Source organism: Duganella sp. CY15W, from assembly GCF_009857555.1.
Lineage (GTDB): Bacteria > Pseudomonadota > Gammaproteobacteria > Burkholderiales > Burkholderiaceae_D > Rugamonas > Rugamonas sacchari.
Genome location: NZ_WWCQ01000001.1, coordinates 1,889,844 through 1,947,514 on the forward strand (window position 1 = coordinate 1,889,844; position 57,671 = coordinate 1,947,514).

The following is a 57,671-nucleotide window of genomic DNA, read 5'->3' on the forward strand; positions in this document are numbered from 1 at the left end:
ACTTCACGCAGCATCTGGCGGTCCGCTTTGAGTTCCAGTTCCTTGCCAGCGCCGGCATCATCGCGCCAGGCATCGATCCAGCGCGTATCCACGCCCAGTTGCGTATCGAGTGCTTGCGTGCGCGGCAATTCATCGGCGCAGCTCGCCTTGAACAGCGCGAACTGCCGGGGCGACAGACAGTGTTGCAGCGCCCGCTGGCCATCAGCGTTGATACGGATCCGAAAGCCCTGCGGGCGGCTGTCGAGCGCGGCATCGCGTTCAAACACATCGCATGCAATCCCGTGTTTCTTCAATCCCTGCGCCAGGCACAATCCGCCCAGGCCAGCGCCGATGATGGCGACATGAAATGCTGTATTGCTCATGAATGACAAATCCTATCTCGTGGTAACGCTGTTCAGTATTCGACAAGAAAGGCTGCAAGTGATAACGTTGTTTGGTCTAAAAATAATGAATTTGAGCCATGCCGCAAGATCAGAGCGAACAGCGTGACGGCCCGGAACTGATCGCCCAATGGGGCGACACCCGCGCTGAGACGGAATTCCAGCTGGGCACAAGGAATTACCCCAGCCATCGCCATTACCGCGGCCAGATCTTCTGCATCGAGAGCGGACTGATGCAGGTCCGCACGGCGTCCGGCACCTGGCTGCTTCCGCCACGGCGGGCCGGCTGGATACCGCCAGGCGAGGAACATCAGGTCAGCATCAGCGGTGCGATGAGCGGCTGGAGCGTCTTGCTGACACCTACGGCCAGCGCGCGCCTGCCGTCCCATCCCACGGTGATCGGCGTTACCGATATCATGCGCGCGCTGGTGCGGCAAGCGGTGACATGGGGCACGCAACAGTCGCTGACGCCGCCTCAGCAACGCGTCATGGCGGTCCTGCTGGACGAATTGCAGCAACAGCCGCAAACCACATTGCATATACCGATGCCGCAGGACCGCCGCCTGTTGCGCATCACCAGCGCGCTGACGGCGGCGCCGGGAGATGGCCGCAGCCTGGCCCAATGGGCGGCGTGGGCCGGGCTGTCCGCGCGCACCATGAGCCGCTTGTTCCAGAGCGAAACCGGCTGCAGTTTTGGGCAGTGGCGGGAACAGTTCCAGCTCGCGGTCGCGCTGGAACTGCTGGCACAGGGGAAGTCCGTCAATGCCGTGTCTGACACGCTGGGGTACGCCACTACCAGCAACTTCATCGCCATGTTTAAACGCCACTTCGGCATGCCGCCGAGGCGTTATTTCCGCAGCGAATAAGCGCGGAGAGACTGATTTCCCGGATTCACCTACATTGTTCGTCCAGCGCGAGCGCCGTCAGATCAGTGTTGTCATGAATGTAACCATGGTATGCTTGTAATTCATCTCAGTCTGTCCCTAGAACTACTGACAGCAAGGCCCGGCCAGGAAGCGGAAGATGCCGCCGAATCTGGCATCATGAACTATTCGCGTGATGCGTAACCCCATACCGCCTGCACTTGCGCCGGCGTGCCGCTTCCCTATGCAGACAAACGCCAGCGATTCCCTGATCCGTGTAGTCCTCGTGGAGGATGACGTCAATTTTCAGCGCATGCTGCGCCACATGATCGACGACGCGCCCGATATGACGTTGCTCACCGTCGCCAGCACCCGTGCACAAGGCTTGCAGGTGCTCGACATGCTCCAAATCGATGTACTGCTGGTCGATCTGGGCCTGCCGGACGGTTCGGGCATCGATGTGATCCGCGCCGCACAACTGAAACAGCCCGATTGCGGCATCATGGTCTGTACCGTCTTCGGCGATGAAATGCATGTCATGCAATCGCTGGAGGCGGGAGCTACCGGTTATTTGCTCAAAGATAGCGCGGCGCACAGCATGGTGGACGAAATCCGCAGCCTGCACTTGGGCGGCAGCCCGATCAGCCCGCTGATCGCCCGCCAGGTGCTGATGCGCTTTCGCCAGAAAACTCCGCTGGCCCCGGTGCCGGTGCCGCAGGAGGCGACACGGCCTTTGCTGTCAGCCCGCGAGCAGGAAGTCCTGGAACTCATCACCAAAGGATTTACAGCGGATGAGATCGCCGAATTGATTTCGGTATCGCGTCATACGGTGCTCACGTTTGTGCGGCGCATCTATAAAAAACTCCAGGTGAATTCCAAGGCCGAAGCGATCTACGAGGCCAGACACCAAGGTCTGCTGGGAGACTGAAGCGGTGCTGCGCATTTTGTGGTTGTTGATTTTCTACAGCTTTTTCCAGCACGGACTGGCACACGCTGACGCCCCGCTGCACCTTACCCAGGCCGATCTCCTGGTCACCGCCGGCCACGGTTATTCCGCGCCGCCTTACGAGGCCGACGCCGCACAGCTGCAAGGCCGGTGGGAGAGGGTGGCGCTGCCGCACGCACTGGTACGCCAGTTGACACCGCTGGCTGACCAGGGCCAAGCACTTGGCCCGGCAACCGTGGTGACCTGGTACCGCATCCAGGTACCGATGCTGCCCCCGTCCGCCACCCCGCGCTATCTGTACATCCCGCGCTGGAAAACCGACGGCCAGATCGCCATCTACGGCGACCATCGCCTGCTATACCAGTCGCATCAGAACGTCTACTGGAACGGCTGGAATATCCCGCTGTGGATCGCCCTGGACGGCACCGCCCACGCCACAGCGCCGCGTACCATCCTGCTGCGCATCGAGCGTCCGAGTACGTCCGGCGGCGGCATTTCCTCGCTCTGGCTGGGCACGGACGCCAGCCTGAACTGGCGCTACCGGGCGCGCTATCTGCTCCAGGTTCAACTGCCCTATACCAGCAGCGCGGCGTTCCTGGCCGTGGGACTGTTTTCCTTCTTTGTGTGGCTGAGTCTGCGTGACGAGACGATCTATCTGCTGTTCTTCTCCATCTCGGTCGCCTCCTTCTTGCGCACCCTGCATTACCACGTGGGGGAGAGCCGGCTGCCGATCGCCGACGAATGGTTCAGCTGGATCACCATTAACGCGATCTTCTGGATGGTGCTGGTCACGCATTTCTTCCTCAACCATCTGCATCGGCGTCCGGTGCGTTGGCTCAATCGCACGGTCTGCGCGGTCACCATCGGTATAGGCCTGCTGACCTTGCCGTGGCTGTCCTTCATGTTCGACTCGTATACGCTGGCGCCGCTGGCCTACATCCTGTTGATGTTCGTGGGAACGGCGGTGGGGGCAGTTGGCGGCTACCAATGCTGGCGCACGCATTCGCACGATGGCCTGCTGCTGAGCGTGTGGGGCATCGTCGGACTACTGCTCGGCATCTATGACTGGCTGCTGCAGAACAATTACGTGAATATAGAGAACATCTATCTGGGGCCGTACAACAACATCGGCGCTTTCCTGATTTTCATGTACATCATTTACCGGCGCTTTTTGGAGGCCAACAACGCAGTCAGGCTGGTCAACGCCGGATTGCAGCAGCGTCTGCAAGAGCGGGAAGATGAATTGCAGGAAAGCCATCGGCGACTGCGGGAAATCGCCCGCATCCAGACACTGCACGATGAGCGCCAGCGCCTGACGCAGGATATGCATGACGGCATGGGCTCGTCGCTGTTGACCGCGTTGCTGGCAGTCGAGCGCGGCCATATCGATACGGCGATGGTGGCGGATGTGCTCAAGAACTGCATCGACGATCTCAAGCTGACGATCGATTCGATGGAGCCGATCCAGTCCGATCTGCTGCTGCTATTGGCTACCTTGCGGTTCCGCCTGGGGCCGCGGCTTGAAAGTGCCGGCATCAAGCTGCGCTGGGAGGTCGAGCATGTGCCGGAGATGGAATGGATCGATCCGCGCAATGCCCTGCACATCCTGCGCATCTTGCAGGAAGCGTTCGCCAATATCGTCAAGCATGCGGCGGCGACTGAAATTCGTGTTGCCACCAGCGTCGAGGCCGACTTTGTACTGGTCGTCATCACCGACAACGGCGTGGGATTTTCAGTCGATCAAGGATTGGAAAAAGAGGGCAAAGGGCTGCGCAACCAACTGCGCCGGGCAGCGTCCATCGGCGCCATGATCCAGCTGGAGTCCGGCAATGCCGGGACCCGTTTGGTACTGCGTTTGCCTATCGTGAAAAAGCTCTGAGCACGGCCTTGATCACATCGATATTTGATCCGGCCACATTGTCAGCAGTTTTGGGGACATACGCGTAGAAGTTTTAAGAATAGCATGGTTACGTTAAAGACAGTAAAAACGCGAATCTCGCCGTGCCAGCAGCAGGGCGTGCAGACCCACCAACCGACAACCATCAGGAGCAGTCATGAAAGAAGCCGTCAGTAATATTCTGTCCAGTGTTGGTAGCACAGCACCTGTCGTGCCGATCGGCGCAACGTCGCTTTCCTCACTGCCATACATTTATGTCATAGACCAGAACGGGAACTTGCTGGTTTGTTGCGGGGTCGCGAATAACCAACAACAAGGCACCTGGTTCAATCTGGGCATCCCTGAGGGAACTCCGCTCCAGACCGCGTTAGGCATCGCCAACGATGGCGTCCAAAACGCGTACGTTTTTTCGGTCGATGAAACCGGATGCGTATGGTGTAATCAAAACACTGGGATAACTGCTGCCTGGAACTACGGGACCTGGACCCCATTACTGTGCCCCAGTCCACCTTCCGGCCCGGTGCAATTAACTGCCCTGGGCACGAGCTTTTTCAATGATAGTGCCTATGTTTTCTGCATGGGGGATGATGGCAATGTGTGGTACACCTCGACTGGAATGACTACTGGCGACTGGTACACCCTGGGCCCCATCAGCAGCTCAGCCAATATACAGTCGTGCTTGGGCGTCACGGTGAATACCCAAGAAAATGCCATCCAGGTAACGGTAAATGGGTCAGACAATAACGTCTATCAATGCAATGTGCCCCCAAGCGGCCCCGTAACATGGTCGTCAGCTGACTGCGCATCGACTATCTCCAAGTATATCGGCGCGGTCTGGTTTCCCAGCGGATATTTTTATACGGCTGGGCTGGATCTTAACGGTAATTTGCAATGCATTTGCTGGGTCGGCGTCTGGAGCAGTCTCAACGCCGGGCAACCACTGACTGGGCCGTGTGCAACGCCCGTCGGCGTCGCCATCGACGCGGCAGGTAATGTTAGCGCCTACGTTACAGACAACCACGGGGTCTTGTACTCCTGCAATTTAAGCAATAACGCCACTTGGGTATCGCTGGGCACTCCGACTACTGTATCGACCGTCGAGGGGGCAGTTGGCACCACGGTGGCGAACAGCATTGATTATATCTACGCCATTGATCAATCCAATCAAATCTGGGGTTGTGCACCTTCTCTCTCGCAACCATGGACTCCGATGAACTGAGGCAGGGCAATTGACCGCTTAAGCTATCTCGGTGCTTCAGCTATACAACAAGGAAGGTGTAGTCATGAGCCATATTGTCAGCTTGCGTATTACCAATCACACCGGAACACCAATGACCTTTTTGGCCGACTGGTTCCGTAGCGGGTCAGGGCTGGCTAACGGTTCCCAATGGCCGCAAACCATTCCGGATTCGGTATCGGCAGAGATCCAGTGCGAAGGTTATTTTTATTGCCTGGGCTGGGTGAAATACGAATGCGCAGGGCTCCCGGTCTTTCTGTGTTTTTCCAACCCTGCCACCGGCGCCAATAGTCTCGATATCGGTACGGATAGCGGGGTGTATGACAGGATGGACGGCAAATACTACCCGACCACCCGGGCGTTCCCACTCGGCGGGTCACTTTGGCTGTGTGCGAGCATAAAAGCCAGCGACAGCGGCGTCAATCACGCTTCGTGGGATTTGCAGGTAGCCGATGTCAGTGTGCCGCTTTACGAGAATACGCGGCTTGCGGACGTCCAGGCGTTTTTTGCCAAGCCGTTGGCCGAGCCGGAGCGAAAGTATTATCAGTCCCCTGCCGCGTGCGATCCGACTCACCAATTCGCATCGCATTTCAAGGGCATCAGTTTTCTTCGCTTTCCCGACAAGTACGGGGCACTGCGCAGTAAGACGATCTTTACACATACCAATATCCTGGGGATTGGAACCAGGGGCTCGACCCCTGATTATTTGATCGCTGATCAAATTTCGTCTGCCGAGCAACAAGGGCGTGTAGAAAAGGTTTACCCAACAGTCAATGTCGAACCGGACCTGTTCCATTTGTGTTCGTCGCAAGCATGTGGAACATTCATGGCCTGGGGCATCCAAAACGTGGATGATGATGATAAGCCATCGTGGGTAAAAATCTACGATATCCGAAACGCCCAAGTCAATGAACCGGTGCAGCTGCTGACGACCATCTCGCGGAATGAAGGCACCAACGGCGTCGGTATGACACGCGAGGACACGGGATATTATCTAGTCGCGGTATCGCAAGGTGAAGCGTTGACAGTGTACCGGTCAAACAAGACAGATTTACTTGACACTGCAGCCCCCGCACTGCAATTCACTGTTGTTGATGGCTTCGAGAAAATCTACTTCAATTTGTCCGGTGCAGGCTTGGGGTTGGTGACCGAAAAGGGAACGGGCAATGTCTATGTGTTTGCACTTGACTCCGATGGGCCATTGACGCATTCACAAGTGAATTTGTATCGACTCGACTTCAGTGAGAAACAATGCAATTTCTTGGCCACTAAGCAACTGAAGGTACCAGGATTGAGCGAAGCGGTCGTTTACGCTGCGGCGCACTCGGTGCTATATGGTGCTATCCTGGCGCCCGTGATTTTAGCGCTTGGCGTGACAGCTTTAAATACCTCGTTACGGTATGGTAAAGGGCTGGCAATCACGTCGGAGGCGAGTGTGGAATATTGGGCGTCTGATAGGGATGTGTGGCCGCTCTGGGAGAGCGACAAGAATTTTGGTGTCGTTATTTGGAGTACCAAGCGTTAGCGTAGCAAATATGAAGATTAGTTCACCAAAAAACTATCCCGTCTACGTGACAGTTCGACAAACGGCGAGTGCGTCCACGGCAGCCACATGCCGGTATAGACTCCGCGCAGGATGCGCACCAGCCGACGACGATTATCCGGTTTTGCCAACTTCTTGCAGCGGGCGACATGGCACGCCGAAATCTGTAAATTGTCGTCGCCTTGTTGCCGCAGGCCGGGTATTTTAGCAAGATAAGTTCTATGGGAAGCTGTCAGATGAGGCCATTGCCCAAATGAACGGTACCACGCAGCAGAACGCGAGCTTGGTAGAGCAGGGCGCAGCTGAGGCTCAAGCGATGTCTTAGCAGGCTAAGCGACTCAATGACATTATCGCGACCTTTAAGTTAGGTACTACGCCATCTGTCGCAACGGGCCATCGTAAGCCGAAGCTTCGACTGGGAGCGCCGGCATGGGAGTTGGTGCCGCGTGTACGAATTCTTTAAGCAACATAGATCCAGGGCGTGAAACTACACCATAGGTGGGGGAATGGCGCGTTTGCGAAGTCCACGGTTAAGAAAACTAGCGAATTGAGGTAGCTTAAAGATACAATAATCGCAATTAGCTAAATCTTGGAGCGGTCGTAAATGTTGCCTGACCTCACTAGCGATGTTGCAGTCAAATTTAGCGAATCACGCAAACTCACCGCTCCCGAATTTTTAAATTTACTGAAGCGGCATGAACAGTTCTATGACTGGTTAGTAGCATTCATTCCGGTAAACGGCTACGGCTCAAACCTCAATGACGTACCAGAATGGCTACGTGACCAATTAGCTATCGTCGGGGCTTCGCCTGATAGTAATTTCATTAATACTTTCAAGAAAATCTTAGATTCTTTTGATATTGCGAGCTGGGTCTTTGAAGAGCAAGTTAAACAAATGTCTGCTGAATTGCAAGAAAAATTCAAGCTTGGATCCACGCTTGCGGTTGGTTCTACATATTCCTGCGAATTTAATGGTGCGGTCTGGAAAGTTCCAAAAAATGAAGAATGCAGGGTCATTGTATTCCCAATCGGCGCTATGCTACTGACCCAATATTGCAGCGATTTGATCGGTATTCATTTAAAATTTAAGTCTAGCGAGCTTTTTCTGGATGCCTACTTTAAAGCAATTGGCTACTCTTCCAGCGGTATTGAGCGAGCACTACGCATTAAAAATTCTTCTTTAAGGCAATGTGAAATTCTCGATAAGTTTCATTTCGATGAAGTTGCAGAGCAGTTGCAGTTACAATTACATCGGAATGCTTTTCTTGGCGTCGTTGATGGCAATGATTATCTGCGTGACTACTATCCGATTCCACTCCATGGCGATTCGCGCCGCCCAGGACATCCCTTAGAGCTTGGCAGAACTATTGTACATTTCGTGAATGGATTTTTCGTTCGACATGAATGCGCGCATATTTTGTTGGATGAAAGTAATGATATGCCGACAACTTCCCACGAAGTGGAATTCGCAGCTGATCGAATTGCTTTTTCGCTGGGGATCACGCAAGCAAGCACGCCCCAGGAAAAAGTATGTGCATGCGCAGGTGCGTTTATTTTCTTGTCCCTCGGCCGATGGGTCGAGGAGCTTAACGATATGCCTGAATATAAATCTAGCCATCCTGCGAGCAATGAACGCATGTCACGCCTCCGCATAGAGCTAGATAACTTTTTGGAACTTGATCCCACTACAAAGGATTTAGCGCGCAGCCTGATAGACGAGTTAGATTGGTTGATACAAAGGTTATGGAGGAAGTCAACACATTTGAGGAATAGTTCGTCTAATTCTTTAATATCCACAATGCAACGTGCAGTAGACGAAAAAAACCATGCTATTTTTCTAGACCAGGTTCCACGTTGGCTAATATTCGGAGCTCCAAAAAAATTATGCTATCGGCTTGCCGTTTATCGGTGCCAATTGGAAAATGCAGCAAGTACAGCCTCACCAACGGACGAAGTTCACGTGAAATTGTCAATTTTGATGCAAATATACGAAACAGCTAAAGAACGTACATCATCAAATTTGTATGATTTTCTTATGAAAGATTACAATCGCCAACGCAGTCAATGCACTAGGGGTACCAATGAATAATAAGTTCGATGAGTTTACGGAAGAAGCGATTGTAAAATATCAAGAATTACTTCCAGCTGAGTTAATTCGAAAAACATTTGAAATCTTGGCATCAGAGTCCTCAAATTTGGGCGAAGGCCCAGATAATGTTTTTGCGGGTGCGGGGGGGCGCCAATATCAGATTGATACTTTTAAATTGGCTAGTGGAATTGCGGGAATCGTCGGCGTATTTGTAACTCCTACATCTGCAGTTCTTGTGGGGTTGGCGGTCGTCACTGCGATTGCGACGATTAGCGAAAGTGTACGGCAAATCACTGTTGATCAAGGTGCCCTTTGTCAGGCGCTTTACGATGCCGGCAGATGGACTAATCGTCGCGTACTCAATAGTGCGGATCTGAAAAAAAAGCTACGTGACCTAACAGATAACGAGGAAGCACTGGATTCTCGTTATGATAATGCAATCGACACCTTATTAAGCATGCGAGTGATAGACTTGGATATCATCAACGAAAAGGTCGAATTAGTAGAAACCATTTTATTTATTAGGTGAACAAAGCTTATGTTGTAAAAAACTTCTGTTGAGTTAAACATGAGTTATAGGGCACAGCGTCTTTTGCCAACATTACTGCAGATGCTTGCGCATCGGTGACTGCTATTGAATTTCTCATTGCGCGCATTGCGGCTATCCTGATGCGATGGCGCTTAGATTTATAGGTTGAGTAGAACCGCATAAGTAATGTAGCCTTAAGCTCTAACAATTTTAAGAAATAACTTCATGGCGACAGAGTTTCGAGTGCATGCATTCTTGAAGAAGTGGGGAGCGACAGCCAAAAATGCTGCGCTTGGCGCAATGGGCTTGTTCAGCTTGGGACTGGGAATGCAACAGTCGTTTGCTGACAAACTACAAGTAGGAGGCTTGCTGCTTACCGCCGGCCTGTTGATGGTCATGGCTTCAGACTTATCACGATTCAAATCCATTAAAGGACTCGGAGTTGAAGCACAACTGCAAGAATTGGGCGATAAACTCACTGAAGCAGACGAGCTACTTCAGCATATCAAGGAAAGCGTGGGACTTACAGCCGATGTCACCTTTCAGCTCCTCGCACATACAGGCCGACCAGACGCCAGCTTTTCGCGAGGAGAAGCTTTAAAAATCGCCGATGCCTTCCGCCAGCAAATGAAGGCACTGGGCAGCTCAGATAAAGATATCGATAAGCATATGCTTCCGTGGCATCGCGTAAATCTTAAAGAGCAACTTAAAGCGGTACATATTCAACTGTCTGAATACGCCCAAATTCAGAACCAAGAAGCCACGAGAGAGACGCTATTTCTCGCCCAGGAAAACCTGCCGGAAAGTCCAGCGAGGCAGTCTTACGAGGCTAGAGTTAGAAGGAATACGAGGTTTGTTCAGAGAATTTCGCGCTTATGGGACGGCGATGAATTCGTTTACGTGCGCGATGTCGGATCTCTGCTCGCCGAAACGGATTGCGGGACGCCAGACGAGCTGGAGGCGCTGATTCAGAACATCCAGCCCGCACTGAACATCGCACGGTACTATGTAGAGCATCTTGACTTCAAGAGCAGGGAAGGGTGGATCAGCACTGAGAATTTCTACCAACGCAGTTTTTTGTCTTGAGCGCCGCTAATCCGGGCGTGTACTACTCCTAGTTCCGCTCGAAATGAGAACTACGAGGTGATTCTAGCGCTCGGATGGCCGCATCTTGCGCCCATCTCGGCAGAAATAAATCGTGCAGCAGCGCCATGCCTGTTGGCTCAGTGCCCACGGCCGCTCGGGGAAGTATGAAGAGATGTGAGAAAGCATTATCCAGAATGGCTAGCCCCTGTTCCGAAATCCCAAAGGACAGGTTACGCCCCACAACTGGCGTACGCTCTCGCTCATGCTTCGCAATCGAACCGTTCGGGTCACATGCCATTTCAGCGAGTTCATCAATATAGTCGAGAACGCGGTCCGCCTCCCTGGTCACACGCAATGGGGTAGTCGCGGTTGTGATGCCCATGCCAGGTCCCATATACAGTTTGCCATCGACATTCAAGAATCGAAACAGGCCAGACTCCCGTGTCTCGTGAATTTCCTGAGCTGTTGGATTGGGCGCACTGCTGGTGAAACCTTTCAGAGCAAACTGATTCATATATTCTGGCCAGCAGCGAACCATCGTTTTGAATAGCTCGGGTTCTGAAAAGCCTACGCGGTCGGGATGTGGCTGCACATCGATAAACGCGACTTCAGTCGGTGTCACAAGACAGTAAAGCAGGAAGTCAGCCGGCTTGGAAAAGTACCTGTCTCTGGGAAGCGGCTCGTCGGAAAGATGCAGGTGTGTGATGTTCCAATCCGCCCATAGTAGATCTGTGCGGCTGTGAGTCTGCGAGCCACTGTAATCATTCCGCAGTATTAAGCCCCGTCCTTGATATGGATTGACGTCTCGCCCAACTTCAAACCTGTGTGCCATTTGTGCCAATGCGGTTCTTGCACCTGTAGGCAATTTAGACTTTGGAAAGGCGTCCGACACTACGACATTACGTGGTTGTGGATCGATATAGCGTAAGCGAAAGTCCATCCAGCGCGAGAGCGGTGCGCTCAGGTGTTCGACCTCGCGTTTGTACTTGAGGCCGAACACCTTTATGAGATGCTCGGCTACCGACGAAACGTTGCGGCGAAATTCATCTCTAACTGCATCGACACTAGGGTTGGTCATTGTGAAGATTTAGACTTGCGTGGAGAGAAGCAGCGCAACAACGGCTTGCACAACCAGCCAATTGTCCTCTTTATCCTGCGCTTGAACCTTGCAGAGCGTTGCGCCTTAAGGAAGCTTTTCATTTGTTCTTCCATGCTCAACCTTGGCTGCACAGGCGGCTCGGGGAAGAGCTCTTCAAATTTTTCTTTCAACGTCGTCTGACCTAATTTCTCTAAGCCGCCAGCAAATATCTTGCCTCGCGAAACGAGGTCACGAACGACGTGCGGCGGGTAGACGTACCCATCGAAGTCAGTGGAGAGGTATGTGCTTTTCAGGCCTTCATAGTCCTCACAGAAATAGTGGCTGCGCGCGATGTCACATACAGCAGCAAGCGAGCACCACTGCTCTGCCGTAACTTGGTCATGCCGGGCTTTATCTTCCGAGATGTTTTTGATGGCGATTAGAAGATCTGTTGTGATGTCCTGCAGCGGTATCTCGACGCCGATTTTCAAAGATAACTCGCGGTTCTTCTTGATGATAGCGACGGCCTTTGAAAAGTCATTGCTGCTCAGTTCAAACTCGGTCATCAATGCAGTACGTGCACTGGAAAATTCCTCCGTGCTCCAGCGGCTGGCTGGCGGGAGCTTGCCTGCGATCGTTGAGATGTCTGCACGCGAGAGCTTAGCAGTATACGTTTTGCATCGATACTCCTCGGTCAAATAGTCGACGAGTGCTTCAAAATGATTTGCATGCTCAGTGAGCTCATTAAACCTCTTCGCCAGTTTGGCGATGTTAATGTAGCTATGCTCACCCAGATGCGCTTCATTCTGCCGGTTGGCGGCATATCGAAACGTCTCTCCTGTGGCATCGATTGTGTCGAACTCTGTGACGTACTCTTCAAGAACAGCTGCAGCTGGAGGCAGCCTACGGTCAAAGCTCAAGTATTGCTTCAGAATGTCCCACAGCTCACCCAGATCATGAGTACCAGCGGCATCGCGGCGTTTATCTCCTCGCAAGGCGGACACGCGGCCGATTTCGCGCTTGAGGAACAGTTCGATAAAGTGTCGAGCGCAGAAGCAAATTGGATAAACCAGAGCATCGATAGCCACATACGCCTGTTCACCAGTCTCCGGGTCTACGTAGGATTCACTAACGCCGGCAGCCAGCAGCACATTTACTGCCTGCTCGAAGCCGGTGGCGTAGGAAACCTGCTTATCGAATGCCCATCCCTTACCAACAACTGCATTGAGATGCTGTTGAGGCCCTGGTCCAAATGTCTTATTGCTCATGCGATGACTGATGTAGCGCTTGGCGCCGATTTTTAGGAGGCGCAATTATACGCGGCATCAGCTATCGGCGTTGTGGTCAGACGCCTTGGTGCCGGAGTAATCCATATCCACTATGCTGCGGTTTTTGCGGTTGTGATTAGGAAGCGCAGCTTACGCTTTGCCAGCACATGCTTATCCCTCGAATTGATTGTCGTCAGTTTGCACAAAATTGTGGTTATCGTGTCTGGGCTACTCGCGATAAAAGGGAACGATTTTTCGCAAAATCTGGTTGCAAGAATTTGTCAATTTGCCGAGCAGGTTGCACGAAACTGTCTCTCGCATGGCGCTGTCGTCGGTATGGCACCACACAGCTTATACTGAGAATGATGACTATTTGAAGATAACGCGGCTCTTCCCCTGCTGTGTCATAAAACTTCATGAGGATAAATGTATGGTCCGCGTTCCCCTCGCTGTAGCCCGTCGACTGTCTGAACTTGAAGCCAATACGCCGAAGTGGCTCGACGAAATGTCGTGGGCGGCCGAGCTCGAAGCTTTGATGCCAGCGCCAGCTTCACTCGACGAGGATGAGCGACGCGGCTGCATCGGCGAGATCGTCGCGCATCGTTTCATGCCGGCCACATCTAGCGAGCGTGGGCCATGGGACGCCTACTTTGGCCCGGTTTCATCCGGCACCGATAGCAACGGCAACGAAGTCCATTTTCCCGATGCGCGCCAAATCGAAGCCGAGGTGATCGAATACTGGAAATTCCGCGCCGGGCAGACACCACACCCTTTACTGCGAGCACGCTACGCCGACCTAGCTTGGGAAATCGGCCGAATCTGGAACCGTGCTCATGCAGATCAGGCACCTATCGCGCTGCCGCGCGAACTTGCCCAGCGCGCGGCTTGCGCCTACCTGGATGGGGCATTAATGGCGGACGCTTCCGTGCCGCTGCAGCTGTTCAAAGCATGGAGATTCCTTGATCGCGCAGTCGGCTTGGCGATCTCCGTCAAGGACAGCGCACTCATTGAGCGTGCAAAGCAAGCGGCCTTCGAGTTCAACCGTGTCAATAGAGCCGCTGGCTTCGTTGATCAGTGGTGGTTGATCGATGATCTTGTGTTCGACCGCAAGGGGCTGACGCTAACCGACGCGGAGCAAGCGGAGATGGTTAGCTGGCTGAACGACGCGCTTAACACCTGCTCCGATTTAACCGATCAAAAGAGGTTTGAGCCGCATTTAGCTTTGCAGGCGGCCGATCGCATTGGTCGCTGGGCAGCAAAGGCAAAGCGGCCAGAGCTTGGCGTGGCCGCACTCAAGCAAGCGGCAGGCGCGTTTGAAACCTTCGCCAAACAGACCAACGCAATGACCGCGACGGCGTGGCTGGAAGATCTCAGCATTCGGTATCGGCAACACAATCTGGCCGAAGATGCTTCGCGAGTCGATGCCGAGATCATAGCTCGCTCGGAGGAAGTGCTGCAGTCTATGCGCCTGACGTCCGTCCCTATGAGCGTCACCGAGGAAGAGATGGAGCAATGGCTAGAAGAACTGACTGCCGAATCACTTAAACAGGCGGCAGGGCGCATTGCCTTCCATCTGACTACAGACCCGGATGAACTGCGCAAACAGGTTGAAGCAAATGCGGCGAACGCACCTCTGCATGCCCACATAGAAATCACGATCACGGACGACCGTGGCTTTACGACTGCTACCATCGGCTCGGTCAAAGAAGACATGCCAGGACGTGTCCTGAATGCGGCCGCGACCTATATCGGCGGCTCAAGTGCCTGGTTGCATCGGGCCCTACTGCGGATGAAAGAACGCTGGAGCCCGGAAGCCAGTATGCTGTTCGCTCTGCTGGTCGAGAGCCCTCTGTTTCCGGTGGACGGCCACGGGCTGCTACGTGCGGGTATCGAGGCGTGGTATAGCGGCGATCACGTAAAAGCCGTGCATGTCTTGGTGCCGCAGGTAGAGGCTGGCTTACGAGAAATGCTACGCGCATATGACGAATCGCCAATGCGGCATAACGCCCATGAAGGTGGCTTCGAGACCATCGGCATGGGGACGTTGCTCGTGAACCGAACGTTCAGAGCACGCGCCCATCCAAGATTCGGCTTACATATGCGCGCGCTTTACACTAGTCCCAAGGGGCTAAATCTGCGTAACCGGGTAGCGCACGGGCTGGCTAACGCCGATGCGTTTGGGGTGGGCATGGCCAATTGGGTCATCCACTCATTGTTGGCGATCCGCACCTTTGGGCATCTTGATTTGGACAAGCAAACGTCTGAGGTAGAAGCCTAGCAAACATCAGACGTCTAAGCATAGCTTGGACGGGATGAGGTGCCCTGGTAGAAACGTGCTCGCGGGAATTGAATACCAGTTTATTGCTATCAGTGATATCTTCCCCAACCTCAATCCTCCTGTCGAGGGATACCCATGGGTGAGGTCTGCGATCTAGAATTCTCCAAGCGGGTTGTTGTCGGGCAAACCGTCAACACAGCGCAATGGCAGCATCCAGATGAGGCAGCCTTGGAGGTGCATATTCGGCGTGAGTACCACGCGCGTAAGCTAGCAGTTAGCCTATTCCTGCAGGGGGAAACTGACGCTGTCATACTGCAAAGATCATCTCTCACCGCGAAATACGCTTATAGGCTCATCGCTAATCGCTGCCTTCAGATTCACGAAGACGGTCAGGTCTTCGGTTGGCGTGGATTAGTGCCACACTTCCTAGGAAACTGAGCATTTCTAATCGTTTTTAAGTCGAAATAATCGTTTTTGTACAGAGCGTAGGGTGGCTACGTGCCCGGCTATACGTGCTATCAGGTCCGGCCATGCAAGCCCAGTGTCGGCGTTTGCCGAGATGTAGTGCCATGTGGCAACATAGGGCTCCATCTACGCTTGAAAGCAGCCAATGCAGTTATTACGAGGTATAGAGAGAATTCACTACGGTCACGGTGCCATGTTTGAGATCCCTACGTCCGAAGGCAGCGTCTATATGTGCGCGACCAGGTCGAACTACAACAACGAAAGGAGGGCGGTCGTAATCGTCGATGCAGAGAAGTTTCTCGCGCTGTGGCGCCGCGAAGGCAGCAGTCACGACGATATTGCCCATCAGGGCACAGAATCATGGCCCAGCGACCGAAAGTTTAAAGACGCAGTCGCTGGGTTCGGTCTTGGCGCAGTCAATCCGGTGCCCCTGGCCCTGGTTCACTGCTACGAATCCGCTGAGCGAATCGGCGTTTACGAGCAGTCATTCTTTGGCTTGCACAAACTCAAACGGACAGAAATACGAATCCAGGCAACGCTGGCTTTCACAAACGGGATTACGCGCACCATCTGGCTGTTGGCTGCGGGCGCCAAAGCGTTTCCTGTTGAGTGCGATCTTAAAAGTGCCGCATTGCTGCAAGCGTTGGCCGGATTTGAAGGTGATCATTACAAAACCTTCGCTGAACTGATCCCAGAACACCTAGCAGCATAAGTAGAGCCAGCAGAATGACGCCGGCAGCGCCGGCGTGATGACCCCAAAGGAAAAGCGCGATCGCCGATGAAGTTTAAGTTGGAATCCAATAGGAACCCAACATGAGATCACGCGATCATGAGAGCACCGGGTCACCCCAATTTTATGCAAATATCGGGAACAGTTTTATGAAAACGGACGATTGTCCGCAACGAGAGGCCACGACGACCACCATTTTACATAATATAAATTATACGAAATCTAGACCGGCCTCAGCAGTAACAAAAGACAGTTCAAACGCTCCAACATAAAAATTAAGACACATCGCCGTTTTTAACCTGGCCTGGGCTGTTTGGCCATCTGTCCGAATATTTATGTGGGCGATTTTTGAGGCCTGCCTGATGTCTCAATATTTACTTCGAAAGTTGCATTGCCGTTCGCAAGCTTTCAAGCACGCTAACCTGTTTCTCCTGCCGGTATGAACCAAAACCACGAATTGCATCGTCTTTTCGGATTTCCAGCGATACAACTGGTGGTTTACCTCAGCGGGAATTCTCAGAGAAGTCGGAATGCGCACGGACCGATAGCAGGCACTGTATTTCGGCACGGGAACGCCTGCGTCCGCGACGGGACAGGACGGCGCGACTTTTTCAGCTGGATCGTGAAGGTGGCCAGACCTTACTAGCAGGTCGCCAAAACAATTTCTTTTAGTTAATCTCTATTGCAACGTGAAATTTTACCCCTATCTTGATGTGAAGGCTCTAGCAATTTCGGCCAGATATTTTGCCTCTGGCCATCAGGAAGGATACCGCATGCATCAGGAAGCTATTTTGACAACGAATCACACCATACTGGGCCCCGCTGGGACGCCCGTGAGCATTGCAAAGCTGGAAAAGCTGTTTACGACCACTGCCTCTGCCAACGACGATATTGGCTACAAATGTGCCGATCCCCACTGTGGCGTGCGCGTCAAAGCTGTCATCACCGTCCTGTCCAAGAAGCTGCGAAAAAATAGCCCGAGCTCATATTTTGCGGCCAAAGGGACGTCGCATGCCAAAGGTTGCACCCGCATGCCCAAGCCGGCAACGCTCACGCCCTTGCCACCTACCAGCGGCGCAGGGGCGGCCAGCCCGCATCGGTCGGCGCACCCTGCGATCTGGGTTGACCCTAGAACGCAACCAGCAGCAATCGGGGGATCGCCTGCTACCGTCACCGGCGGCAGCGGGGGCTCCGGCGGACCTGGGCGCGTGCGGACCACGTCCGGCGGCGGCACGACGCAGAGCCGCTCTCAGCTGGTCGAGAGCTACGCCTTGGCATGGATTGGTATGGCGATGCACGAAAAACGCACCGAGGAACTCTTGGCGGAGTGGAACCCTGGGGGCACCTACTTCTCGGCCTTTCACCCGATCTGGTTTTACTCGGGCACCGATGTCACCGCGGTCGGCCAGAAGATTTTCGTCGGAAAATTTAGCAGCATTATCAAGTCGAAAACTGGCTATGTGATCACCTTGGCCGAAAAGAATTCGACCGGAGAGCCATTATGGGTGTGGGTACAAAGTCATACATTCGCCGCTGGTGCCGCAGGCAAGGCGCTGCAGCAGTTGATGGAGGCGTGCGAGAAGACTCCGGTGAACTATGTTGGCAAACGCGTGTTCGCCCTTGAGAAGTTCACCGGCAATTCAGGCAGTAAAGGACCGTGGTCGTCCATCCCGGTCGAACATCCTCACATGATGTGGATGGAAAAATGAAATCGCGCCAGCCATCTATGCCCGGCGCCCTTGGCTGACCAGTCTCCACCGCATGGAGCGGCGAACCTGCCCCAGCCTTGTCCCCTGCAATGCCACGACAAGCAGCCCGTCGGCTGCGCGCGGCAACCGCCCCCGCACATACCGGATGGATGGCACGGACCGCGAAGTGGTGTATGACATCGTGCGCGCCCTCGCTGGGCGGCGCGGATATCGCGGCACCATTGAAGCGGCGCCGCAAGAACGGCACGGCTCGTGCTGCAGTACTGGTCAAACATTCGGCGAACTAAAAGTGATCGGATAAGAGAACTAAATCTGGTAAACGCCATAGGCCGCGAACTAAATGTGTGAAGTCCGTTCAGCACACTAGATAGAGCGTTTGCACAATAGCGCATTCAACCGCAGAATTTGCGCAGCGCTCGCATCGGTCCTGGCGCAATGACAGATCCCTCCTCGCTTATGACTGCCCCTTGTTCAGCTTTTAAAGAACCCCGGATAAACATGTGGCCTCGCCGGAAGGCGTGAACGGAACCGACTAGTCCTGCATCTCTGCCCAGCTTAAGGATCAGCAGCACCAAAAAGGAAGCGGTTTGATCAGGGTCAGCTATTTCTGCGTGCATCTGGCGCAGATCGGGCTCACTTGGCAGCGCCAGAAAACTGGGATGCGAGTGCCACTCGCCAAGATAGTTGAATCGCTCCGGCTGGTTCCCGGTCAGCAGATGAAAGCGGCGCATGAACTTGCGGTGCTGCACTGGGTCGCGAACAAATGATGTCGGCGTGCCGTCTCGTTGGACAGACAGTGCTTTCACCAAGAATTGGCTATCGCCAATCTGCTCGGCGGCAAGTACGCCCCCGATTTCATTGTGTCCGGCAGCGCGTAGCTCTTTCTTTAATTTTCTCGCGCACTTGACACTCAAGATCACTTCAATCATTGGCAAGCTCTTGTGCAATTCGAGGTAGCGTCACTGCCCGTGTCTCGAACGGCGTTTCAAAGATCCATTCCTTGCGTAATCCGATAAGGTATGCAGACTCGGGGTAATCGGATTGGCCTGACGGCCGAAGCGTGTCAAGTGCCATGCGGGAAAGGTGAGCAGAGATGATCGAGACATCGGCATCATCGGCAATCATCGCTCGTTCGTCATGCTCGCTACCGTAATCGATGTCGCTGTCATCTGGCGGCTTCGGCAGCGAGGGATCGGTCATGGCCACATATACCTGATGGCGCACATCGAGTGGTGGATGTTCGATACCGGGCCTGGATCGAACGATGTACCCACCGTAGCCGCCGCCGAATATGCGGCCCCAGACCATCGGAATCCGCTCTTGCGTTGCGACTGCGGCAGCGACGCTAAACCCGTGCCCGCTTCCCGATGTTTCGACAATTAAGTCACATTTCCCGAGCTTCTCCAGGGCGTTCAGTATCGTCGCCGTCGAGTAGTGCCCGTCCAGGCGCCCTTTCCAGCTGTCGACTTCCACTTTTGGGTTGATCGCTCGGAGGCGATTGACGACGCCATCGACTTTGTGTGCGCCGACGGCAAACCAGTCGAGTTCGTTGCGCACCAGGTTCCCAGGCTTCAAGACATCGCCGTCGAATAAAAGAAAATGTGATACACCGCATCGAACAAGACTGGCAGCGACCTTGCTCCCCATGGAGCCGCATCCGACGATCGCGGCCCGCTTCCCAATGACCGCGTCATTACGAACCGGTGTACGTTGTTGGTTATCCATAGGAACGCTTGCAATCTCAAAAACTTTATCTGTGCCAAGGAATTTCGCCAAAACCTTGCCGTTCAAAATGCCGACCACTACTTTGGGGCTGTCAAAAGGGATGTCGGAAAAATGCTTCCAAACGTCTGCCGGCGCGCTGTCGACATTGGTTAGTGCGAGATACCGGTCGTCCCCCTCCCCCAGCTTGGCGATACGGCCAATACTGACACCGTAGGTGCTGAATTGCTTGGGAACGCCAACATCGATCCATTCATCGAAATGTGTGTCGCCAATTAAAGAAATGCCCGTAAACACCCAGGACAAGTCGTACTCCACGCGCGCGAGTTCAAGCAGACTGACGACCTTATCGCGCCGTTCAACTTCGGCAATGAGCTCGTCCGTTATAACCAGCCGCATCAGTTCCCACGATAGGTACTGCCCTTCCGTGAAACGATGATCGCTAAGCACCTCCAGTGGAACGCCTGACTCGTCCAGCGTCGCCTCGGTCTCGAGCAGCTTGCGCGCGCTGCGGATCATGTCAGCGGCAGTCAAGGTGGGATGCCAGTTATCCGCTCGTATTTCCAGGCAAAGCTCACCGCGTGCCCACTGGTGGGACGACCATTTCGCCTCTTGCCTTGGGATCACCTGTGGTGGCGCGTACGGATAAATGAAAGGATAAACAACTTTGGCCTCCCACCATTTTTCGCCGGCCAGCAAATCGACATCGACGCGCGCCGTTCCGTGGCCCTCGTCGATATGCCAGATGACATTTTTTACCCAGCCCTCGGAAACAAGAGAAGCAATGACCTGCTTCTCCAGCGCCAAGCGATCACCCGGCTGTTGAAACCACATCAGGAAAAGCCTCGCTGGCTCCGAGAGGGCTGGGCCGCCGTGGCGTTAAAGGTGAATCCTGCGCTGGCGGCGGTTGGCAGCGCCGCTTTGACTAGGCTAGATCCAATAGAGGCGGAATTTTTTTTTGAGTCTTCCTTGGGCTCAAGGGCTTCCATCGCCGTAGCGTAGTCAAAGTCGGCGCGGCGCCGCGTTGACCCGAAGAGGGTTTGGAACGCCTTTGGCGCGTTATCGTAAAGTGCGGAGCCGATTGCGGTCTGGCGGCCAGCGCAGCGCCGTTGTTCCGCCTCCGATTGCAACACCGAGCGGCTGATGCAGCACCGAACGCGCTCGCCTTTGATGCCAAGTCTGGTGACGGACGTGATGCCATGTTCCAGTCCAATCTGCAGCCCCAGATCGTCAGCATCGATGCCCACTTTCTTCAGCTCTTCGAGCGCCAGGTTAAAGCTGCTGCGCATCGCTGCAGCGCAGAGAATCGCGTTCTTGGCCGTCTCGGCATCATCGGTCGTCGGGGCGGTTCCTTCTATCAAGATTCCGTGCACGCAGTCGCCGATAAAGCGAATTTTTTTGCCGCCAAAGTCTTCATGCAGAACACTGTCCAGCTCACCCCGCAGCACGTGCAGCGCCTTGACGACGCTTTTGGCCTTCTCGTCATCATCGATGCGATCAGCCACGTAGCGTGTAAAGTTGTCGATGTCGGCATACAGGGACACGCTCTCCTGCCGGCGCGAGTTTGCGGGTGTCAGTTCTTCGATAGCCAGCGTCTGGAAAGGTGGGGTATGGCGCGAGAATACAAAACTGCCGATGGGACTACTCTCCAGTTCTTCCTCCCACTTTTTGACCACCTGGTCGACGGTCACCGAGAGGGTCGCGTGCTCCTGCGCTTCAGTGACCTGCTTCACCGTTACGGCAGTCGCATCCGCATCGAGCACCTTGTCCCAGCCAGTTGCCACCCTGGCTTCGATACAGGCCGGCCGATGCGGCTAATTCTTGACTTGGCACTCGACTACTGCCCATGATTGCGCTATTCCACATAAAATGCGTACTATTCGGGTAACTACATAACGACAGTGATGCCGTTTTAGCCGTCTCCCAAATCCATGAGAAATTCCTCCTTGAGTGCGCGTCAGTTAGCCGATCAATTGCTGTTCCCTGGGCCGGTCGATTACGGGTTGGCTTCCGGCGTGTTTGTTCAAGTGCGTTCCCACGAAGAGTCTGCACAATTTTTTTGGGACCTGGCTCCAATGCTGGAGGCCGGCGGAATGCTGGCGGTATTGGTCGATGCGGCGCATCTCATGGCTGGAGATGGGTTACCGCGCCTCGCTCAGTTGCTCTGCGCACGATGCGGGCTTGAATGTGCCTCTACCAGTAGGATCGGCGAATGGACGCTGACAGATGCCCTGGCGGAAATCATGCAGCGGCAATCCCCTACCGTGGTCTTGCTACTTAGCGGCGCGCAACAACTTCCTGGCGAGCCCGGAGAGCGCATTATGAAAGCCCTAAAGGCCGCGAGAGACTGTGTAAATCTTGAGCCAGCTTCAACAGGACGATTTCTGCTGGTGGGAACCTGGATTCTTCCCGCAAGCGCAGGCAGGTATGTTGAGAATTCTCGTAGCGCCTTTTATGGCGCAACTGCTGTGACTTTAGCGCACCGCTAGCAAAACCTAGCCACCGGCGGCGAGTGGACAAGCTGCGGTTCATTGGCAAATGACTTTCAACGCGACGTCTCGGAAGTACTTGTACGGCACCGCATAACCGCGGTCACGTCATTTACCGATGGGTACCGCACTTACCGGCTGCCAGCTTCCTTGTCAGGTTGTGTGTGATAGATTAGGTACACAATCCATTGCCTTAGGAGCCGTAATGCAAAAATACGTCCTCGATTCCAAGCGTCCCCAAGCCATAAATCAGATCTGCGCTTTCAAAAAAGTCGATGGAGGATTCCGTGGATGTGTCAGCGGTGACGACGGCGACATTCAGTGTGCGGACATTAGCGAGTCTGAGGAGGCGGCGATGCAAAATGCCAGAAACCTCCTTGCAGTGTTGGAAAAGATTGAGCAGGAAGCAGACATCGCTTCGCTTAGTCTCAATGGTCGCGAGGTGCTTCAGTATCTGAACTATGACTTAGGTCATGAGCTGGTATGCACCTATCGAATTTTGCGCAACAATGACGTTATCGTTGATTGGTGCCGGCGCTCACATCCACCGCTCCTTGGAGATGCAGAACCACACACTGTCTTGGCAGATATCGCACGCAGGCACAGCGCGTAGTCGCTGTGCCTGCCTTTAGCGAGCAGAGCCAACGCAGGCTGCTGAACGGACGCCGCGTCACCACGCACTGGGCAGAGGCACGCAAGCTGCAGCGCATGTATCCGAAGACCAGCGTGGACGAAGACCGGATTTTTATCAACGACGGCAATATCTGGAGCTCGGCAGGTATGACGGCATGCCTCGACCTGACACTTGCACTGGTGGAGCAGGACCTGGGTGTTGAAAATGCTCGCAAGCTGGCGCGCCTTTTGGTGGTTTACCATCGCCGCAGCGGCGGCCAGTCGCAGTTTTCCGCGGTGCTGGAATTGGAACCAAAATCGGACCGCATACAGAACGCACTGAACTACGCCAAGAGCAACCTGGCCAAGGAACTGACGGTGGACGAATTGGCCGAGGCGGCGCACCTGAGCCGACGCCAATTCAGTCGCACCTTCCGCATCGAGACCGGCCAGTCGCCGGCCAAGGCCATCGAAACCCTGCGCGTCGAGGCGGCCAAAATGATGCTGGAGGATAGCAACCACGCCATCGAGGTGGTAGCCAAAGAGACTGGATTTGCCGATCCCGAGAGGATGCGGTGCGCCTTCCTGCGTGCCTTCGGCCACCCGCCGCAGGCGCTGAAGCGCGCTGCCAAGGGCGCGCTTGCGGCAGCCTAGGCAGCGGGTGACATATCTGACCGATTACAGGCAGTTAGAAGACAACTCACAACTAAAGCACAATGTTTCGGTGCGCCCAAGCCCACTACTTGCACCAGGTATTGATATGGCCGGCCAATTGATGCACAAAACGGTCGATCTTCTCCTGGTGAGCACTGCACTGATCGTGCGACTGATAATCATCGCAGTAAGCAAGCGCCCTTCTTACCTTGACGCCAGCAGCGCGCCCTAGCCCGCCTCGACCTGCAGGGGCTCGGCGCCGCATGGCCTCCACTGGTAGCGACGACTCGATAGTGGGGCCTGGCGTAATCCAGAACGGCGCATCCAAGCGCCTCAACCCACCGAGGCTGTTGGCCACGCGCAGTTTGGCTGACGCAGTATTGAGCGCTTGCCAGTTGCCCTGCTCGTCCTCAGCAAAATCATCGTCGCGATCCATGACGATAAACGCCTTTCTGTTCAGTCGCAGCATCTTGACGAAGTCCTCTTCGTCCTGGGTCGAGAAATGCGCCAATACCGCACCGCCGTAGAACATAAAGCTGTAATCGACATGCTCGATGAATGTAGGAATCTTCCCTGCGCGAGCCCACAACGTGAGCCAATGTCGAATATAGAATCGGTCAGACGGCCCTTCTACCCAGATCACGCCGTTGCATTGGCCAATATCGGAGCCGCGTATTCCAAGCAAGTCGAGCAAACGCTGGGGATGCACGACGTTATCTAGGATGCCACCGGCGGCCTCGAAAGTTTTGACCTTATCTACCAGTGGGCCCCACGTGCGGGTGTCCTGCATCACGGGTGAATGGGTGCTGACAAATAGCTGCAATTTATTGTCTTTCGCTATCTCTCCCATGCGGCGCGCTAACAGCCGCTGAAGATGCGGATGCATATGGGTGTCAGGCTCCTCCAACAGGCAAATCGCTCCTTCCTGTTGCTTTAGCCAATGCAGCACTGCGACCAATTGCTGCCAGCCCATCGGCAGCGCCGCAGTATCAACACGGCTATGTTGGAAGGTATCGTCCTCGAGCAATAAATGCAAGCGGTCCTGTTCGTCAACGTATGCGGTCGCGATGTCAAAATCTTTGCTAGTTTCGAAGTACGGATCGTCTTCATGTTTCGTCTCGCCATCGGCTAGCCCGAGCAGGCTGGCGCGCTCCATGTGTAGGACCGCGGCGGCCTCGGCCGTCGTCCACTGCGCCGGCGTGAACCAGACCACATGGGCGCCACTTTGGGCGTAGTGTGCAGCCAAGCCGTCACGTGTGGTTACGGCAAGCGTTCGTTTGTTCACGGGGCCGCCGAACGGAGTCAGCTTAGTCACTGCTTTGTCATTTTTGTCTAACTCGTAGGCACGCAGCCACAAGTGCTGCCAGTCAAACACATCGTCGCGTTTATGCTGCGCCGGCAAACTATCGGGATCTGCCAAAGGACGCGATAGGCCTAGCAACTGGACGCGATTGCTAAACTCCAGGCTATAGGCGGAGTGGCTATCGGCGGGTTGATTTTCTCTGGGGAGCGTACAAATACGCGCTGGGTCGCGCAGCAGATCAATCATATGCAGCACGGTTGACTTCCCTCCTCCATTTGCACCAAGTAGGAGATTGATCTGGTCACAGCGGTAGTGGAAGTGAGGGCTCCTTAGTAGGGCCTGAAAACTGTCAACGACACTGAAGTCCCTGCAGGTATTAAGGCGGCGCAAGCCGCAAAACGCAAATTTTTTGAGATGGACGGGCAATGTAGTACTCCAATTCTATATCCGCCGACTGATGCTCACTGGGGACGCCCCCGAGCGCCTGGCCAGCGTCGCATTTGGCCTGATGGCCATATTGGCATACCGGCTGGGCTTTAACCATATTTCGCTCTTCGCGGCCGGAAACGGGCCGATCGACCCGGACAACCCCGACGGTTTCGTTGGATTCGCCGTGTGGCCGAAATTCGGGTTTGACGCACCACTCGCCCTTGCGGAACTTACCATGGCGCCATCCGAGGCCCTGCGTGCATGCCGGACGGTTCAGGAGGTCATTGCTGTAGACCCTGAATGGTGGAATGTACACGGCTGGGGCCGGGATATGCGCTTCGACTTGAGCGCCGATAGTCGCAGTTGGGCGATTCTGCTAAACTACCTGCATCAATCACTCCATCGGCAGGAGATTGAACTATGACCGCTTTGAAGAAAACGCCACCCAGCCAGTACAGCGCCTACAAATTGGCAGCGGCCGCTCGCCGCGCCATGGTCGCTTCGATAGGGGTGCCGATCGTCGGTGAGGTCAAGCCATCACAGGGCCGGATCCGAGTCACGCTGGGTGGCAAAGCCATCAGCCGGAACGCCCGCTCGGGTGTGTTCGGACCGTCTGTCATCCACATTCCCGAATTTTCCAGCGTCCGGAAGCGCAAGTTAGCATGAGGAAGCGGCCAGTGGCCGCTTTTTTTTCGAGTACGGCTTTCGCGAGCGAAACTCTTCCAGCGGCGCACGACGGTCAGAGCGGCGAACTGTGCCCAACCAGGTTGCGCCGCCGCGCCTGGCCCGCTGTCTCGCAGGTAGTCGGCCAGATGCTGTTTGACGCATGGCGCCGTTCTTGGGGTGTTTGTAACGGATCATAGTGGGCCAGTTTGCGCCGCTGCTTTGATGTGCGCTGCGCCCCCGACGATAACGACCTTACTCATCGCCAAGTGACGCTCCGGATGTCGGTAGCCGGCAGTCGGGATTCAAGCATGCGTGACCAGCCCGCTCGGCAAGCTCCCTGACTGTATCTCTGAAGAGGTTATCCCGTGCGACCACTTTCCGATTAATCCTCAAGGTTGAGCTAGCACGTCTAAAACAAATTCCGGCCGCGGAGTGGCATATACGACTCTGATTGGAAGCGCTCGCACTTTTTATGGTGCCTTCGCCCGTCCGGCTGCTGTTTCCAGTCGCGAAGTCATCAGCTGGTAGATGCCATGTACGCGCTGGTCTTCAGCTGCTTTCAAAGTACCATGCCGCCCACCGCTCACGGATGCCCGCCGGCGCTCTGCGAACATGCGCATCTGCCGATCGCAATACGCTCCGAAATCGGTCGGACATTCAGGGTGCCTGAACAACGGTTCGTATAGAATCTCGACAAACTCCAGCAGTGCAGGCAGCGACGTGACATATCCGTTCAGGAACCGAATCACAGCCTCGATTATTTCAACTGCCCCTTTAAAATTAGTATCGGAATCGCCGAACATTTTTACGAGCTTTTGCAGTCCGAACTGTAATGCATCACCACCTTGCAGGAACATGAATAATACGTCGTGAGCATCAATTACAGTCAGATGGCGATGCCTACGGAAAAGCAGTTGCGTGGCATTGCGGTAGTCTGACCAAGGTATGTAGTCATGCTGGGCCGCGTACGAAAGCAGCGCCTGCGGCCACAATGTATGCCGCACCAAAACCGTGTCGGCCAACTCACGTAAGTGCATGTCGAGCGAAATCAGCACAGCTTTCTTTTCTACCGCAAGTAGAAGTGCCTCGTATTCGTCATCGCCGAGGCTGCCGTCCAATTCCACGAACTCGCTTGGTAAGCTATCGGTACCATAGGCGGGGCAAACAGTGCAGTACCGCTGCACCACCTGGTCAATTCGGTCGTAGAATTCTGAAAGGCGAGCCTGATAGTCTTCAGGGTAGCGGAAAAACACCAGCTTACCGCCAACGTCGCCGACACGGGCAACCGGGGATGGGCCCGAAGCTTTCTCGCGCAGATGGCGCAGAATTTGAGCAGCCGTGGCGCTGAGGTAGACGGCGGGAGCACAACCGAGCGCCGCATCACAACCGAGGCTTACAAGATCCCCCAGCGTGGCCAGATCGATGACAATGGCGCCTATCTCTTTGGACATCACGGACTTTGCCTTGGCTGTCTCTGCTTCGCTACCTGATCGCATACGCAACGCCGCCGCGTCAGTGGGCCATGCATTCACCAATTCCAACGTAGTGGTGTCCAACTGAGCTGCGAGCATACCTAGCGTCATCGGCATCTTTGCATAGGTGTCGAAGGCATGCTTGGGGCCGTTTCCACCACTTTGCACCATCGCCTCTATAGGCGATAGGTCAACAGCGCCGTCTTTCTTAACGATCTTGCCGGCATGAATGTCCGGAAGTCCGCCAGCCGCTTCCTCTGTTAGGCGTTGGAGTCGGGTAAGCGTGTATCGATAGACAGGCTCAATGCTCTCTATGACCAACGAACGTGCGGACCCATATGCGCCCGGAAGCGTCACTGTCTCACCCACGCTCTTGCCGATCAAGGCGAGCACCCTATTGTCCTCTGGCGCGAAGTAATTTCGCTGCTTTGGCACGTCATCGAAGCCAACTGGCTCTATGGTTATGACGACAGTCGAGTCGTCGGCTGATACCAACACACAGGTTGTTCCGGGGCCTACCACTTCTGGCTTGCCGCTCAATTCAGCGATTTCGCCTCGTCCCAATATGGTGGTTAGGTACGCGCTGGCAACCTCGTCCGATTGCATATCAGCCCGAACCATGCGATACAGCCGGCGCATACCCTGCTCGCTTGCACCGTATTGGATCTGATGCGCGGCTATTTCGGCTGTTTGCTTGATTGTCCCCTCAAGGTGTTCGGGCAAAGTACGCACGAGCTGCAGAAACTTTTCCATTGATCCGCCATAGCGCTCGCTGTATAGCACCAGCAACCGAGCGCCGACGTGGTCCGGACGTCGTTGGCACTGCTCTTCTGATATCTTACGCAGCAATTCCCAGTCGCCTGCACGTTTTGCAAGCCTAATCGACGCCTTTCGAGCCAAATCATCATCGATCCATTCAGGTGCCATGGCCGAAAGCATTTCGCGCGCATTGGCCCGCATCCCTGCTTCGACAAAGCAGTCGAACAACCGGGCGGCCAGATCGTTAAAAGTCCCGGGCACGAAGAAGCGCCGGTAAATGGCGCCCGCCTTTGCATACTGTTTGACGAAATAATGACAGTCTGCGAGCAGAATTTGAATGGAAGGTGGGGCGCCCGCATCAACGCGATCAGCGATGCGTTCGATACGCTCCAAAGCTGTATCTATTTCACCGGCGCCTATCAGGGTCCGAATAGTGGCTAGCCAGGCGCGAGGGCGTTCGGCCGTTGGTTCAGAAATCGCGATCGCCGCCGAGACTGCTTCTTCTCGTCGGCCGGCATGCAAGAGCGCCAAAGTGCGAAGCGCTTTCAAAGCGTCGACGTCCTCGTCCTCATTGAGTTCGATGGCCCGAGTGACCAACGCGTCGACCAGGTCGACGTTACCGAGGCCAACGGCCGCCTCTGCGACCGTCAAGAGAGAAGCAGGCTGAAGCCAGTCAACGGCTTCCGTGGCTTCTCTGACGAGATCCTGTTGCCGCCCCATTGCATTAAGGGCGCTTAGTTTTATACCGTGCATCCTTTTTTGGATCTCCGGCTGACTATTTGCTTCGGCATAGACCGCCAGAACGTTTTCATAACGTCCGAGGAGATGATAGGCGTAACAGAGATTGCCTGCGTCGGCAGGCAGACAGATTTTACTTTGATTGCGCCAAAGTTTTTCTTCCCGCGGCTCAAAGCACTCAATCACATCCGTCAGTGCGTTCGTTGCTACCTTGTCGAGAGCCTTTGCGGTGGGCTCTAAGGGCCGCGCCATTGTGAGCGCGAGTGCGGCGCCGAAAGCTGTAGTACGGTGTGATGGCCGTGCATCGGTATGGCGTAGGATTTTCTGACCGTATTCCCATGCTTTGAGAAAATTGTCCTGTTTGTCTGCGGCGGCGCAAAGCACAGTAAGTACTTCTGACGCTCCCAGTAGCTCGGGTGGGAAGAACGCTTCGGATATTGTGCGCTCCTGGTCCAGCGCGGCGAGAGCGAGCGTCGCCCAGATCGACGCGGATGCGTGGAATTGACTAAGTGCGGCTTTGCCTATTCGCTCAGCCTCTTCTGGATCACCTCCCAGCCGAGCCGCGCTCATCCGGTCCGCAACGATCCTTTCGTCATTCGGCTGTAGCCGATAAGCTTCAAGGTAGTCTTCTATCGCTTTTTCGCTGGTGTGAAGGTGCAGGCGGCATGCAGCCCGTAACGTATGCCAGCGGGCTTTCTGCGTCAATTCGAAAGAAGCATAGGCGACCTCGATCGAGGCCAACTCGGCTTCGGCGTCGCTATAACGTGCAGCTTTTTGTAGCCCGGCGGCTGAGTCGAGCGAGCGGTTCAACAGCGTGTCCAATGCCGCCCTATGCACTTTCTCCGCTTCCGGATCACTTTTTTGCAGCTGGCCCATCTGGGCCATCATCTGGGCCAGCTGCTGCTGTACGTTATGAACGACTCCTCCAGGCGAGTTTGGTGAGTACCGCGCGAGTAGCTCCGGTCTGCGCTGAATGTGGGCCTGGATCTCACTCCAGAAGTCGATCTCGACCGGAAATAGGCCAGCCGCTCGTCGTAGCTCGTTCAGCTGGATTATTCCCACAACTAGCTTGGAATCACTTGCCGCAGTGGTAGCGAAAATAAACTGGGCTATCTGCACGCCACATTTATCGGCCGCGTCAACCTCATCTTGAAGGTGCTTCATAGTCAAGGAGCCAGTTTGATAGCGCTTGCACTGGATTGCAATCAAACCGTGCGAGCTACTAAGGAATATGTCTACACCCTTTTGGGCCTGGCCGCGGCGCCCGTTACGCTTCGGGCTCGTGTCGCTGAATACAGCGCCGTACACGTCAGCACACATTTCCTCAAAGGCATACTCATCTGACGGCGCTGGGGGCTCATGAGGGTAGAAGATAGTCACGTATCCTGCTCGCTGGTGGGAAGCCCTAATTATGTCATCCCGGAACGATTTTCACTATCTGAAGCGGTATCTATTGTTCATTGTTAATTTTACGGGGCCTTCCATTTGAACACGAGCGTATTAGAGGGTCGGCCGGGATTCGTGTAAAAATACCCAAATTGCACCGTAACTTATTGATTTATTGAAGGAACTAGCTTCCTTCTGATCCGCTGTTAGTGCATCAGCGAGGAGTTTTCTAGGCTCCAACCGTCCGCTACCTAGTCACCGCATTTTTAGATCATGCTATACGTGAGTGGCTAGTCTCAAAAAAATTTGTATCTCTTGGCTTCCGGCTCGCCCGCAGCGCCAAGTAGCATCGGACCGGGTGGCGGTTTCGAATGCGAATACTCAGTTAGCCCCAGCTTCCGATCGACGATTAAAACCGCCCGGCCTGAGGTAAGTTGCGCTCAACGATCGTTCTGTTCACTTCCCCACCTCGGGTGCGGTCGACGTGGAGGCGATCTTGTCGAGATAGGCCCGCAGCTGCTCTCCGATTTGCTCCTGTGCCTGCACCTTCGCGTTGGCTTGGGCAAGCAAGAGCTCCAACTCGCGGACCTGTGCCTTAATCGGCGCGATCTGGTCGTTGGCATTGTTTAGCTGTTCGGTCAGCAGTTCTGCTTCGACGATTTTACTGGCCAATTGTCGCTCCGTATCCGAGGCGTGCACCTGCAGCGATTGCAGTGAATCGACTTTTTGCTCCAGCTTACGGACCTGCGTCAGCTGCTCGTAAAGGTTCTGCTTGGTGTGCGACAACTCCGACACCAGCTTCGCTCCTTCCTGGTTCAGGCGAGTGATCTCGTCTTGTTTGACGGCGACTGCTTGCTGTGCCAGGCGCAGCTCGGCCTGCACTTGCTGCACTTGTAGTTCGTGGCGCCGGATATCGGCTTCGCGCTGCTCTTTTACCGACTGGCGATAGTGCTCCAGGGATTGTCGTGCGTGCTGGTGTTTCTCCTCCAGCGATTGCCGATGGGCCTCATTCTCGGCAAGTCGTTGCTGCAGGTCGGCCACCTGCTGTTCTGCGACCTGGCGCATGGTCGATTCCCGTTGATGGTCGCTACGGCTAGCCACCAGCGCCTCCGCCTGCTCCTGGAGGGCCGTTTCCAGCTCCAGCACGCGGGCCCGCTGCAGCGCATTGTCGTTCTGGGCCGCCTGCAGCAGCGCCGCGTGTTCGGCCGCCGTCGCATCCGATGTCGCGCGGGCCGCCGCTATCCGTTCCTGGGCTTCATCCTCCAGCCGCGCGGCCAACCGTTCGACCAGGTCCTGTAACGTCTCGCTGATCGAGCTGCGCTTGCCGCCGGCGCCGCCATCCTCGGCCTCCAGTTCCTTGAGGTACTTGTGGATGGTGGTCTTGGACCCGGTGTTACCCAACGCCACACGAACGGCGTCCACCGACGGGTTTGTCCCCTGCGAAATGAGGGCGTCACGCGCCTTTTGTATGTCCGATTTGTAAAGCCCGCTGCGTGCCATGGGGTCTTCCGAGGATGAAATAGGATAACATATTACATACCACGTTATTACATACTACTTCGGCATCGGCTTCAAGGTGATTTGCGTTTGAATTTTACATCGGATAAAGTAGATTTATCCGGTGTCATACCAAGAAAATGGCATTTTTCCCGGTCTTTGCTGTAATTTTGCCGTTGGCCAGCGACATTTCGGCCTTGCCGAGGAGATTGGATAGTGACGATCGACAAATACGCCTCAGATGGCAAAAAACGTGGAGCGCTGATTCTGGCTCTCAGAAAAGCGATCAAGGACGAATTCACCGCTGAGGATTGGAAGGAGTTCGGATATGTGTCCGGCCAGAGCGATTACATCCAGGGTCACAAGCGTCTCATTCGCAGTTTGAGCTGGGGCGACGATGACTACGGCCAGTGCGTGTTGGAGGCGCTGGAGCATTTCATCCGTTTTGACTTGGCAGCCGTGGAGCAGCTCATCAATCACGAGAAGCTGACTGGTCTCTTGCTGATAGATATGCCGGAGCTCTCCGTGTTCATACGCAATCGGCCTGAGGTTGTGAAGAGCCATACGCCAGCACGCCTATCGAGCAGTGACGTGGTGCGACGTGCACTGAACGACGCCGAACATCTCATGCATGCCAGCGGCCCGGTCAGCGCGGTGGACCGGCTGCACACAGCAATGCACGGATATTTTCGTAGCCTATGCCTTGAGAGTGGCATTGCTGTGCCCGATGAAGCATCGCTTACCTTGCTATTTAAGCTGTTGCGGCAAGATCATCCGTCCTTGCAGTCCTTCGGTTCGTATGACAACGACTTGGTGCGCGTGCTGCAGGGCTTTGCCCAGGCAGTTGACGCCTTGAACTCGCTGCGCAATAACGGCAGCGTCGCACATCCTTCTGATGATCTTTTAGGTGAAGCTGAAGCGCATCTGGCGGTCAATGCTATCCGTACCATTTTCAATTACATCAGCGCCAAAGTTGGTCATTGATTTTCATGTCCAAACTCGATCTGTACATCGAGGCGGCTACTCGCCAAAACACGCGCCCAAGCCATCGCGGAGCCATCGAGCACTTTGAAGTGGAGTGGCGCGGTATCTTGCTGGAGACGGCCGACAGCGTCGCACGCTACCGGGCCGAAGATCTATGAGCATTAGCGATCTGTAGCCTGCAGCGTCTCACCGTTCGTAAAAGATCGCATTGAAACACTCTCAATTAACGAACATCAGTAACAAGCCACATGGGAGAATAGATTGGCCGGCCGAAAACAGCACTTTATTCCGCAATCGCTGCAGCGGGGCTTCGAGGCACGACGGAGCGGCGCGAAGACTCAAGTGTATGTCTATCCCAAAGGAGCTGCATCCTACTTGACATCAACTGAAGGCGTCGGAGCGGAGCGCGACTTCTATTCGAATCCTGCCAAGCACGGCCCAGGCTCCTTGGACGATCAGATCACCGACTTTGAATCAAAAGAGCTGAATGCAAAATTAGACCGTATACGTTCTGTTGATCATGGTCCAGTCAATTCGGAACATGCTGCAATTGTAATTGCACATTTGACGTCCCGTGCAGCTCATCTTAGGGCGACCATGACCTCGCTCATGGACGGTGCTTTCACTCAAATGCGTGACATCGCTGGTGATGTGTCAGCTGCTCGAAAATTAACAGGAATCGACTCAGCGGGGGGGATCTCTCCTGTGGATGAAATGATATGCAAAGAGTTGTCGCCGTTGACCGAAGGATTGTCTGATAGGGAGAGGGACATTCTTGAGCGCGTCGTGGCGTTTCGTGTGCGGGAGCGCTTCGATGATCTTTTCCTTCAAACGCAAGCTCAACTGACTGGTTTTTTGGTCGAGTCTGTAAACCGTATTCCAGATTCAGTGGCTGAGGGACATACTAAAGCCCTCTCTCAATCGCTGGTCTCTCAGGAACGCGTAACCGTACTTAGCAAATTAAGCTGGCGCGTTGTCAGTGTAGATAATGAACGTCTGCGGTTTATTCTTCCCGACTGTGTAGCGGTTGCCTATAACCGTCAAGATGAGAAATTCGAACCACTGACTATGATCGGTTCTGACGACATGGTTGCCGTCATTATGCCGATTTCATCGCGCCAACTGCTCATCGGCGGTGAGATCGAATTCGACATAGATGGCATCAATGAAGACTTTGCGCGCAGCTGTTTTAAGTTCTTCATCAGTTCCCGACAGGATGAGCAAATGTCGAATCTGTCCTCTCAGATTGGCGATTTCATGTCAAGCATTGACGTGCAACTCATTGAAGGCGGTCTGCAGCCCAATACTAAGCCAAGCGCGGCGGTCACGACAAACCGCTACCTCAATGTACGTACGCCAATTGGACGCCTTGGTGTCAAGATGCGTGAATCGATCGTATCGATTGCTAACGACACTTTAAGCCTGTCTTCGCTAAGCGCTGTCGATGCAATCGTCGTTCCGATCAGGTTGGACATTGCGCTAGAGACCATCTTGAACAGGACCCCGAATATCTCAGAACTAAACGCTGCGTCCTGTGGTATTGCGAATGCTGTCAAAAGCAATACGCAATGGAGGTGCCGTATTATTATTCCTCGCGAAATAGCAGAAGCGTCCTTTAGTCGGGAGGTCCCTGAGGATAGGCGAATTGCCGGTCGTCATATCAGAATGACGTTAGGACGTGCGCATTACCTTGACTGCTGGATAAGGCGCTATCCGATGATTTTTGAGATCCGGCAGGAATTACCTTGGGCTCAAATCTCGCTTAACCTCGCATTTAACTCTGCGTCTCAGTATTTCGGAGGGGTTGCGTCATCTGGGATCGATGCCAATGAAGCAATAGACGCCGAGTTACTTCAAAAAATGGCTAGCGGCATTCGAAGTGGATTGCGTGGACTGGAAGAAGCTAGGCATCGCTACCTTGAACACAAGAACGTCGATCGGCTCTTGAACGATGTAGTAGCTCCTTTGGATAGGATACTCGGATTCTCAGCGACGTTGAGTGGCTTCATGGTCGCATCCGACTTAGGACTCCGCAAGGATCTAGCACCAATGATCGTCTTAGAAGAGGCAGGCTTAGCGAACTGGTTTGAATTATTTGGAAAGGACCTAGCGTGCCACTACAGCAGTCGAGATAATTGGAAGTCTGAAGACGAACTAGCTCAGCTCTCCGGACACGCTGAACGACTCCTTTGGATAATAGGCGTCTTCGTCACGTTAACACCGGAGGGACATTGGATTGACGCCTTTGATGACGAGCGGCTGGCAAGACTCAATCTAGGATTGCGGCAATAGATACCTTTGAAAAAACGAATCCCGGCCGCCCCTCAAAAGAAAGTAAATAGCCCGACGATGAAAATTCCCACGTTCAACCAGGTAGCTTTGATCTGTGACGAACCTGAACTTGCGGCGCAGCTTTCCGCTGCCCTTTCAACGAATGGTACCTATTTTCCTGTCTTGGATAGTCCTCGTCTGGGCCGCCCTGATGCCGAGGCTGAAGTCATCCGGCGGGTCAATGCGCTGGCCGAAGCCAAGCCGAAGAAAGTCATCTTGGGCGGCTGCACGGAGCGGGTCCGTCAAAGCCTGGACGGCCACGTTCCGGCATCGCTGATCAAGCGGGTGGAAGCCATTTCGGAGCAGTGGCTAACGCCGGCTGGAATCCGCTTGAAGAAAGGGACTTCTGTCAAGGTGAGCCGCAAGAACATTGGAGCGGGCCTGCTTCTCGCGCTGAGGACAAAGCGTCAACTGGAATTTGTCGACGACGAGCCCGAGGTGCGATATGTGCCCCCGTCGGCCGCTCATCTGGTCGTATGCGAGGACGGCAATTCTCTGGCACAGATTATCGCCGCCAATTATGCCTACGCCATCGGCGCCGGCCTGCAGTTGATCTCCACGCCGGCCGAGTCGCTCATTAAGGATATTAACGAGCGGTTCTATGGCGCGACCGAAGACCGGCATGCGTCCACGACGTCCATACTGCAGGGGCTGGCGCGCAAGATGCGTGAGTACTTGAAGGATCTCAACTTGACGGGCGTTCAATCTATCACGTTCATCACCAGCGGAATACCGTGGGGCTTCGCCGTGCAAGAAATGCCGACCACGCACCTGTTCGCGTATCCCGATCTGGGAAAGTCCATCGTCCACGGCCTCGCAGCGACGATCAATGACGGCAAGCCTCTCCGGCTGATCGCCATGATCGATCCCGGACAAGTCGCGTCTCACGAAGTGGTCAAGGCCGGTCGCAGCCTTATTAAACGCGGGCCGATGATCATAGCGTTTCGCAATCAAAGGGCCAATATCCGCTCCGTTTCCCACTTGATCGACCTGGTACCCTATGATCTTTTGTTCATCGCCACGCACTGCGGCGACGTCAAGGGATCTCGGGACACGCACAGGTTCGTCGATTCCAGCGGCGCTGAACGAACCCTGGTCCTGGATCTGGCGTTGCAAGTTTCCCCGGAAGCTCTTGATGGGAAATTCGAAGTCAAGGCATTTGAAAAATTCGTTTCTATTGATGGAGTACCATGGGAAGACAAGGTGGCGCGTCTGCAAATCATAGGAACTGCGGTGAAGGACTTTTGCGCGGTGCCCCTCGGCGACCGCACGCCCGAATCGTGCGAACCAATCGACAGAATTGCTGGATCCGCAGCACTGGGGATGTTCGATGGGAATCTGCTTGCGACGCCAACGAATGCCGGCGCCGGCAGGTTCCCGTTCATCTTCAATAACGCTTGCGTCTCTTGGCATGAATTGGCTGGTCGCTTCATGTTTGGCGGCGCCAGAGGTTACATCGGGAGCCTTATCTCGGTCGCCGATTCCGAGGCGCAGGAAGTCGCCATGGGCGTATTGGACAAGTACTTCGGACGCCCATTGGCCCACGCGCTCTGGAGCACTCAAAAGGAGGTGTCCGGTGGCGGCATTCGACGGCCGTACGTGATGGTTGGCTTGCATTTTCAGCGTCTGCGCGGCACGCTGGAGTCACCGCACAAACACATATTGGAGCATCTTGTTCGCGCATATCGCTATTGGAACAAGCAATTGAGCCGCACACCCGCAGAGGACAGCAATGCACGCATGGACCTCGCCGATCGGGTCGACTTTCTACATCACTGCATTGAAGAATTTGGATCCAGCGGTTCAACCAGCGCACCTGGTCCATCGGTAATCTAGGCTGGCCGAAACACGTTCACGAGGATGCTATGTCCAAGCTCGATCAATATATTGAGGCAGCCACACGCGAAAACACGCGTCAGAGTTATCGCGCCGCCATCGAGCACTTCGAAGTGCAATGGAAAGGCATGCTGCCCGCCACAGCCGATGGCGTGGCCCGCTACCTCGCGGAATATGCCGATACGCTGGCCGTCAGTACGTTGCGGCAGCGGCTGGCGGCGCTCGCCCAGTGGCACACCGCCCAAGGTTTTCCTGATCCAACCAAGGCGCCGATAGTCCGCCAAGCCATGCGCGGCATCAGGGCCCTGCATCCGGCGCAGGAGAAACAGGCAAAACCCCTGCAACTTGATGAACTGGAGCGCGCCGTTGACGCGCTCGATCACGCTGTCGATGACGCTCGGCGTGACAATAATCGTGCCGGCGAGTTGCGCAATCTGCGGGACAAGTCGCTGATCCTGCTCGGGTTCTGGCGCGGATTTCGCAGCGACGAACTGAGCCGGCTTCGCGTTGAGCATGTCGAGGCCAGCGCCGGCGAAGGCATCAGTTGCTTCCTAGGGCGAACCAAAGGAGATCGGCAAAATCTCGGCAGCACATTCCGCGCGCCCGCGTTGTCGCGCCTGTGCCCGGTCGACGCCTACCTGGACTGGATTAGTGCCGCGCAACTGACTTCCGGCCCGGTCTATCGCGCCATTGATCGCTGGGGGCATATCGGAGAAAATGGCCTGCATATCGACAGCATTGCGCCGTTGTTGCGGGCAATGCTGAAAAATTCAGGCCTAGACGCAGCTGGCGCATATAGCGGTCATTCGCTGCGCCGCGGTTTCGCGAACTGGGCGGCGTCCGATGGCTGGGACGTAAAGAGTCTCATGGAATATGTTGGTTGGCGGGACATCAAGTCTGCGCTACGATATCTCGATGCCTCAGTCTCGTTCGCGAAGCATCGGATGGAGCGCAGCATGGTCCGTCGTGCACGCGAGTTAGATAGCCCGTAATCTAACCGCCCTGACGCCAACCACATCGCATCAAAGCTGCGGTCGACTGCAGAGAGTCGACTTGCTCGTTCAGTGGCGGGGCATTCGTAGAGCAAACGAGAATTTAATCGGTTAGATGCCCGGGAGAGGCGATCAGCTTTTGCTTTGCATCAAGCAGGAAATCAATGCTGTCGTCATGCGTTGATGTCCAGTCCCGCTTACACGAATCAGCGAAAGACTGGCGATCCTTGTTGGAGACCTTTTCATTATTTTTGAAGATGGCGTCACCAAAAATTCTACCCCGGATATGATTTCCCGTTATTGGCGCCCCCCCCATTTCTACATCCTCTGTCCTGTCACAGCTCTCCGACGACTCCCGGTAAAAACTGACGTCATGTTTCTGGTTCCCAGTAACGACCTCCGCCAAGTGCTGCAAACAGATGTTTTTGGGATGGTTGAGTAGCGAAACGAAGGTCTTGATATCGCTCATCTCATTCTTTTCTAGCCCAAATTTAGTAGGAATTTCTTGAAGACGCTTTCTAAGCGATCGTTGTTCGCACTCTAGCCTGTACCCATTGACCGGCATTTTTTCGCACTTTCCATCCTTGTCCCCATACGCGCCATCGCAGTACCTGATGTTCGTCTGCGACGCCGTTTCCCGGCTGTCTAAATTCAAGTGGACGAAATAGAGCTTTTTTTTCAGCAGTTGATTGATTTCGTTCCAGTTAGCCCGCACCCCGCCGCCGCAGACTTCATCAGGCAAGCCATCCTTGCGACACAAGTCTTCGCTTCCTGACGGGGCAAAGGAGCGCGATTTGAACTCACCAAGCAACCGGACCCGGTTTGCCGCGAGAAGTGCATCAAAGCTCGCTAAGGCGCTCTTGTGATCAAAGAACAGACCGACCGGAGACGATTCGTGTTTCGAGGTGTCACGGTGGAAGCCTTGCTTACCAAAAGCGTCGACTGAGACAACTATAATGCTCTCGCATTCGCGCAGCAGGCGGTAGTCCTTTTCTAGCAGTGCGTGTTTGACGCCAAGTAGACCAAGATTGTCCGCGTTCCCCCCGTCAATCAAATGAACATATCGTGGTTGGCCCCGAAAGCCTTCTTGAGTGCTTAGGCGAAACCGCGGGAGCACTACGGGAGAAAGTAAACCTGGGAATGCGGCTGAAGCAGAAACCGCTCTGGCTATCGGTACAGAGTCAGGGTCGACGCCTATTCTGATTAAGTCTCGCGGTCCGAACATAAATAGTGAACCGAATGGCTGAGGCGCAAAGGCATCGATACCTTCGGACGTTGCTATTGCCGATACGATGAAGATCGGTGGTCTGGCTGGATTAACATCACCTAGCGTCAACGTTACCTCTGGCATTCCCAGGATCTCCGACTCAATAGCATTCTCAAGCAAATCCGTACGCGTCGTGTTGCCAAAAGTATAGCCAGCCAATATGTTTGGAGTTGCGAGCCGCCTTAGCATCGCATGGGCCAAGGGCTTAGACAAAACCGCATCGGTCATGGTGTCAGACCACACGGGTCTTGGTTGACCACGCACAGTGCCATCTCCGCTCATCGCGAACAGCGCCGCAGTCAAACTGCCACCGGACACGGAAAAGATGCCGTCAATGTACGGCGTCAGCGGTTGTTCTCCAATCCGGTCCATTTCATGTAATACCTGGGCTGCAAAATAGGCAGCTCGACTGCCACCACCGGAGAGTGTGACGAAGAAAGCGACTTTGCGAGAGTCCGCGCTGCAAACTGATGGTCGAGAAATACCTACTTTCTCATTGCGGTAATAGTTAAACCAGTCATTGGCGGTAAGCTTGTCTTGAGGGTCCGAGTAGCGAGAGCTGGTCACGGGACGGATTGTTTCAACTGTAGGGGCACAGCCCCAAAGCCAACTATTCAAGCCGAGAATGAAGATTGTTTTGATAAACCTGTTCATTAGTTCCTTGATTAATAATTTCCAAGTGGAAATTATATCGAAGTCGGGCGTTCTGCAAGCTGGATTGAGTCTAATTCGATAATTAACGGTAGATGCGCGCCATCGTGGCTTCTATCAGACATCCATTTTCTCAGCCATCGAAGGCGTGGCATCTACCCGTCATTCAGGCATGCTCCTATTGCCTAGGTAGTGATGCCCTGTGCTACCGCCACTGATCGCCAACCTCGCCCTCGTCGCCGCAGAATAGGCCGCTTCCGCACCATTCCTATAGGTGTGCTGCGCACCGCGTCATATCAGGCGGTAAAGATATGCTTCCGGAAAATCACATGCTGGGAAGATTATGATCCCGAGCGGCTGCCTTTGCCACGCAGTGGCAAGCGAGGCAACTTGAGTGAGGCAATTCAGCGCTCAAACGAACACGCTATCTACCCGGGCCACTTCAAACGTATGGAAATCGCGCTTGGTGTGGGAATGTGAGAGATTCCCCTTGGGTAAAATTGTTATTATCAGACTACTTTCGTTGCGCCGCTGCTATCAACTTCGGTACGCAACAATCGCTGGAATATTAAGCCTATCCCTACATAGTCCCAACCTTTTATAGGTGTCTACCCGGTGTTCCTCAAACGAATTCGAGCTCAAAACTTCCGAGTGTTCGGCAACGGCGACAAGGCGCCGGCATTGGACTGGGGGCTGTCACCCGGCCTCAATATCCTGGTTGGTGAAAACGATGCGGGAAAATCGACCGTAATCGATGCGATCCGTCAAGTGCTCTGGACCACGAGCTACGAATTCGTCCGCCTGCTCGACGCTGATTTTCATATTGTCGGCAATGCGCGGACCGAGTCGCTATTTATCGAAGCGACTTTCGCGGGGCTGACGCCAGATCAGGAGGCGGCTGTTGTGGAATGGCTTTCCTACGAACCCGATGGTAGCGTGTCGCTGATTTTGCACTTGTCGGCACGCCGCATCGCTTCGCGCAGCGGCAAGCGTGAGCGCGTGGAAGCATTTACCCGCGCAGGAAAAAACGGCGATGGCCCGGAAATTGGCGCTGCGGTGCGCGATCTGGTGCGCGCCACGTATCTGCGTCCCTTACGTGATGCCGAAGCCGAACTCAGCCCGGGCCGGCTTTCGCGCCTATCGCAAATCCTGAGCGCTCACAAAAACATCGAGGGACAGGAAAAGAATGACTTCGATGCCACCAATCCGACTAGTATCCCAGCCAATCTGGTTGGCCTGATGGCCTTCGCCCAGCATCACCTGGGTAAGCATGACGTCATCGGCGGCGTCGAAACGGCGATTAATACGCAGTACCTGAAGGAGTTTGCCTTTGCCGGAGATCTTCTGGCGTCCCGTATCCGCATCGCACCGGACCTCTCCTTGCAAGCCATTCTCGAAAAATTTGAGCTGAGTCTGCAGCCGAAGGCGCATATCGCACCAGACGAACGCTGCGCGCGGGGCCTTGGATACAACAACGCCTTGTTCATGGCCACGGAATTGGTGCTGCTCAGCGATGGAGATGAACTGGCCCTGCTCCTCATCGAAGAACCCGAGGCGCATCTGCATCCACAGCTCCAAGAACGTGTCCAGCTTCTGCTAGAGAAGAAGTCGAGCCTTCCCGATCAGGGTAAGCAGCCCGTCCAGGTTGTGATGACGACCCATAGCCCGTCGCTTGCGGCCGGCGCGGATATCGCGCATTTAACCTTGGTCAGTAACGGCGAGCTCTTTCCGCTGGGCCACGGCCAGACCAAGCTCAAAACCAGTGACTACGAATTTCTGCGTCGCTTTATCGATGCGACCAAGGCCAATCTGTTTTTTGCGCGTGGCGTGGCCATCGTCGAGGGGCCCGCCGAAGCCTTGCTGTTGCCGGCGCTGGCCAAGGCGTGCGACCGATCATTTTCCGATCATGGTGTCTCGATTGTGAACGTGGGTGGCGTGGGTCTCTATCATTACGCCCGCATCTTGCAGCGCGCAGACGAAAAGGTCTTGTTGCCTATACCCGTCGCCTGCTTGACTGATCGCGACGTCGTACCCGATGCCGCCGCTGATTATGTGGTCAAGGCGACCGCGAAGCGATTTGACGCCGATTATACGGCCCAGGAGCTCGCTGATCTGGTCAAGGCGAAGGAAACGCGTGCGCAAGGTGGTAGCACGATCGTTTGCGTATCCGACCGCTGGACGTTTGAGTATGACCTGGCACGGCATGGCTGCGGTGAATTGATGCACAGCGCCATCGCACTGGCCAAGGCAGCAAAAACGAAGGATGAGTTACTCGAGGAGAAAGACGAGCTAGTGGCGCTGGCAACCGCCCAGGATGAGTGGGCAGTCCTGCTGGCAGCGGGCCATGCCGACGATAAGCTTGCCGCGCTCATCTATCAACCGCTGCACGAGAAAAAGGCCTCCAAGGCGGTTTGCGCCCAATATGCCGCGCATCTCCTCGCAACAAAAAAATACGGCGTAGGCGATGACTTGTTCGCCAAGCTGCCGCCCTACCTACAGCGCGCGCTGCAGCACTTGGCGCCCAAAGCGAAGGCGCCATGACGCGGCCGATCATCACTCCAAAGGATTTGGAGGCGTTGGCGATATTGGCTCCAGATCTGCAGTTCACCGACGCCGAGCGCCGGGCGGTGCTGCTGGAAGGCGACTCACGCGATATCAATGCGGCACCTGGCAGTGGCAAGACAACCATCCTGGCGGCCAAGCTATTGCTGTTAGCGCGCAAGTGGCCGCATGCGCGCCGCGGCATCTGCGTGCTGAGCCACACCAACGTTGCCCGCGACGAGATACAGCAACGCTTGGCCCGCAGTAGCGATGGCGCGCGCCTGCTGGCCTACCCGCATTTCATCGGGACAATCCACGCATTCGTCAACCAGTTCTTGGCCCTGCCCTATTTGCGCAGCGTCGGCATTCGCGTCGATCTCATTGACGATGACGCATTCTCCCAGCAGGCGCTGCGTAAAGCGAAGGCGAACTGGTCGTTAAAAACCAGCATGGCGATGAACCAGGGCGTCGAGCCCATAGTCAAAGGTTTAGTCTACCGCGGGCCAGGCCTGCAGCTTGCCAGCGAGGGTGGCAACTTGCCTAAGCCAGCATCAAAGACGCATCCGGTGATGGTGAAAATCAAGGAAGAACTCACACAGAAAGGTGTCTTTCGCCACGCCGACATGTTCGCCTTTGCGGAGAAAATACTGCAGCAGAGGCCGTTGTTGGCCGATCGACTCGCGCTGCGCTTCCCATACGTGTTCATCGACGAGATGCAGGACACATCCTGGCAGCAGGAGCAGTTGCTGCAGGAAATTTTCGGTGGTCGCTCCGTTGTTCAGCGGTATGGCGACATCAATCAACGCATCTTGACGAATGATACCGGCGCCGAGCACTTGACCTTTCCGCAAGCGCTTGCGCTTCCCATCAGCGTCAGCAAGCGCTTTGGCCCACAGATCGCTCGGGCGGTGGCCGGAGTGCAGTTGGCCGGCACCCCGGTGACGGGCGAGCGCGCCGATGTGCGCGCGCCATTATTAATCGTCTACGCAACGGAGCGCGTAGAGCAAGTCATTTCCACGTTTGGCCATCGTGTGCTGCAGTACTTCGATGACGTGGCGCTGCGCAGCGGTCCGGTAAAAGCCATGTGCACTCGCAAACAAGGCGATGCCAAGGCCAGTCCGGGACGCCATCTGGGGGACTATTGGCCAGGCTTAGGCGGCGCAACCGTCAGCGCGAGTAACAGACCCGAGCGGTTCTGGGCGCTGTTGTCCCACGCCAGCGCCGCAGCGCATAAAGCAGGTACGTTTGCGCACAGTGCGATGGAGGTGCGACGCGCCGTCTTACTGGTGTTGCGAGCCGCCCAGTCCCCGGCGGTGGCCGACGTTCGGGACGCCCCGCAGTTGATGCGACAACTACTGCATGCTGGTCATGATGTTATTTCTTTGCGTCGCCTGGTGCGCGATCTCTTAATGCGCAGGGCAGACTACGCCCAGTCAGGGGAGCGATCAGCCCTTCCTGCGGTGCTCTACGAGGGATTGCAACCTTTGCTGCCCGCCGGCATGAGCCTGGAGACATTCTCACAGTTGGACGTGTTCGCGGCGCCGGGATATGCGGTGGCGGTCCACGGGACCGAGCAGCATCACTGCAGAGTAGAGCATGAGCAGCGGCAGTTGACGATCCCCATTGGCACTGTGGCGTCGATGAAGGGTGAAACGCACCTCGCTACGCTGGTGCTTGAGTCGCACGGTGGAACCAGCCAACGATTCGATCTGGAGGAAGCGGTAAAAGTGTTGGTGGGAACATCAGCACTCCCCACACAGAAACTCTTGAAGGGACAATTTCGCAATCTCTATGTGGCCATGTCTCGTCCAACCAGTTTTTTGTGCGTGGCCGTCAACGCGGAACGGGTATCGGCCGAATCACAGGCGTTGCTTCGCGCCAAGGGATGGGACATCGAGTACTTGTAACGCGCCACTGTGAATTTAGCGAAGCGGCCCCTAGTGGCTGCACTTGGTTGGCACGGCGCCTAACACAAGGAAAATCGCCGCCGCCTGCACCGGCTCCATATGGCTTTACATATCGTATGTTTTTCCATACCATATAGACAACCATCACGAGGTGACACCCATGTCTATTGCTAGCCGTCGGGAAAGAGATGCCAAAGTGGGCAGGATCCTTCTCTGGGAAGGTCGCGTCAGCCGCAGCCGTCTCATCTCCGAGTATGGGCTAAGCCCCATACGGGCAAGCGAGTGGCTGCGCGACTTCCGGGAGTCATACCCAGACTGGGTGGCGTGGGACAACAAGCTCAAGGCGGATGTGGCAACGTCCATCGCATATGCGGACGCCGAACGCGCCGCAAACGCCAAGCGGCAGAACTCCATCAGCGCCATGCTGGCTCCATATGCACTGAACGTACCAGGTAAACCCCAGTCCATTTCATGGGAATTCGCCCATATCTCCCCTCGCACATTCTCACGCCTAAACTTGGCTATCACGGACCGGCTCCGGGTGCGGTTCGTCTACTGCTCCATGAGCACTCCGGAGCCGCATGAGCGAACCGTCGAGCCACACAGCCTGTTGCGAGCGGGACGACGGTGGCACGTCCGCGGATACTGTCCGGAGCGGCAGGATTTCCGTGACTTCGTGTTAGGGCGCATGAGCAAGGTCCAGTTACTCACGGAGCCTAGTTCGGCCGACGTGGCGACCGATACTGCCTGGTCCACCGTTCTTCAAGTCAGAATTGCCGCTCACCCTGGCCTTAGCCCAGCGCAGCAACTGGTCGTCAGAAACGAATACTTCCACGGAGCCTCAGCACGCGTAGAGAGCTGTAGGGCTGCCCTCCTGAACTACATGACGCAAGAAATCATGGCGGCCACAGATGTGGGTCTACAGGTCCCGCCCGACTATCAGTTGGCGGTTGAGAACGCAGAGGAGTGCCGACAATGGCTGTTCGTGACCTGACCGACCAAATTCGGCAAGAGAAGGTGGCCGAGCGCTATCCGCCACTCTTCAAGCGTTTACCCGACCACCTTTTCGCGCCGCTGGCATCGGCAAATCGTTTCCAGTATTGGTCGCTGCTGTGCGTCCTGCATGCCAAACGCTTCGGGCCCGAGGCCCCGCTGCCGCCGAGCACAGGCTTCCTAATGCGCGAGATCACCGCAGACATCGCCGAGGAACTCCAATATCAGGACTGGGCCCCAGAAGGCGACGACGTGACTCCAGCCACGCCGCTGGCGACCCGGGCCATCGTGGTCTTCAATCGTCTGCGCGACGCCGGATGGATCCGCGTGGATCGGGTGGGCGTGCGCGAGATGGTGACGATGGCGCCAGCCGTCGCCCATTTCATGAACCGTCTCGTCGAGTTCGCCCACACGGGCCCTGAATTCGTCTCCGGCAAGATCCGTAGCATCGAGGCCAACCTGAAGCTACTTTTGGACGAGAGTACGGACGGAGCCTCGCTGCACGAGGCCGCACTACAGTCACGCGCCCTTCTCGAACACGTCCGGATCGCTGGCACCAACGTGCGCGACCTGATGCTGGAGATCGGCCGCGTCGACGCAACCGGCGAATTCGTGCGGCGATTCTTCGACGACTACGTTGAGCGCATGTTCATCGGCGACTACAAAGAACTGCGCACACGCGAGCATCCCCTGGCGCGACGCCAGGAGATCCTGCGTCTAGTGGCCCATGTCCAGCAGACCCAGGACCTGCGTGTCCGACTGATCCAGTGGTACCTGGAGAAGCAGGCCGGGCGAGATCCTACCCGCGCCGAAGCCATGTTCGAACGCGACATCCAAAAGGTGGAGGACCTGCGCCGAATCGACGAGTACCTGGACCGACTGGACGACGAAATCCGACGCGCCAACAAACTTGCGCTGGCCTACCTGGACTACCGGCTGCGTGCTACCCGCCCCCTCGACGAGTTGATCGGCCACGCCATCGACGCCGTCGTCAAGCATGGCAACAATGCGGCCGCGCTGGCTCCGTTCGCGCCAGGTGACTGTATCGCCGGCGAACGCTTGGCCGTGCCCCGCGCCGAGACTAAGCGTCCGCCACCCGGCGGACTACGCAAGCAGCTCATGTCCCCCGAACAGGAGGCTCGGGCACGCCTGGCTCTATTGGCGCGAGACCGACGCATCATGTCGCTGCCAAAGCTCGCGGCCTTCGTGCGCCAGCAGCTCGGCGAGGAAGATACGGTGCCCAGCGCCTCTCTCCAGGTAGACAGCATCGAATCAGTCCGAGCGCTGCAGGTCTTGTGCTCCATCGCAACGGCGAATGCAACACCCAGCAAACTACTGCGCGCCAACGCACGGGCGATGAGCAGCGGCTTCACCACTGTCCGCATGGAAGGCGAAGAAGTCCAGAGCCAAGGTATCTCTCACCTGCCCTTCACGATCGCAAGAACAACCAAGCCAGCTAAGGGAGGAAACCAATGAGTTTCTGGGAGAATGCGGCCGAGTCCACCAAGAACGTGGTCACCGAAGATGAGTTCGAAGCTGCGGCAAATCGGCTGGTCACCGAGCAGGTCCTGTACGCCGCAGATCGCGGCAGCAAACTCGCTTACGGGCTGATCCGTGACTTCGAGCGCGAATTCAAACGCGCCCTGGATCCGCTGGGCTACGTCGTGCGGGTCAACAGCCAGCTGCGCTATGCCTGCGCTATCCCCAAACATGCCAGGACGTCACCAGTAACCGTGGACCAGACACTGCTCGCGCTGGTGCTGCGCAGGATCTTCGACGAGGAGACGCGCTCCGGGCACCACGACGAAAACGGCGAGGTAGCCTGCGATCTGGTCACGCTGGAGGTCAAATACAAGCAGACGACGGGTGGCCGCGAACTGGCCACCGGCGGCAAGCTCGTCGCACTGATGCAGTGGATGCGGCGCTGGGGCATCGCCCGTGTGTCGGACGAGGAGACCAGTCAGTTCGGACACGATGCGGACCAGCCCTACGTGGTTATCATCCGGCCCGGTATCGCCGACGTCTTAGGAGAGGCGGCGTTAGCCCGCATCGCTCTGTTCACCAACCCGGACGCCGAGGTTGATGGCGTAGGCCATACGGTTGCGCCCACCCTGGAAGAAGGCGGTGTTGCATGAAGAAACTGATTAGAATCCGGGTGGTCCAGTTCTTCCTGTACGAGATGCGCGACGTCGACGTCGGTATGACTTGCGGCGTCTTCGGCGCCAACGGTAGCGGCAAGTCCTCGCTCCTAGACGCCGTACAAATCGTCATGCTGGGAGCCAACGAGAGTCGCGGCAGCGCAGGCGTCGCCTTCAACGCGCAGGCCGACGAGTCCAATCACAACAGCCGCAATATTCGCAGCTACTGCCTGGGTCAGTACGGCGACTCGCCCGACGCTCGCGTGCGCGACAACGCCAACACCTACATCACCCTGGTATGGGAGGACACAGCGACCCAAGAGGTCGTTTCCACGGGTGTAAGTATCTACGTGAGCGCCGACCGCGAGAAGTCAGATGTGCAGGGCCGCTACATTCTGCCCGCAGACATCGCGCTCAGCGACCACTTGGAGCTGGTCGATGGTGAGTATCGGCCGCGCCCGTGGTCCAGCTTCAGACAGATGCTCTCGCAGCGCGCTCATGGCGAGGAGGTGCTCTTCCATGACTCCGAGCGTTTCGTCAACGCGATGCTATTCCGACTACGAGGTGCGCGCGGCGCGCCGCGATTGGACGCCTATCGCCAAGCGTTCCGCTTCGGGCTGCGGATGAAATTTGACAAGAGCGTCGACGATATCGTCCGCCAGCAGGTGCTGGAAACCCGGCCAACCAATATCAAGCGCTTCAAGGAAGTGCTGCACACCTTCCAAGAGATGGCCGCCCTGGTGCGCAGCGTCCAGGCCAAGCTTGAGGAGGCCGAATTGATTGAGACCGATTTCGCCGATGCCCACCGTCGCAACATCCATTCGGTCTCGCTCGCAGCCTTGGCTCAAGCGGCCGAACTCGAGGTCGCCAATGAGGCGGTAACCGCCGCCGAGGAGGCCGAAGGCCGTGCGGCGGCGGCATTCGACGTCGCAAGCGCCCAGCGTGACGACGTGAACCGCCGAGTCGGTGTGGCCGAGCAGCACGCACGCGACAGTGCATCCGACCGTGACAAGCATGCTTCCCATGCAGATGCTGCGCTGCTGCGCGAAAGCCTTGCCGGGGTACAGAACCGGCTCGCCGAACAAAGAACGGGGTTGCATCGCATCGTCAAAGCCATCGGAAAGGCCATCGACGTACAAATCCCTGGGAAGCCCGCAGCCGCCAGCGCGGGAGCGACTACTCAGGCGTTCAAGGACATCCAGTCCCTGCTGGAGGGCGACAAGGTTAGCAGCCGCGACGCAGTGGAGTCGACGGTCCGCAAGGCGTTGCGCGCGGCCAAGTTGCTCAGCAACGAGGTATTCGAGGAGATGCAGTCTGTTGGCCGCGCGCAGACGGCAGCCGAAGCCGAGCTCACTGACGTGCGAGAGAACCAGGAGCGCATCGCTAAGGGTAAGCCGCCGCTGGAGGGGCCGGCTGCGGCGCTCAAGCGCGTGCTGGCCAACGCCGGAGTGGATGCTACCCCAGTATGCGATCTGGTGCGTATCGACGACCCGGACTGGCAATCGGCCATCGAGTCCTATCTGGGTATGTCGAACATGCAGGCCCTGCTGGTCGATGAGCTCGACGAGCGCAAAGCATTCGGTGTGTCACGCCGGGCTGGGGTCTACGAGGCGAAGGTCGTAATGCCAAGCAAATTCTCCAATCGCGGCAGTCCAAGGCGCGGTGCCGTCGCTGAGCTAATCAGCGGCAATAGCGCAGTAGCGGTCAACTACCTTCGGTCCAAGTTCGGCGACACGCAGCGGGCCGATACGGAGGACGAGTGCTTTGCCCATCGGTTCGCGATGACCAAGGACGGCATGTTGCTGGCCGACGGTGAGATGGTGCGAAAAAGACCAACGGATCCCGTTCTCTTCAAGATCGGCCCAACCTCAACAGCGACGCGCAATTCCATCGCCGAACGCGCCCGCCAGCTTCAAGACCAGGTTGAGGCACTTAAGGACAGGTACGCCAAGCTCAAGGTCCTCTTGAACAACCTAGGTCCGTTCGTGGGCGGGGAGCAGGACAAGGTTCAGGATGTCCTCGAGGCCTTTGACCGGATTTCCAAGGAGGCCAGCGACGAGGGAGATCTGACGCGGCGCCTGCAAGCTTTGGATACCGAGGAATATCGCCAGTTGGTGCGTGCAGCCGAAGAGGCGGAGGTGGCAGTGATCGCGCTGCGAAAACAGCAGCTCGATGCGGTTCGGGCCGTCGGCGCAGCAGAGACCGAGTGCCGGCAAAAGAACGAGGATACTAAGAGGAAGCAGGCGTTGGCCACCACCCAGAAGGAGGTCTCCGAGATGGCGCGTGCGGCCGATGGCTTCGACGTCGACTATGCGTCGGACCAGTGGGAGAGACTGTTGAAGCGCCAGGGCTTGTCGTTCCGAGAGATTGTCATTGACTGTACTCGCCGAAGCGTTGGAGCCAAGGACGACTCCCGACAGAAAGCGTCGAACGCCATGCAGAAGCTGTCGGCGTTCCTTGTCAGGCACAACGAGCTAATGCCGTCAAGCCCCCAAGAAGACTGGCGCAGCGCGCGTGTCTGGCTGGGGGCGCGCGTCGCCATTCTCACCGAGACCGGCCTGCGAGAGAACAAGGCCAGAATGGAAGATGCTCTCAGCGCAGCCAAGAGCACCTTCCGCAATGACGTCGCGGTGGCTCTGCACGAGCACCTCGAATGGTTGAGCGACACCGTCAACCGGATGAACGAGGCCTTGAGACTAGCGCCCATGTTCACCAACAACGAGCGCTACCAGTTCCGCTCGCATGTGCGGCCGGCCTTTTCCGTGCTGCTAAAGTTCATCAAGGACGTCGCCCAGTACGGCCCGACCGAGGACTTGCTCGGCGGGGCTGGAGAGCTACCTAAGGAGTTCGAGGAGCTCATGCGCGAAAAGACGGTCGCCGGCGCCGCCGCAGTAAAATCACCACTGGACGACTATCGAGAGTTCTTCGACTTCGATATCGAGGTGCTCCGCGAGGAAGCTTCCACAAGCACCACCAAGCATATCGGCTGGCTTAGCAAACGCGTTGGGTCCGGCTCTGGCGGCGAGCATCGCGCGCCACTGTACGTGATCGCGGGCGCCGCGCTGTCGTCGGCCTATCGACTGGAGCGTGGGGACGACAGCGGCATCCGACTGCTGGTCATCGACGAGGCCTTCATCAAGATGGACCCGAGGAACATCGTGGCTACCATGCGTTACTTCGAGGAGCTGGGCCTGCAGGTCTTCATGGCCAGCACGGGCGACGCCTTGGGTAGCCTGACCGCCTTCCTCGATCGGTATTACGACATCATGCGCGATGCGGAGAGTAACGTGGTGGAACTCGAAGGGCACGACGTAGATCCCGAGACGCGCGAGATGTTCCGCGCCGACCTGCCTGAGTTCAACCCGGAGCTTATTGAAGCTGAGATCAGGAGGCAATACCAGTCGCGGGCTAGCCCGGCAGGGGGCGCCGCAGCATGAATCGCGAAGACCAATCCGATATGGATCCGTTAGCCAGGAAGGCGCTGGAGCGCCTGCTGAAGTCCTCCGATAAGCATGTGGCCGGCGCCGCCGCGCGGCGCCCCACCCTAACGGATTCCTCGCTGTCCGAGTACCGCGAGTTGCGCAGCCTGAAGGCAAAAGAAGACTTCGAGGCGGTGATGGCCTTCGCACAAGCGGAAGGAGCGATCACGGTCATGCGTCCCCGGCGTGACATTCAGGGCCTCATCGAGCGCATTGAACTGATTGACGCCACTAAGCTGGCTTCGATCCTGGGTAAGGTGCCCCATGCAGTGCGGGTCCAGTCGGCTCGACAAACCCTTGCCACGTACCTCGCTGGGCATTCGGTCTTGAACGACGTCTTATCCAGTTGGGAGAGGCTCAAAAAGGTTCGTGGCACTGGGCCTGACGGCGTCACCAAATGGGTCATGGCCTGTGACGTCATCGCCTATTGCCAGGCCCAGGTGGCGCACAGCGCCATGGAGACGCCGGTCCGGGATGCCAGTGCGCGCCTGTTCAAGGACAGCAAGTGCATCGAGTCCCTGGTGCCTTGCCTCGATGTTCTACTGACAGGCAACGTCGAGGACGATGCACGCTCGGAAGCGGAGGTACTGCACGAACTTGGCCTCTATCGCGAGCAACAGCCCGCCCGCTTGTCTGGCAACATAGTGGTTCGTCGAGAGCGAGGCGCCTTCCCCCTGGATCGTCCCTACTGCGCATTGCCCCCGTCGACGGTGCTGGGCATCGAGTCGATGCCCAGCCAAATACTGACTATCGAAAACCAGACCACCTTTCATGTGTGGGCTCGCCAGTACTATGATTCCGATGTGCTGTGCCTCTACACTGCAGGGATGCCGTCCCCTGCTTGGCGGTTAATGTATATCCGGTTGCTTTCCACACTTCCGGCCTCAACGCCAGTGCACCACTGGGGCGATGTCGATGAAGGCGGCTTTCGGATCGCTTCCGTTCTATGTCGGTGTGCAGCCGAGGTGGGGCACACTCTACTGCCTTGGAAGATGCACCCTGCGGACGTTCCTGAGTCGCTACGCCGAGCGGCGCCGGCACGCACGGTGGAACGGATGGTCAAGTACGCGCACGAAGCTGGGTGGAACGATATTGCGCACGAGCTCACGAAAGCCCAGTTCGTTGCCGAACAAGAGGGATGACGAACGATTCCGGATTTTCAAGTAGCACCGGGAAGCGGAGATTGAAGTGGGGCGGGGTCAGCGCCATCGGGCTGAATCCTGCCAGTGTGAACACGATCCTGGCCAGCGCCGCCCAGCTGGCTGGGCTCGACTATGCGCCCGAGTTGTCCAGGCACAGCCTGTGGCGTGGCCACCAGCGCGCACCGCGCCGGCGCCAACTTCCGTGAAATCAAGAAGCAAGGTGTCTGGCGCCACGATGGCACCATGCAGGGGTATATAGATAGGAAAATCCGGCCTGTTCGAAGAAAACGCCGCCCACAATCTGTTGCGATGCAAAGCTTAATAAGGACAATCCATGGTACAGATTCCCCCTGCCCTAACCCGTCGCCTGACGGAGATCGAGGCCACCGCGCCGTCGTGGCTTGATGAACATCCCCTTGCCGCTGAACTGGAAACGCTGGTACCAGATGTCGTGGCACTGACCAATGATGAACGGCTCGGTTGTTTCGCCGAGATCGTCGGCCATCGCTTCGTCCCCAACATGCCGCCAGACCGCAGCCCCTGGGATTCCTACTTCGGTCCGACAGCATCAGGTACAGACAAGAACGGCAATGAGGTGCACATGCCCGACGCCAAGCAGGTCGATGCCGAAGTGATCGAGTACTGGAAAGCGCGCGCCAGACAAACGCCGCATCCCATTTTGCGCGCACGCTACGCGGATTTAGCGTGGGAAGTCAGCCGTATCTGGAATCGCGAGCACCCGGACCGGCACCGCATTGAGCGGCCGCGCGAACTGGCGCAACTGGCGGCAGACGCCTATCTCGACTCGGCGGCACTGGCCGACTCTGCGGAGCCCGTGCAATTGTTCATGGCATGGCGTTATCTCTCCCGCGCGCTGGAACTGGCCATCTTCGTCAAGGACGCCACCTTGGTCGAGCGCGCGAAGAAAGCGGCCTTCGATTTCAATCGTATCAACCGTGCGACTGGGCACACTGGCCAATGGTGGTTGATTGACGATCAGGACGGCGCGGGTGCCAGCGTAGAGCGTCCCTCCCCGGCACCCGGCGCCTGACATTGTATGTCCACGACCTGCCACTGTTGGTGGCCGAACGGCCAGTCCGCTATCGGCAACTTGTGCTCGGGCTTATGCGGGAGGCAGCGCCTGTAGTGCGCTGTCCGCTACGGCGTCAAACAGTTCCTGGATATCCACCTCCAGGACCATGGCGATACTGCACAGTACCTTCAAGGAAGGATTGCCGACGCACCGCTCCACCTGACTGATGTAAGTCCGGTCCAGTCCTGCCGCAAAGGCGAGATCCTCTTGCGAGAGGCCCTTGCGGCCGCGCATCGCCCGAATGTTCAAGGCGAGTTGCTTGCGTATCTGATCATATTTCTGTCCCATTTGCCGGAGCATGGACTCCATGTGACCAGCAATCCACGGACTATATTCTACAAATTCTCACAGCCATGACATCATGTAGACTATAATCTACGAATAGTGGTGCCTTTGGCATTCTTGTCACTCCAAGCGTTTAGCGCGCCACAAAGGCGCGGCCATTCCAGCCGTGCTCGTTAGCCATGGAAAGTTACCGGATAACGCCCCAAGGCAGAACCAGGACAGTCGGCCAGTACGTGTGGGGCGAATCGAATTCGGAACGAAAACGGTGGTCGCGCAGTACCTTTTTTTGATTTACGTTCCTTAGGTTTATGCATATGTTGAAACGCTTTCTCGTTGCCCATGAAGACTCACTCTCGATGTGGGAGCCTGCTTATGTAACGGCGACCTCACCTAGCGCGGCGGTGGAGGAGTATCTGAAGCGCGTTTACTCCAAAGACTTTGTATTCCGCGAACATGTGCTGGATTTGTACCATGTGGACGCCTTTGTAGGCGGCCTGATTTATCCGACAGCGGAAGACCAACTGGCCTTGCTGGAGGGCGTGCGTCAGGATACGCCCGAGCGGGTACAAGAATGCGTGAGGAAGTTTTTCTCCCACCGTCCCGAATTTGGTGAAATCTTCTTGAATTACCTTGACACCAAAGATGCGAGCATTGTTGGCGACGACGTGTATGAATACATTGCGGTGCGGGACCCTGATGGAATTATCGCCATCGAAGAAGAAAAGATTCTCACCCTTGCTTAACGAGGCAGCTCTTCACGGGAACTCGAAACTGAAAATTTGAAATTAAGAAAATTCATACGACATCTAAAGTAGCGGTACGAGCGGAAATCACCTGAGCAAATCATGACGTTAACGACTGGGTGTTCTAGCTATTTTGAGTTTTGCAACATTATTTTTCTCTCGTTCTACCCTAACGTGTGACTACTTCTGAGGGGGCATACATGAAATCTTGGTTCTTAGTTGCATTGGTATTTTTCGCCGGTCTGGCGCACGGTGAGAACGGTTCTCGGGACTGTAATTTCGTCAAGGCAGAAGTGAGAGAGTTCTATGGAACCACAAGGACCAGCTATTTGCCTGCCACGCCCAAGAACACTCCAGTCGAAGCGGAGAAGAACAAACCCCTATTCCAATACGACGCAATTCAAAGGGGTGAGTTGATTATCAACATCGAGCAGAATTTAACGCATACATCCGGTCTTTTTGGCCCCCTCGCGGCGATCCGTAAGGGGGTGTACAAGGTAACCAGAAAATTTGATTTCAAAGGCGAAGCATTTCTTGAAGCCGAAGGAGAGTTCGAAAAATCAAATAAAAGAATTTACTACTTGGATTCGACTGGAAAGTTTTGCGACGTATATCAAGACAACCAGGGTGGCAAGAAGCTAGAAGGGCTGGATGGCCCCGTCCCAGTGGTGAAATTCAGATACCGCGATCTCCCTGTCGAAAAAAAAGAGGGGACAATCAATTTTCTTGGGTTTAACGATGGCTTGATCTTGTTCGATGTAAGGGAAAGTGAAAATGGTAAAGTGACGTCACGTAATAAAATTGAATTGGACCCGAATGCCGTCTTGGGAAAAGAGGTGTCAATGGGGAGGTTTAGAATTATTCTCAATAGCGTCACTGAAAGCACAGCAAAAGGCGTCTTATCGCTAGCGCCTGCACATTATGGGTTGGACTTACACTAAGCGAATTGAGTGCCGTCAGAATGATCACTTCGAAAGCCTGACCGGGAATTCAAAAAACGTCTCCAGATCTGTGGTGACGCACTACCTTCAATGACGCCTTAAGTGTATGCTAGCCGGGTTAACCATCTCGAATATGGATTCGCCGTCCGTGTCCCCGCTACGACGTCACCAGCCGGGGACACTATCTTACGTTCCCGGTCTTAAAAGGCGCCAAGGGCATCCCTTCCACGGTTGGGAAATAGCACATACCTGAGTTTACTCCAACCGACTGGACAATACTGATGGTAGTTAGCCAGACGGGGTGCCTCTTCATCACTTGAATAGCATTGAGTACTGGCAGATCGCGATGTTTGCTAAGTCCGTGATAGATCATAGAAAATGAGCACAAAAACCAGGCACTATAAGCGGAACGGGAGAATTCTCGCAATCGTTCCGTGTGCCAATATGGTTCGGGCTGTGGCGCAAAAACGATTAAATGGCGCCGATCGAGCGGCAGCGCAACAAAAGACTCCATGTACGAACAGAGGAAGAGATATGCCAACTCCAGCCGTGGCCAATCATCTACCAACAGCTGCGGTTTTATGTCGGAAAACCGTTGCCAAAGCCGGCGATCCTCTTCTTCGACGCTGGCACGGCGAAATATCCATCGTGCGATGCGTCTGCGAGTAACCAGATAAACCGCTCGCGCACTGATGACAGACCGAGACGATCCAACTTTGTTCGCGACTCTGTCCTTCGAAATTTCTTCAAGCTGACGAGAATGCCACCGAAGAAATGTCAACCCGAGCGATTGAGATAGACCCACCGGTAAGGGGCACTGCGCCACTAACCTCTGCAGGCCATCAAGAACCTGCAGGCTACCCGCGAAATCGTCGTGATGGTGCCAAGTCCACCGATAGAGTGCCGAGTATAGGAAAGACATCCGTTCAAATTCACCTGCAAACTGGCTGGCAACCTTTCCCAAGATCTCAGATAGATTTAAAGAATCAGCTCTGAGCTGCAAATGCAACTGTAGGTCAGGCCCGGCACCGCAAATCGGCTGCCCGCATGATTGGCAGTCGTATTCGGTCCGCCCGATGCGGCTCTGGCTCTGAGGAAAATCAGGGATAGACTGGTCCACGTCTTTTCCACAGCACTGGCAATGTACCACCAACTGGCAGCGATGGCGAGGGCAGATATGGAGGGCTTTCCACTGGAAAAAATAACTGTGATAGCACTCTTCCAAGCATAACGGACAAAAGCGAAAACGCCTCTCAAAAAACTTGTATTCTCCTTCCGGGACAATGCGTCCATTCTCGTAGAACCGCAACTCATCACTCATCGACCGCAGCCAATTTCTTGTGAGGACATACAGAGGAGAGCCAATTTGCTCGTCTGTCTCAATACCGGAATTTAGACTACTCCGGTATGCAGCGAGGATCGGAGCCATGGTCCGCCCGGTTCGCCACCCTAGCCTTGCCAGCACCGATCTGGAAGATTCATATGGCAATGGAGCCAAGTCGGAACCAGCGATAAAATACTTGTTAGTCATAGGTCCGCCTCCCAGTTGCCCTTCTTCCCGCTATTTTTCCCCTTGCGTCTATCCTGGGCCGCGATCTCGGCAGCATCTTGGATTAATGCATATTGGACTGCCATGTCCCATAGATCATCAGGAAACGCCCTCCCCTGCTTCTCCAGATCGGCAATCTCAACGATAAATCTGCGTATGGCTACGAATAGCTGCCGAGCAGAGACACCATGGGCCAGTCCTCCGTCGGGCAGCAATGTTTCAAGTGCGCCGACCAGCCGATCGACTTGATCCTTCATCCGAAAGCCAGCTGCCCAGGCATTGGGGACGAAGAACTGCGGCCAGGTACAAGTAGTACCCGCAGGGTAAATCTGTTCATCGATCAGCGCGAGTAACTCACCAAAATCCTTTTTTGTGGATAGTCCACGAAACCTCATCCGACGCAATGCAAATCGGGTAATTAAGTCAACTCGATTTGCACGCCGCAATAAAGAGACTACATTTGAGAAGTCGGGTTCTTGCCCCATCATGACAACTACCAACTGCACCCCAAGCTTCTCTAAGTCGTTACCGATGTCCTTTAGAAAGTTAAAGTCTTGCAACGCCATTCCCTGGGCTTCGTCAATCAGAAACACCATTAGTTTCAACGGACTCGCGCGTCCGGCGTCGATCAAATTGTTGGTCAGGCGAGTGCGCAAATCGGGCGTCTCTCCCTTGGTATTCGTTTCGCCAATCGTAATGAGAAAGTGCTTAAAGAACGCTCGAATGGATGGCTGCTGCTGGTTCTGCGTCAGATGCCGATAGATCGGTACGTCACGAAACAATCGGCGTAACTCGCCCTCCGCCAACGCGAGCCCATAGGTTTTTCCGTAACCACTGGTCGCGGTAAAACAGCAGCCTTGTTCCCGGAGCATGACCGCCCTGCGCAAATTGACGAGAAGCTCATTTATAGGCGCGGTTCTCAGAATATAGTCTTTGACCATCAAAGGGTGCGCAAGCGCATCTCGCAATTCGTC

44 protein-coding genes and 1 pseudogene (2 of these 45 cut by a window edge) are annotated in these 57,671 nt (G+C 55.7%); 32 read left to right on the plus strand and 13 right to left on the minus strand.

The window, feature by feature from the left end; genetic code table 11:
• Positions 1 to 362: the 5' portion of an NAD(P)/FAD-dependent oxidoreductase gene (locus tag GTP58_RS08180; RefSeq protein WP_161077325.1), read on the minus strand. Its footprint begins 823 nt before the window's first position; the window shows 362 of its 1,185 coding nt (coding positions 1–362); it begins with the start codon at positions 360 to 362; the stop codon falls past the left edge of the window.
• Positions 363 to 460: 98 nt separating this feature from the next.
• Here GTP58_RS08180 and GTP58_RS08185 point away from each other — a divergent pair, with 98 nt between their 5' ends.
• From GTP58_RS08185 to GTP58_RS08220, 8 genes are all read left to right on the plus strand, one after another.
• Entirely contained in the window at positions 461 to 1,246 is a 786-nt protein-coding gene (locus GTP58_RS08185; RefSeq protein ID WP_161076983.1) for a helix-turn-helix domain-containing protein, read from the plus strand.
• 241 nt (positions 1,247 to 1,487) lie between these two features.
• Positions 1,488 to 2,171 (plus strand): response regulator transcription factor, encoded by a 684-nt coding sequence (locus GTP58_RS08190; RefSeq protein WP_161076984.1) that lies wholly within the window; start codon positions 1,488 to 1,490, stop codon positions 2,169 to 2,171.
• 4 nt (positions 2,172 to 2,175) lie between these two features.
• Positions 2,176 to 4,068 (plus strand): ATP-binding protein, encoded by a 1,893-nt coding sequence (locus tag GTP58_RS08195; RefSeq protein ID WP_373924711.1) that lies wholly within the window; start codon positions 2,176 to 2,178, stop codon positions 4,066 to 4,068.
• Positions 4,069 to 4,243: 175 nt separating this feature from the next.
• On the plus strand, positions 4,244 to 5,305 hold the full coding sequence (locus GTP58_RS08200) for a hypothetical protein (RefSeq protein WP_161076985.1): 1,062 nt from the start codon (positions 4,244 to 4,246) through the stop codon (positions 5,303 to 5,305).
• 64 nt (positions 5,306 to 5,369) lie between these two features.
• Positions 5,370 to 6,848, plus strand: coding sequence for a hypothetical protein (locus tag GTP58_RS08205; RefSeq protein WP_161076986.1), 1,479 nt, complete (start codon positions 5,370 to 5,372; stop codon positions 6,846 to 6,848).
• 622 nt (positions 6,849 to 7,470) lie between these two features.
• Positions 7,471 to 8,955, plus strand: coding sequence for a hypothetical protein (locus GTP58_RS08210; protein ID WP_161076987.1), 1,485 nt, complete (start codon positions 7,471 to 7,473; stop codon positions 8,953 to 8,955).
• On the plus strand, positions 8,948 to 9,484 hold the full coding sequence (locus GTP58_RS08215) for a hypothetical protein (RefSeq protein ID WP_161076988.1): 537 nt from the start codon (positions 8,948 to 8,950) through the stop codon (positions 9,482 to 9,484). The genes GTP58_RS08210 and GTP58_RS08215 overlap by 8 nt, the downstream gene beginning before the upstream one ends.
• A 225-nt stretch (positions 9,485 to 9,709) precedes the next feature.
• Complete coding sequence (locus tag GTP58_RS08220) at positions 9,710 to 10,570, plus strand: hypothetical protein (RefSeq protein WP_161076989.1); 861 nt, start codon at positions 9,710 to 9,712, stop codon at positions 10,568 to 10,570.
• A 28-nt stretch (positions 10,571 to 10,598) separates the two neighbouring features.
• On the opposite strand, the gene GTP58_RS08225 is transcribed toward GTP58_RS08220, so the two are convergent.
• Together GTP58_RS08225 and GTP58_RS08230 are read right to left on the minus strand one after the other, a co-directional pair.
• The gene (locus GTP58_RS08225; protein WP_161076990.1) at positions 10,599 to 11,648 is read right to left on the minus strand and encodes a hypothetical protein; all 1,050 of its coding nucleotides are present in this window, start codon (positions 11,646 to 11,648) and stop codon (positions 10,599 to 10,601) included.
• Entirely contained in the window at positions 11,645 to 12,916 is a 1,272-nt protein-coding gene (locus tag GTP58_RS08230; RefSeq protein WP_161076991.1) for a hypothetical protein, read from the minus strand. Before GTP58_RS08230 ends, GTP58_RS08225 begins: the two co-directional genes overlap by 4 nt.
• Before the next feature lie 430 nt (positions 12,917 to 13,346).
• On the opposite strand from GTP58_RS08230, the gene GTP58_RS08235 reads away from it, so the two are divergent.
• The 3 genes from GTP58_RS08235 (at position 13,347) to GTP58_RS08245 (ending at position 18,098) form a co-directional block, all read left to right on the plus strand.
• Complete coding sequence (locus GTP58_RS08235; RefSeq protein WP_161076992.1) at positions 13,347 to 15,194, plus strand: DUF4209 domain-containing protein; 1,848 nt, start codon at positions 13,347 to 13,349, stop codon at positions 15,192 to 15,194.
• A 658-nt stretch (positions 15,195 to 15,852) separates the two neighbouring features.
• Positions 15,853 to 16,371, plus strand: a complete 519-nt coding sequence (locus tag GTP58_RS08240; protein WP_161076993.1) for a hypothetical protein — start codon at positions 15,853 to 15,855, stop codon at positions 16,369 to 16,371.
• Between the two features lie 791 nt (positions 16,372 to 17,162).
• Positions 17,163 to 18,098, plus strand: a complete 936-nt coding sequence (locus GTP58_RS08245) for a hypothetical protein (RefSeq protein WP_161076994.1) — start codon at positions 17,163 to 17,165, stop codon at positions 18,096 to 18,098.
• A 392-nt stretch (positions 18,099 to 18,490) separates the two neighbouring features.
• Here the strand turns inward: GTP58_RS08245 and GTP58_RS08250 are convergent, their stop codons facing one another.
• The 3 genes from GTP58_RS08250 to GTP58_RS08260 are packed head-to-tail and all read right to left on the minus strand — an operon-like array spanning position 18,491 to position 21,604.
• Positions 18,491 to 19,027: a Mov34/MPN/PAD-1 family protein gene (locus GTP58_RS08250; RefSeq protein WP_161076995.1), complete on the minus strand. Its 537-nt coding sequence runs from the start codon at positions 19,025 to 19,027 to the stop codon at positions 18,491 to 18,493.
• Positions 19,020 to 20,654, minus strand: coding sequence for a ThiF family adenylyltransferase (locus GTP58_RS08255; protein ID WP_161076996.1), 1,635 nt, complete (start codon positions 20,652 to 20,654; stop codon positions 19,020 to 19,022). The genes GTP58_RS08250 and GTP58_RS08255 overlap by 8 nt, the downstream gene beginning before the upstream one ends.
• Positions 20,654 to 21,604 carry an adenylate/guanylate cyclase domain-containing protein gene (locus GTP58_RS08260; RefSeq protein ID WP_161076997.1) on the minus strand — a complete coding sequence of 317 codons (951 nt, stop codon included), beginning with the start codon at positions 21,602 to 21,604 and terminating at the stop codon, positions 20,654 to 20,656. The genes GTP58_RS08255 and GTP58_RS08260 overlap by 1 nt, the downstream gene beginning before the upstream one ends.
• Before the next feature lie 147 nt (positions 21,605 to 21,751).
• Between GTP58_RS08260 and GTP58_RS08265 the strand changes: the two genes are divergently transcribed.
• The 3 genes and pseudogenes from GTP58_RS08265 to GTP58_RS08275 all read left to right on the plus strand — a co-directional run.
• On the plus strand, positions 21,752 to 22,309 hold the full coding sequence (locus GTP58_RS08265) for a hypothetical protein (protein WP_161076998.1): 558 nt from the start codon (positions 21,752 to 21,754) through the stop codon (positions 22,307 to 22,309).
• A gap of 205 nt (positions 22,310 to 22,514) precedes the next feature.
• Positions 22,515 to 22,922: a hypothetical protein gene (locus GTP58_RS08270; protein WP_161076999.1), complete on the plus strand. Its 408-nt coding sequence runs from the start codon at positions 22,515 to 22,517 to the stop codon at positions 22,920 to 22,922.
• Positions 22,923 to 22,960: 38 nt separating this feature from the next.
• Positions 22,961 to 23,575: pseudogene (locus tag GTP58_RS08275) on the plus strand (GlxA family transcriptional regulator); the annotation flags it as partial.
• An 85-nt stretch (positions 23,576 to 23,660) separates the two neighbouring features.
• On the opposite strand, the gene GTP58_RS08280 reads toward GTP58_RS08275, so the two are convergent.
• Positions 23,661 to 25,124 carry an ATP-dependent endonuclease gene (locus GTP58_RS08280; protein ID WP_229215463.1) on the minus strand — a complete coding sequence of 488 codons (1,464 nt, stop codon included), beginning with the start codon at positions 25,122 to 25,124 and terminating at the stop codon, positions 23,661 to 23,663.
• A 211-nt stretch (positions 25,125 to 25,335) separates the two neighbouring features.
• Between GTP58_RS08280 and GTP58_RS08285 the strand changes: the two genes are divergently transcribed.
• Together GTP58_RS08285 and GTP58_RS08290 are read left to right on the plus strand one after the other, a co-directional pair.
• Positions 25,336 to 25,731, plus strand: coding sequence for a hypothetical protein (locus GTP58_RS08285; RefSeq protein ID WP_161077001.1), 396 nt, complete (start codon positions 25,336 to 25,338; stop codon positions 25,729 to 25,731).
• Complete coding sequence (locus GTP58_RS08290) at positions 25,728 to 25,973, plus strand: hypothetical protein (RefSeq protein WP_161077002.1); 246 nt, start codon at positions 25,728 to 25,730, stop codon at positions 25,971 to 25,973. Before GTP58_RS08285 ends, GTP58_RS08290 begins: the two co-directional genes overlap by 4 nt.
• A gap of 470 nt (positions 25,974 to 26,443) precedes the next feature.
• Here the strand turns inward: GTP58_RS08290 and GTP58_RS08295 are convergent, their stop codons facing one another.
• Together GTP58_RS08295 and GTP58_RS08300 are read right to left on the minus strand one after the other, a co-directional pair.
• Positions 26,444 to 30,322 carry a restriction endonuclease gene (locus tag GTP58_RS08295; RefSeq protein ID WP_161077003.1) on the minus strand — a complete coding sequence of 1,293 codons (3,879 nt, stop codon included), beginning with the start codon at positions 30,320 to 30,322 and terminating at the stop codon, positions 26,444 to 26,446.
• A 462-nt stretch (positions 30,323 to 30,784) separates the two neighbouring features.
• Positions 30,785 to 31,828, minus strand: a complete 1,044-nt coding sequence (locus GTP58_RS08300; RefSeq protein WP_161077004.1) for a DNA-binding protein — start codon at positions 31,826 to 31,828, stop codon at positions 30,785 to 30,787.
• Between the two features lie 213 nt (positions 31,829 to 32,041).
• Between GTP58_RS08300 and GTP58_RS31890 the strand changes: the two genes are divergently transcribed.
• The 5 genes from GTP58_RS31890 (at position 32,042) to GTP58_RS08325 (ending at position 37,968) form a co-directional block, all read left to right on the plus strand.
• Positions 32,042 to 32,809 (plus strand): abortive infection family protein, encoded by a 768-nt coding sequence (locus GTP58_RS31890; protein ID WP_373924712.1) that lies wholly within the window; start codon positions 32,042 to 32,044, stop codon positions 32,807 to 32,809.
• Between the two features lie 5 nt (positions 32,810 to 32,814).
• Positions 32,815 to 32,967, plus strand: coding sequence for a hypothetical protein (locus GTP58_RS08310; protein ID WP_161077005.1), 153 nt, complete (start codon positions 32,815 to 32,817; stop codon positions 32,965 to 32,967).
• Positions 32,968 to 33,070: 103 nt separating this feature from the next.
• Positions 33,071 to 35,101, plus strand: coding sequence for a DUF4238 domain-containing protein (locus GTP58_RS08315; RefSeq protein ID WP_161077006.1), 2,031 nt, complete (start codon positions 33,071 to 33,073; stop codon positions 35,099 to 35,101).
• A 6-nt stretch (positions 35,102 to 35,107) separates the two neighbouring features.
• Positions 35,108 to 36,976 (plus strand): hypothetical protein, encoded by a 1,869-nt coding sequence (locus GTP58_RS08320; RefSeq protein ID WP_161077007.1) that lies wholly within the window; start codon positions 35,108 to 35,110, stop codon positions 36,974 to 36,976.
• Between the two features lie 29 nt (positions 36,977 to 37,005).
• The gene (locus GTP58_RS08325) at positions 37,006 to 37,968 is read left to right on the plus strand and encodes a site-specific integrase (protein WP_161077008.1); all 963 of its coding nucleotides are present in this window, start codon (positions 37,006 to 37,008) and stop codon (positions 37,966 to 37,968) included.
• Positions 37,969 to 38,071: 103 nt separating this feature from the next.
• Here the strand turns inward: GTP58_RS08325 and GTP58_RS08330 are convergent, their stop codons facing one another.
• Positions 38,072 to 39,889, minus strand: coding sequence for a patatin-like phospholipase family protein (locus GTP58_RS08330; RefSeq protein WP_161077009.1), 1,818 nt, complete (start codon positions 39,887 to 39,889; stop codon positions 38,072 to 38,074).
• Between the two features lie 612 nt (positions 39,890 to 40,501).
• Here GTP58_RS08330 and GTP58_RS31895 point away from each other — a divergent pair.
• The 9 genes from GTP58_RS31895 (at position 40,502) to GTP58_RS08375 (ending at position 53,137) form a co-directional block, all read left to right on the plus strand.
• Positions 40,502 to 42,427: an AAA family ATPase gene (locus tag GTP58_RS31895; RefSeq protein ID WP_161077010.1), complete on the plus strand. Its 1,926-nt coding sequence runs from the start codon at positions 40,502 to 40,504 to the stop codon at positions 42,425 to 42,427.
• A complete protein-coding gene (locus tag GTP58_RS08340; protein WP_161077011.1) occupies positions 42,424 to 44,334 on the plus strand; it encodes a UvrD-helicase domain-containing protein in 1,911 nt (636 codons plus the stop codon). The genes GTP58_RS31895 and GTP58_RS08340 overlap by 4 nt, the downstream gene beginning before the upstream one ends.
• 421 nt (positions 44,335 to 44,755) lie before the next feature.
• A complete protein-coding gene (locus GTP58_RS31900) occupies positions 44,756 to 45,328 on the plus strand; it encodes a helix-turn-helix transcriptional regulator (protein WP_373924727.1) in 573 nt (190 codons plus the stop codon).
• Complete coding sequence (locus GTP58_RS08350; protein WP_161077013.1) at positions 45,310 to 46,803, plus strand: Wadjet anti-phage system protein JetA family protein; 1,494 nt, start codon at positions 45,310 to 45,312, stop codon at positions 46,801 to 46,803. The genes GTP58_RS31900 and GTP58_RS08350 overlap by 19 nt, the downstream gene beginning before the upstream one ends.
• The gene (locus tag GTP58_RS08355; RefSeq protein ID WP_161077014.1) at positions 46,800 to 47,462 is read left to right on the plus strand and encodes a DUF4194 domain-containing protein; all 663 of its coding nucleotides are present in this window, start codon (positions 46,800 to 46,802) and stop codon (positions 47,460 to 47,462) included. The genes GTP58_RS08350 and GTP58_RS08355 overlap by 4 nt, the downstream gene beginning before the upstream one ends.
• Positions 47,459 to 50,902, plus strand: coding sequence for an SbcC/MukB-like Walker B domain-containing protein (locus GTP58_RS08360; protein ID WP_161077015.1), 3,444 nt, complete (start codon positions 47,459 to 47,461; stop codon positions 50,900 to 50,902). Before GTP58_RS08355 ends, GTP58_RS08360 begins: the two co-directional genes overlap by 4 nt.
• Positions 50,899 to 52,086, plus strand: a complete 1,188-nt coding sequence (locus tag GTP58_RS08365) for a Wadjet anti-phage system protein JetD domain-containing protein (protein ID WP_161077016.1) — start codon at positions 50,899 to 50,901, stop codon at positions 52,084 to 52,086. Before GTP58_RS08360 ends, GTP58_RS08365 begins: the two co-directional genes overlap by 4 nt.
• Before the next feature lie 41 nt (positions 52,087 to 52,127).
• Positions 52,128 to 52,292, plus strand: coding sequence for a hypothetical protein (locus GTP58_RS31305; protein ID WP_229215464.1), 165 nt, complete (start codon positions 52,128 to 52,130; stop codon positions 52,290 to 52,292).
• 128 nt (positions 52,293 to 52,420) lie between these two features.
• Positions 52,421 to 53,137 carry a hypothetical protein gene (locus GTP58_RS08375; RefSeq protein WP_161077017.1) on the plus strand — a complete coding sequence of 239 codons (717 nt, stop codon included), beginning with the start codon at positions 52,421 to 52,423 and terminating at the stop codon, positions 53,135 to 53,137.
• Positions 53,138 to 53,209: 72 nt separating this feature from the next.
• Here GTP58_RS08375 and GTP58_RS08380 read toward each other — a convergent pair whose 3' ends face one another.
• Positions 53,210 to 53,488, minus strand: coding sequence for a helix-turn-helix domain-containing protein (locus tag GTP58_RS08380; RefSeq protein WP_202413519.1), 279 nt, complete (start codon positions 53,486 to 53,488; stop codon positions 53,210 to 53,212).
• A gap of 290 nt (positions 53,489 to 53,778) precedes the next feature.
• Between GTP58_RS08380 and GTP58_RS08385 the strand changes: the two genes are divergently transcribed.
• Together GTP58_RS08385 and GTP58_RS08390 are read left to right on the plus strand one after the other, a co-directional pair.
• Positions 53,779 to 54,207 carry a hypothetical protein gene (locus GTP58_RS08385; protein WP_161077018.1) on the plus strand — a complete coding sequence of 143 codons (429 nt, stop codon included), beginning with the start codon at positions 53,779 to 53,781 and terminating at the stop codon, positions 54,205 to 54,207.
• Between the two features lie 200 nt (positions 54,208 to 54,407).
• The gene (locus GTP58_RS08390) at positions 54,408 to 55,148 is read left to right on the plus strand and encodes a hypothetical protein (RefSeq protein WP_161077019.1); all 741 of its coding nucleotides are present in this window, start codon (positions 54,408 to 54,410) and stop codon (positions 55,146 to 55,148) included.
• Positions 55,149 to 55,329: 181 nt separating this feature from the next.
• On the opposite strand, the gene GTP58_RS08395 is transcribed toward GTP58_RS08390, so the two are convergent.
• Entirely contained in the window at positions 55,330 to 56,268 is a 939-nt protein-coding gene (locus tag GTP58_RS08395) for a hypothetical protein (RefSeq protein ID WP_229215465.1), read from the minus strand.
• 407 nt (positions 56,269 to 56,675) lie between these two features.
• On the minus strand, positions 56,676 to 57,671 hold the 3' portion of the coding sequence (locus GTP58_RS08400) for an ATP-binding protein (RefSeq protein ID WP_161077021.1). The gene runs 81 nt beyond the window's last position; 996 of the gene's 1,077 nt are visible here — the last part of the coding sequence; the start codon falls outside the window, past its right edge; it ends in the stop codon at positions 56,676 to 56,678.

Coding starts and splice junctions, on each gene's coding strand:
- GTP58_RS08230 (WP_161076991.1), bottom strand. CDS start 12,916: ATGAGCAATAAGACATTTGGACCAGGGCCTCAACAGCATCTCAATGCA.
- GTP58_RS08310 (WP_161077005.1), top strand. CDS start 32,815: ATGTCCAAACTCGATCTGTACATCGAGGCGGCTACTCGCCAAAACACG.
- GTP58_RS08205 (WP_161076986.1), top strand. CDS start 5,370: ATGAGCCATATTGTCAGCTTGCGTATTACCAATCACACCGGAACACCA.
- GTP58_RS08220 (WP_161076989.1), top strand. CDS start 9,710: ATGGCGACAGAGTTTCGAGTGCATGCATTCTTGAAGAAGTGGGGAGCG.
- GTP58_RS08255 (WP_161076996.1), bottom strand. CDS start 20,654: ATGTGGTTTCAACAGCCGGGTGATCGCTTGGCGCTGGAGAAGCAGGTC.
- GTP58_RS08385 (WP_161077018.1), top strand. CDS start 53,779: ATGTTGAAACGCTTTCTCGTTGCCCATGAAGACTCACTCTCGATGTGG.
- GTP58_RS08225 (WP_161076990.1), bottom strand. CDS start 11,648: ATGACCAACCCTAGTGTCGATGCAGTTAGAGATGAATTTCGCCGCAAC.
- GTP58_RS08185 (WP_161076983.1), top strand. CDS start 461: ATGCCGCAAGATCAGAGCGAACAGCGTGACGGCCCGGAACTGATCGCC.
- GTP58_RS08375 (WP_161077017.1), top strand. CDS start 52,421: ATGGTACAGATTCCCCCTGCCCTAACCCGTCGCCTGACGGAGATCGAG.
- GTP58_RS08280 (WP_229215463.1), bottom strand. CDS start 25,124: ATGATTGATCTGCTGCGCGACCCAGCGCGTATTTGTACGCTCCCCAGA.
- GTP58_RS08300 (WP_161077004.1), bottom strand. CDS start 31,828: ATGGCACGCAGCGGGCTTTACAAATCGGACATACAAAAGGCGCGTGAC.
- GTP58_RS08380 (WP_202413519.1), bottom strand. CDS start 53,488: ATGGAGTCCATGCTCCGGCAAATGGGACAGAAATATGATCAGATACGC.
- GTP58_RS08200 (WP_161076985.1), top strand. CDS start 4,244: ATGAAAGAAGCCGTCAGTAATATTCTGTCCAGTGTTGGTAGCACAGCA.
- GTP58_RS08360 (WP_161077015.1), top strand. CDS start 47,459: ATGAAGAAACTGATTAGAATCCGGGTGGTCCAGTTCTTCCTGTACGAG.
- GTP58_RS08340 (WP_161077011.1), top strand. CDS start 42,424: ATGACGCGGCCGATCATCACTCCAAAGGATTTGGAGGCGTTGGCGATA.
- GTP58_RS08210 (WP_161076987.1), top strand. CDS start 7,471: ATGTTGCCTGACCTCACTAGCGATGTTGCAGTCAAATTTAGCGAATCA.
- GTP58_RS08285 (WP_161077001.1), top strand. CDS start 25,336: ATGCTCACTGGGGACGCCCCCGAGCGCCTGGCCAGCGTCGCATTTGGC.
- GTP58_RS08290 (WP_161077002.1), top strand. CDS start 25,728: ATGACCGCTTTGAAGAAAACGCCACCCAGCCAGTACAGCGCCTACAAA.
- GTP58_RS08330 (WP_161077009.1), bottom strand. CDS start 39,889: ATGAACAGGTTTATCAAAACAATCTTCATTCTCGGCTTGAATAGTTGG.
- GTP58_RS08265 (WP_161076998.1), top strand. CDS start 21,752: ATGAGAAATTCCTCCTTGAGTGCGCGTCAGTTAGCCGATCAATTGCTG.
- GTP58_RS08245 (WP_161076994.1), top strand. CDS start 17,163: ATGCATCAGGAAGCTATTTTGACAACGAATCACACCATACTGGGCCCC.
- GTP58_RS08240 (WP_161076993.1), top strand. CDS start 15,853: ATGTTTGAGATCCCTACGTCCGAAGGCAGCGTCTATATGTGCGCGACC.
- GTP58_RS31900 (WP_373924727.1), top strand. CDS start 44,756: ATGCTGGCTCCATATGCACTGAACGTACCAGGTAAACCCCAGTCCATT.
- GTP58_RS08365 (WP_161077016.1), top strand. CDS start 50,899: ATGAATCGCGAAGACCAATCCGATATGGATCCGTTAGCCAGGAAGGCG.
- GTP58_RS08325 (WP_161077008.1), top strand. CDS start 37,006: ATGTCCAAGCTCGATCAATATATTGAGGCAGCCACACGCGAAAACACG.
- GTP58_RS08215 (WP_161076988.1), top strand. CDS start 8,948: ATGAATAATAAGTTCGATGAGTTTACGGAAGAAGCGATTGTAAAATAT.
- GTP58_RS08390 (WP_161077019.1), top strand. CDS start 54,408: ATGAAATCTTGGTTCTTAGTTGCATTGGTATTTTTCGCCGGTCTGGCG.
- GTP58_RS08350 (WP_161077013.1), top strand. CDS start 45,310: ATGGCTGTTCGTGACCTGACCGACCAAATTCGGCAAGAGAAGGTGGCC.
- GTP58_RS08270 (WP_161076999.1), top strand. CDS start 22,515: ATGCAAAAATACGTCCTCGATTCCAAGCGTCCCCAAGCCATAAATCAG.
- GTP58_RS08355 (WP_161077014.1), top strand. CDS start 46,800: ATGAGTTTCTGGGAGAATGCGGCCGAGTCCACCAAGAACGTGGTCACC.
- GTP58_RS08235 (WP_161076992.1), top strand. CDS start 13,347: ATGGTCCGCGTTCCCCTCGCTGTAGCCCGTCGACTGTCTGAACTTGAA.
- GTP58_RS08190 (WP_161076984.1), top strand. CDS start 1,488: ATGCAGACAAACGCCAGCGATTCCCTGATCCGTGTAGTCCTCGTGGAG.
- GTP58_RS08250 (WP_161076995.1), bottom strand. CDS start 19,027: ATGATTGAAGTGATCTTGAGTGTCAAGTGCGCGAGAAAATTAAAGAAA.